This is a genomic window from Streptomyces sp. NPDC001204 (assembly GCF_053598035.1).
In genome coordinates this window covers 1-46,621 of the sequence record NZ_JBSFJL010000051.1, presented here as the reverse complement: position 1 = coordinate 46,621, position 46,621 = coordinate 1, and the positions used below count along the sequence as shown (strand labels likewise).

Here is a 46,621-nt window from a genome sequence, read left to right as displayed (position 1 = left end):
CAGCGCGGTCTGGAGATCGTCTCCTGTCCGTCGTGCGGCCGGGCCCAGGTGGACGTGTACAAGCTGGCCGAGGAGGTCACGGCGGGTCTGACCGGTATGGAGGTGCCGCTGCGCGTCGCGGTCATGGGCTGTGTCGTCAACGGTCCCGGTGAGGCCCGTGAGGCCGACCTCGGGGTCGCCTCGGGCAACGGCAAGGGGCAGATCTTCGTCAAGGGGCAGGTCATCAAGACCGTTCCGGAGTCGAAGATCGTGGAGACCCTGATCGAGGAGGCCATGAAGATCGCCGAGCAGATGGAGCAGGACGGCGTCGCCTCGGGCGAGCCGGAGATCTCGGTCAGCGGCTGACCGCAGGACTACGACTGACCGCAGGACGCCGGCTGACCGCAGGACGGCGATCGACCCCGGAGCGGCGCGGCCGATCCTCCGGTGGATCCCGCCCCGCCTGCCGCCTCGCCTCACGCTTCAAGCCACACCGCAGCCCCGCCCCTGAAGGGGCGGGGCTGTCCGGTTCTCCGGAAAGCGTCTTCACCGAAATGTTGCGACGGTTCACCCGTCGCCGCCGTCCACGCCCTCTTCGCGCTCGCTTGTGACTGCTAACTTGCTGACGAGCAGGCCGAGAAATCGCTATCTCGGCACGGGTCGACTCCAGGGGGGATGCGATGACCACAGCGCGGCGCACCGGAGAGCGCGCCGGACACGGTGGTGAGGGGGCCGCGAGACGGTCCTCCGGGCGGGGCCAGAAACGCGTCACCATCGCCGATGTGGCCCGCGCCTCCGGCGCCTCCGTGTCGACCGTCTCGCGAGTGATCAACCAGGTCGGCACCGTCGCCCCGGACCTCGCCGACCGGGTCCGCGAGACCATCGCCGACCTGGGCTACCGCCCGAACGCCGCGGCGCAGGGCCTGGCCCGGGGCCGCTCCGGCACGCTCGGGGTGCTCGTCCCGGACCTGGCGAACCAGTACTTCCACGACATCATCAAGGCCCTCTCCGCGGTGGCCAGATCCAACGGGTCCCGCGTCCTGGTCATGGACTCCAACGAGGACCCCGCCGCCGAGCGGGAGCTGGCCGAGGACCTCGTCCGGTACGCGGACGGCCTGCTGCTCTGCTCCCCGCGGATGCCGCGCGCCGACCTCGTCGCGCTGACCGGCCGCGACACCCCGATCCTGGTCACCAACCGGCAGGAGCCCGGTCTCGGTCTGCGGGCGATCACCGTCGACTTCTTCCGCGGTGTCCTCGCCCTCTGCGGCCACCTCGCCCAGCTCGGGCACCGGGACGTCGTCTACGTCGCCGGCCCCGGGAGCGCCTGGGCCCACCACGAGCGGATGCGCGCCCTCGCCGCCGCCGAGGACTTCGGGCTGCGTGTGCGCACGGTCGACGGAGGCTCCACCGCCGACGACGGATACGCGGCGGCCGACACCGCCCTGGGCACCGGCGCGAGCGCCGTGATGGCCTACAACGACTTCGTGGCGCTCGGACTGCTCGCGCGGTTCGCCGAACTCGGCGTACGGGTGCCGGACGATGTGTCCCTGACGGGCTTCGACGAGATCGACATGGCGCGTTTCTCGGCGCCGCCCCTCACCACGGTAGCGGTTCCCCGAGGCCGACTCGGGCAGGCCGCCGGTGCGGCGCTGCTGCGGCTGATGGCAGGCGAGGACGACATCGAGGGCGAATCCATCCCGGTCGACCTGCACGTTCGCAGTTCGACCGGCGCACCTTCTTGACAGATCCGATGGCTGGCAGGATTTTGTTCGGGCACCAGGCTGAGAAAGCGTTTCCTCACTGTCGCTGACGCATATCGGGCCGATGCCCGCAGGGAGTTGCTGTGTCCCGCACCGTCCACAGAGCCAGTCTTCGTATGCCGTCCGTTCAGCGCCTCGTCGCCGCCGGCTTGTTGCTCGCGGTCACGGTGGTGGGATGCAGCGCACCGAGCAGTCAGTCGTCGGGGGACAAGGGGCAGCCCGCGCAGAAGGTGCCGGACAAGCCGAGCAAGCCGGTCTCGCTGGAGATCCTCGACGTCGCCGGGAACCTCCAGTTGACCCAGGGCATGATCGACGAGTTCCAGAAGACGCATCCGGAGATCGTCGGCAAGATCTCGTACTCCAAGGCGCCCGCTCCGGAACTCGCGGGCAAGATCAAGGCACAGCAGCAGGCAGGCCGCGTCCAGATCGACATGGTCCTCACCGGCACCGACGGCCTCGCCGCGGGGCTCGAGCAGGACCTCTGGGCGGACATGGCCGCGCACCAGGACGCCATCGGCAACCCGGACTACCTGCCGCCGGCGGCTCAGATGGCGAAGCTGGCGCAGGGCAAGGGCACGGCCGTCGTGTACTACCCGTCGGGGCCGCTGTACGAGTACGACCCGGCCAAGGTGCCGAACCCGCCGAAGACCCCGCAGGAACTCCTCGGCTGGGCCAAGGCCCACCCCAAGCGCTTCCAGTACGCCGACCCGGCCAACTCGGGCCCCGGCCGTACCTGGCTGATGGGGCTGCCGTACCTCCTCGGCGACAAGGACCCGTCCGACCCCGAGAAGGGGTGGGACAAGACGTGGGCGTACCTGAAGGAACTCGACAAGTACGTCGACGTGTACGGCTCGGGCACCTCCGAGACCATGAAGAACCTGGCCACCGGTCAGGTTGACATGATCATGAGCACCACGGGCTGGTACATCAACCCGCGTGCCCTCGGCACCGTGCCGAAGAAGATGAAGGCCGGTCACTTCGACGACATGACCTGGGTGACCGACGCCCAGTACGCCGTGGTCCCCAAGGGAGTCAGCGCCGACAAGATGTCCGCGGTGCTCAACCTGCTCCACTGGATGCTCACCCCCGAGCAGCAGGCGAAGGCCTACGACGACGGCTACTTCTACCCGGGCCCGGCCGTCAAGGACGTGCCCCTGTCGATGGCGCCCGCCAAGTCCCAGCAGGTCATCAAGGAGTACGGCGTCCCCGAGTTCGACACGTGGATCGACCAGTTCCCGAAGAAGCCGTCGCTGTCCTCGCAGGCGCAGGTCAAGGCGTTCGACCTGTGGAACCGTCAGGTGGCCGGCCAGTGACCGCGGCCCGTATCTCGACCCTGCGCCTGGCCGGGGTCACCCGCAGCTTCGGCGGACACCAGGCCCTGCGGGGACTGGACCTGGAGATCTCGGGCGGCGAGTTCGTTGCGCTGCTCGGCCCCTCCGGCTGCGGCAAGTCCACCGCCCTCAACTGCCTGGCCGGACTGCTGCCGCTGACCGGCGGCCAGATCTTCCTCGACGGGGAGCGGATCGACCAACTCGCCCCCGAGCGGCGCGGGTTCGGCATGGTCTTCCAGAACTACGCTTTGTTCCCGCACATGACCGTCCGGAACAACGTCGGCTTCGGCCTGAAGATGGCGAAGGTCCCCAGGGCCGAGGCCGCCGAACGGGTCACCAGGGCCCTGGACATGGTGCAGCTGACCGCTCACGCCCACAAACGGCCCGGTCAGCTCTCCGGCGGCCAGCAGCAGCGGGTCGCCATCGCCCGCGCGATCGTCCTGGAACCGCGGCTGGTGCTGATGGACGAGCCGCTGTCCAACCTCGACGCCGCGCTGCGCCTGGAGATGCGGGCGGAGATCCGCCGCCTGCACCAGCGGCTCGGACTGACCACCGTGTACGTCACGCACGACCAGGAGGAGGCCCTCTCCCTCGCGGACCGGCTGGTCGTGCTGCGCGACGGCCGCACCCAGCAGATCGGCACCCCGGAGGAGGTCTACAGCCGCCCGGCCAACCGCTATGTCGCCTCCTTCATGGGCTATCGCACCCTGCTGGACGCCACCGTCACCGGGACCCGCGGCCCCCATGTGGTCGTCGACATCGCGGGCAGCCCGCTGGTCGGGCTCGACCGTGACGGCGTGGCGGCCGGCGGCCGGGTCACGGCGGCCATCCGCCCCGAGGACCTGGACGCGGTGACCGGGGACGAGCCAGTCGACGGCACTTCCGGCACCTCCGGCACTCCGGGGCTGCCCGCGACGGTCGAGGTCGTCGAGTACCACGGACGCGAACTCGCCGTGCAGGCACGGCTGACGGACGGGCGCCGGGTCCACTTCCGCACCCGGAAACGGCTCGCGCCCGACGAGCCGGTACGGCTCGTCGCACCGCCCGACCGCGTCCTCGTCTTCGCCGCCGCCGACGGCGACGGACAGCCGAGCGACAGCGGTACCGGGCCGTCCCGCGGACCGGGTGGCGCCGGCGCCGGGGACGGACCGGCCGCCCCCGAGCCGTCCGCCCCCGAGACCGGGGAGCCGGACTCCGCCGGCCCGCGCAACCCGGCGGCCGCACCGGCGGACGAGGGCGCGGCGGAGCCTTCCGAGAAGTCGCGGGAGGCACGTGACAACCCGAAGCAGGTGGCCACATGAGCGCCACCGACACCCGCGCGGCCCCGCCGCCCGCGCCGCCACAACCCCCGGCCGCCCGGCCCGCGCTCCGCCACCGCCTGGCCGAGCGCGGCGTCGACCGGCTCCTGCTCCTCGCGGTCCCGGGCGTGCTCTTCCTCGCCGTCCTGTTCTGCTACCCCTTCTTCTACGGGTTGGGACTGTCGTTCCAACCGGCCCAGGGCGGGGGGCCGTTCGCCAACTACCGGCTCTTCTTCAGCGATCCGTATCTGCGGGAGACCCTGTGGATCACCCTGGGCCTGGCCGTGCCCGCCGCGCTGATCAACTGCCTTGCCGCCGTGCCGGTCTCGTTCCGCACCCGCGGAGTGTTCCGCGGCCGGCGGCTGATCACCACGCTGCTGGTCATGCCGATCACCCTCGGAACGGTCCTCACCGCCCAGGGGCTGCTCGGCTACCTCGGCCCCAACGGCTGGTTCAACAAGGCCCTGCTGGGACTCGGCCTCATCGACGAGCCGCTCGCCCTGGTGCACAACTACTGGGGTGTGCTGGCCTCGCTGATCATCACCGGCTTCCCCTTCTCCTACCTGCTGACGCTGTCGTACCTGACCGGTATCGACCCCAGCCTGGAGCAGGCCGCCGCGACGCTCGGCGCGGACTGGCGCAAACGGCTGCGGTACGTGCTCCTGCCGCTGCTCGCGCCGGGCCTTGCCATCACCTTCTGCCTGTCGTTCGTCCTGGCGTTCGCGGTGTTCCCGTCCGCCCAACTGGTCGGTGACCCACGCAAGACCACGCACGTCATCTCGATCGAGGCGTACCAGGCGGCGTTCCAGAAATTCGACTACTCCCTCGGTTCCGCCATCGCCATGATCATGGCCGCGGTGATGCTCGCGGTCGTCGTCCTCGTGCTCGCCTGGCGGTCGCTGCTGTACCGAGGAGCGACGGGAGGCAAGGGCTGATGGCCGACCTCGTCCGGACCCCCGCGGCGCAGACCGGTAAGGACCCGGCCGTCCCCTCCCGGTGGCGCCGGATCCGCCCCGGCACCTGGATCGCCGCCCTCGTCTTCGGGTTCTTCTTCCTCCAACTCGCCGGAGTCATCGGCGTCCCGCTCGTCGACTCCCTGGGCACCCGCTGGTTCACCAGCTGGCTGCCGCAGGGCTGGACGACGAAGTGGTACGGCTCCGCCTGGCGGGAGTTCCAGCTCGGCCAGGTCTTCTGGACGACCGCGCTGGTCTCCGTGCTCGTCGTCGCCCTGTCCGTGGTGATCGGGGTGCCGGCCGCCTACGCGCTGGCCCGGCGGGACTTCCCCGGCAAGAAGGCCGTGCTGCTGTTGTTCGTGCTGCCGATCCTGGTGCCGCCCCTCACCTACGGCATCCCGCTGGCCACCGTCCTGTACAAGTTCCAGCTCGCCGGGACCCTGACCGGGGTGGTGCTGGCGAACCTGGTGCCGTCGGTGCCGTTCGTCGTCCTGACGATGACCCCGTTCATCGAGCAGATCGACCCCAGGATCGAGGCGGCCGCCCGGATGTGCGGTGCCCGGACCGGCTCCGTCCTGCTGCGTGTCCTCGCGCCGCTGCTGGTGCCCGGCATCCTCGCCGCCTCCGTACTGGTCCTGGTCCGCACGGTCGGCATGTTCGAACTCACCTTCCTCACCGCCGGACCGGACAGCCAGACCCTCGTCGTGGCCCTGTACTACGCCGTCTTCTCAGCCGGTATCCGCACCCAGCAGTCCATCGACGCGATGGCCGTGATGTACACGCTGTCGATGCTCGTGCTGCTGGTGATCGCCCTGCGCTTCGTCAATCCCACCCAGTTGGTGACCCGCGTCAAGGAGGACCGGTCGGCATAGGAGACGGCCGCTGCGAGGGGCAGGGAGCCGGCCGTTCCCACTGGCAGGGGCGGTGCCGGGGGGCATCCACCGCCGGGCGGCGTCCCCCGTCGCCGCCAGGTACAGTGCGGGAACCAGTAGATCCTCATGGTGAGGCCCCGCCGACGTGTTGACCCAGACGACCACCGTGGTCCTCGGACCGAGCGACCTCGACGCCGCGCTCGCGGTCCTCGGCCGCGAGCCGGTCGCGAACGCCTTCGTGACGTCCCGCGTTCAGGTCGCCGGACTGGACCCGTGGCGGCTCGGCGGAGAGATGTGGGGCTGGTACGAGGACGGCATGCTCACGTCCCTGTGCTACGCGGGGGCCAACCTCGTCCCGATCTGCGCCACCCCCAGGGCCGTCCGGGCCTTCGCGGACCGTGCGCGCCGGGCCGGCCGCCGCTGCTCCTCCATCGTGGGACCGGCCGAACCCACCGCCCAGCTGTGGCGGCTCCTGGAACCCGGCTGGGGCCCGGCCCGTGAGATCCGCGCCCACCAGCCGCTCATGGTCACCGACCGCATGCCGGCCGGCATCGCTCCCGATCCCTACGTCCGCCGCATCCGCAAGGACGAGATGGAGACGATCATGCCGGCCTGCGTGGCGATGTTCACGGAGGAGGTCGGCGTCTCCCCGCTCGCCGGGGACGGCGGTCTGCTCTACCAGGCCCGGGTCGCCGAACTCGTCGGCTCCGGCCGCTCCTTCGCCCGCCTCGACGAGCACGGCAAGGTGATGTTCAAGGCGGAGATCGGCGCCGCGACCCCCGAGGCCTGCCAGATCCAGGGCGTGTGGGTGGCCCCCGAGTACCGCGGCCGCGGTCTGGCGGTCCCCGGCATGGCGGCGGTCCTGCGGTACGCGCTGGCCGATGTGGCCCCGGTGGTCAGTCTGTACGTGAACGACTTCAACACCGCGGCCAGGCGCACCTACCTGAGGACGGGCTTCCAGGAGGTCGGCGCGTTCATGAGCGTTCTCTTCTGACCTGCGCCTCACTGCGCTGTTCAGCGCCCCGTGCACGCCCTGTAGTCTCCCGGCATGGCGCACTTCCCCGGTCACGGACACCGCCGCAGCGACGACGTCGTGATCGGCCCCCTGGACCTGTCGGTCCGCGTCGACGAGGCGCTCGCCGTGCAGGCCGTCGCCTTCGGTCTCGGCGCCGACGAGGTGGCCGTACGCCGGCAGATCGTGCTGCGCCACATGACCTGCCGGGGAGCCCGCGCGCTCGGTGCCACCACGGCCGACGGCCGGCTCGCCGGATTCGTCTACGGCATGCCCAACGACCGCACCCACTGGTGGTCCACCGTCGTCGAGCCCTACCTGCGCGCCCTCGGCCACGACGACTGGCTCGACGACTCCTTCGTGATCACCGAACTGCACGTCCACCCGAGCCACCAGAACCGCGGCATCGGACGGGCCCTGATCACCACCATCACCGACAGCGCGAGCGAGCCCCGCTCGATCCTCTCCGCGATCGACACCGACAGCCCGGCCCGCGGCCTCTACCACTCCCTGGGCTACGAGGACCTCGCCCGCCAGGTGCACTTCCCCAGCGCGCCGAAACCGTACGCCGTGATGGGCGCCCCGCTGCCGTTGCGCCGCCGTCCGGACACGGCGCCCGGTCGGCTTTAACCGATTTCCACCGGCGCGGCAAGCCCGGCTAACCTCCTAGCCATCAGCTTCCCCCACTCTCGGCCTCGCCCGAGCGGGGGCCACCATCGGCAGGAGTACGAGAACCATGGCCAACGCACCGGTCCAGCGCATGTCCCAGTTGTTGGCGAAGACGCTGCGCGACGACCCGGCGGACGCCGAGGTCCTGAGCCACAAGCTGCTGGTCCGCGCGGGCTACGTACGGCGCACCGCCGCCGGGATCTGGTCCTGGCTGCCGCTGGGCAAGAAGGTCCTCGCCAACGTGGAGCGGATCGTTCGCGAGGAGATGGACGCGATCGGCGGCCAGGAGGTGCTGCTGCCCGCGCTGCTGCCCCGTGAGCCGTACGAGGCGACCGGCCGCTGGGACGAGTACGGCGCCGAGCTGTTCCGTCTGAAGGACCGCAAGGGCGGCGACTACCTCCTCGGGCCGACCCACGAGGAGATCTTCACCCTGCTGGTGAAGGACCAGGCGACCTCCTACAAGGACCTGCCGGTCATCCTCTACCAGATCCAGACCAAGTTCCGGGACGAGGCCCGGCCCCGCGCGGGCATCCTGCGCGGGCGCGAGTTCCTGATGAAGGACTCCTACTCCTTCGACCTCGCCGACGAGGGCCTCGCCGAGTCCTACGCCCTGCACCGCCAGGCCTACCAGCGGATCTTCGACCGCCTGGGCCTGGACTACCGGATCTGCGCCGCGACCGCGGGCGCGATGGGCGGCTCCAAGTCCGAGGAGTTCCTCGCCCCGGCCGCCGCCGGCGAGGACACCTTCGCCGACTGCCCGAACTGCGACTTCGCCGCCAACACCGAGGCGATCGAGTACGAGCTGGTGCCGGTGGACGGCTCCGGCGTGCCCGCGGCCGAGGAGATCCCCACCCCGGACACCCCGACCATCGAGACCCTCGCCGCCTCCCTCGGCGTGCCGGCCTCCGCCACCCTGAAGAACCTGCTCGTCAAGGTCGACGGGGAGATCGTCGCCGTCGGTGTCCCCGGCGACCGCGAGGTGGACCTGGACAAGGTCGAGGCGCACTTCGCCCCGGCCGCAGTCGAGCTGGTCACCGCCGAGGACTTCGTGGGCCGCCCGGACCTGGTCCGCGGCTACGTCGGTCCGCAGGGCCTGGACAAGGTGAAGTACATCGCCGACCCGCGCGTGGCGCCCGGCACGGACTGGATCACCGGTGCCAACAAGGAGCACACGCACGCGAAGAACGTGGTCGCCGGGCGCGACTTCGAGGTCGACGAGTACGTCGACGTGGTGGTCGTGCAGGACGGCGACCCCTGCCCGAAGTGCGGCACCGGCCTCAAGCTGGACCGGGCCATCGAGATCGGCCACATCTTCCAGCTCGGCCGCAAGTACGCCGACGCACTCAAGCTCGACGTCCTCGGCCAGAACGGCAAGCCGGTCCGCGTCACCATGGGCTCCTACGGCATCGGCGTCTCCCGCGCCGTGGCCGCCCTCGCCGAGCAGCACGCCGACGACAAGGGCCTGATCTGGTCCAAGGAGGTCGCCCCGGCCGACGTGCACGTGGTCGCCGCCGGCAAGGCCCTGCAGACCGAGGTGGCCCTGGAGGTGTCCCAGAAGCTCGCCGCGGCAGGCGTCCGCGTCCTCGTCGACGACCGGGCCGGTGTCTCCCCGGGCGTGAAGTTCACCGACTCCGAACTCATCGGCGTCCCGCAGATCCTGGTCGTCGGCCGGCGCGCGCCCGAGGGCGTCGTCGAGCTGAAGGACCGCCGCACCGACGAGCGCGAGGAGCTCCCGATCGAGGAGGCGATCGCCCGCCTCACGGCGTAGTCCTGCCCCGCGAGACGGGTCACGGCATCAAGCGGGGTCAGGCGCGTCCAGCCACCAGACGAACGAGGACGCGCCGGGCCCCGCACCCGCGTCAGGATCCGCCGACCGGTCACTGACCCCGCGTCACCGCGCTCCCAGGCCGGCGCCCGGCGGGTGCGGGGGAGCGGCCGTCATGATGGCAGTGTCACCGTCGGCCCCGGGGCGTGGGGCCCGGTGGTTCGCGGCCGGGAGGCGGAGGGGCGTGACGGGCTGGCGCTCGCGTCGTGACCGGCGGGGCGGGCCGTGATCCTGCGGTACCTTTCCCCGCTCGCAGGCCGCCGGGCGGGACCGGCCGTCATCACGGCAGCGCCGTCTCCCGTCAGTGGCGGCTGCTGGGAGGTGGGCGCGGGGTCCGGGGCTGCGGTTGTCGGCCTGCGCTCCGGCCGCTCACCATGGCGGAGGCGGCCGCGTTCGGGTCATGTCCTCCGGGCGGGCACCGATCCCTCGCCACCGTCTCCTCGCACCCAGGCCGTCGCCCGGCGGACGGGGGAGCGGCCGTCGTCACGGCGGTGCCGCCCGGGAGGTTTCGTCGCGGCCGGGTGGGTCAGAGCCAGGTGGCGAATTCCAGGAGGAGTTCGGCTTCCTTCGGGCGGCCCACCCGGCGTGCGCGCACGCCGGATTCCACGGCCCGGAAGAGCGTCCAGCCGCGCAGGCGGTCGCGGTCGACCTCCAGGGAATCCGCCAGCCGCTTGATCCGGCGCCGGGTGGTGGCGGCGCCGGACGGCGCGGCGATCAGGTCCTCCACTCGGTCGCGGACCAGCCGCGCCAGGTCGAAGGCGGCCTCGCCGACCACCGGGTCCGGGCCCACGGCCAGCCACGGCGTCCGGTCCCCGGCGAGCACCTTGCTCTGCCGGAACGTGCCGTGCAGCAGCCGCCGCCCGGGCGGCGCGGCCAGCAGTTCCGCGCGGGCCGTGAGCGCCGCCTCGACCAGCGGCGCCACCTCCGCGTCGGCCTCCGCGCTCGCCCGCATCGCCCCGGCCTGCCGGCCGGTCCGCTCCTCGACCGTCTCGAAGGTGTGCCCGGCGGGCGGTTCGACCCACAGCCGCCGCAGCGTGCCCGCCGCCTCCAGGAGCGCCCGCGCCTCCGGCAGCGACCGCACCGACACGTCCGGATGCAGCCGCTCCAGCAGCAGCACGCCCTCGGCCGGACCGGCCGGCCCGTCCTCCAGCAGTTGCACGGCGCCCCGCCCGCCCCAGTGCGCGAGCGCGGCCCGCTCGCTCTCCGGGCGGGCCCGGGCAGGGGCCAGTTTGAGCACGGCCGGCGTCCCGTCCGCCGTCCGCACCAGCACCACGAGGCTGCTGCGTCCGCCGGGCATCTGCACCCGCTCGACGGTCAGCTCGCGCTGCGCCACCGCCTGCCGCGCCAGTCCGGGCAGCTTCTCCAGCCAGTCGTCCCCGTCCGGTGCGGTCTCACCCAGCGCCCGCACCAGACGCCGCGGCGGTTCGAAAGCCATGCGCGAGTCGTTCCTTCCTGACTTCCTGGACGCGTTCTCCGCTGTCGCCGTGCGCCGTGGGCGCCTCCTGCGCCGTCCCGTTCCTCCCGGCCGTGCCCGGCCGTGCCCGGCCGTGCCGGTCCGTGCCCGGCCGTGCCGGTCCGTGCCGGTCCGTGCCGGTCCGTGCCGGTCCGTGCCCGTCCGTGCCCGTCCGTGCCTGTCCGGGACATCCGTACGCCCTACGGCGTCGGTGCCGTCGAAGCCGTGGGCGTGCCCGCCGCACCGGCCCGTTCGGCGAGACCAGGGAAGGCTACGCTCCCCCCGCGCCAGCGCACCGCCCGGACCGCCGTCTCGCGCAGTACCCCGGCGGCCTCCCGCCGCCGCTCGCCCCCGGCCGCCCGGACCAGGTCGGAGTACACCCCGGCCACGCGTTCCTCCAGCTCGGCGGCGAACCGTACCGCCGCCGCGGAGTCCGGCACCGGGAACGGCAGCGTGTAGGCGGCCGCCGCGGCCACCGGCTGCCCGCCCAGATCCCGCACCTCGCGCACCAGCGCGTCCCGCCGCGCCCGGTGGGCGTCGTACGCCGACCGCGCCTCGGCCCGCCGGCTCTCGCCGATCCGGCCCCCGACGACGCCGTACCCGTACACGGCCGCGTGCTCGGCGGCGAGCGCCGCCTGGAGTGCCTCCAGCCGCCGCCGGTCCGTCACCTGGCTCACTTGTCACCTTCCGTCAGGAGATACGCGTGCGCGGCACCGGCCGCCGCCACCGAGGCCAGCAGACGGGCCAATTCGCCGGGCGCCTGGAGCAGGGCCGCCGTGCGCCGGTCGGACAGGGAACGCTCGGCGGCGGCGAGCCCGGCCAGGGCGGACTTCGCGGTCTCCCGGGCTGCGGGAGAGCCCGAGGCCTCGGCTCCCGCCGGTGCCCTGGAGTCCTCGGGCGAACCGGATCCCCCGGGCGTGGCCGAGGCCGCCGGCGGCACGGTCGGGGCCACCGGCGGCGTGGTCGGCGCCGTCGCGCCGGGCGAGGCCTTCGCGGTGCCGCCGAACGCCTCCGCGTGCGCCGCGACGTGCGCGCGCAGCGGCCGCAGGCGCTCCGCCAGCTCCGGATGCGCGGCCATCACCGCGTCGTACCGCCGCGCCAGCTCCTCGCTGTCGCGTGCCGCACGCGCGCGCATCCGCTCGGCGGCCGACGGGGCCTGGCCCGTGCCGCCGGAGTCGTCGGAACCGGTGGAGCAGCCCACGAGCAGGGCGGCCCCCGCGGCCGAGGCGAGCAGGCTCCTTCTGCGCGGGCCCGCCAGGGCGCGCGGAGGTGAGGGGAACGGCACGGCAGACGTCCTCGGGTGCGTGAACGAAGTGGGAGGGGCGGCTCGCCCATGATCACGGTACCCGCGCCCCGCGCACGCATCACTCAGCGGCACCGCCGCTGCCCAGGTGGACGGCAACACCCCTTCGGACCGGATACCCTTTGACCAGACACGCGACCACCCCACAACAGCACACGCGGCCGAGGAGTCACCCGGATGAGCACCACCCAGAGCGAGAGGCTGCGGGAACTGCTGGAACCGCTCGTCACCTCCCAGGGCCTGGATCTCGAAGAGATCGCCGTGGACTCCGTAGGACGCAAGCGTGTGCTGCGCGTCGTCGTCGACTCCGACACCGGGGCCGATCTGGACCGGATCGCCGATGTGAGCCGTGCGCTCTCGGCGAGGCTCGACGAGACGGACGCGATGGGCGAGGGCGAGTACACCCTCGAGGTCGGCACCCCGGGCGCGGAGCGCCTCCTCAGGGAACACCGGCACTACGTGCGCGCCACGGGCCGGCTGGCCAAGTTCCAGCTGGCCGACGGCGGCGAGCTGGTGGCCAGGATCCTCGGGGTCGACGACGAAGGCCTCGACCTCGAAGTGCCAGGGGTGAAGGGGCGCAAGCCCACGACCCGCAGACTCGGTTTCCCGGACGTCGTCAGGGCACGGGTGCAGGTCGAGTTCAACCGCAAGGACCAGAAGGAAGAGGAGGCGTAGCCGTGGACATCGACATGAGTGCCCTGCGGGGCTTGGTACGAGAGAAGGAGATCTCCTTCGACCTGCTGGTCGAGGCGATCGAGTCGGCCCTCCTCATCGCTTACCACCGCACCGAGGGAAGCCGCCGCCACGCGCGCGTGGAACTCGACCGGCAGACCGGGCATGTGACCGTGTGGGCGAAGGAGGACCCCCAGGACCTCGAGGAGGGCCAGGAGCCCCGCGAGTTCGACGACACCCCGTCCGGCTTCGGCCGTATCGCCGCCACCACCGCCAAGCAGGTCATCCTGCAGCGGCTGCGCGACGCCGAGGACGACGCGACGCTCGGCGAGTACGCCGGCCGCGAGGGCGACATCGTCACCGGGGTCGTCCAGCAGGGCCGCGACCCGAAGAACGTGCTCGTCGACATCGGCAAGCTGGAGGCCATCCTGCCGGTGCAGGAGCAGGTCCCCGGGGAGACCTACCCGCACGGCATGCGGCTGCGGTCGTACGTCGTCCGGGTGGCCAAGGGCGTCCGCGGCCCCTCGGTGACCCTGTCCCGTACGCACCCGAACCTGGTGAAGAAGCTCTTCGCCCTGGAGGTCCCGGAGATCGCCGACGGCTCCGTGGAGATCGCCGCGATCGCCCGTGAGGCCGGTCACCGCACCAAGATCGCCGTGCGGTCCACCCGTTCGGGCCTGAACGCCAAGGGCGCCTGCATCGGTCCCATGGGCGGCCGGGTGCGCAATGTGATGGGCGAGCTGAACGGCGAGAAGATCGACATCGTCGACTGGTCGGACGACCCGGCCGAGATGGTGGCGAACGCGCTGTCGCCGGCCCGCGTCTCCAAGGTGGAGGTCGTGGACCTGGCCGCCCGGTCCGCCCGCGTCACCGTGCCCGACTACCAGCTGTCGCTGGCCATCGGCAAGGAGGGCCAGAACGCCCGGCTGGCGGCCCGGCTCACCGGCTGGAGGATCGACATCCGCCCGGACACCGAGCAGGCCCCCGAGTAGCCCTCCGGCGAGCAGCCCTCCGAGCAGGCGTCCGGGCAGGGCCGCGGGGGAATTCACCCGTTCGGGGGGAATAGATCCGGGCCGCAGGTCGCTCGGAATACGACAACAGCCGTTCGATCTATGCCCCACAGGGGTGAGGTCGGTGCGGGGAGGTAGACTTAGCTGTGTCTGGCCGGACGCGTGCCCGCGCATGCCCTGAGCGTACCTGTGTGGGATGCCGGGAGCGAGCGGCCAAGATCGAACTGTTGCGGACCGTGGCGGTCGAGGGTGATTGCGTCCCCGATCCACGCGGTACGCTGCCCGGCCGGGGTGCGTATGTACATCCCGCCCCGGTCTGTCTCGATCAGGCGGTGCGCCGCCGGGCATTTCCGCGGGCGCTCCGCGTCCCGGGACCGCTCGACGTAATGGCGTTGCGCCGGTACGTCGAGCAGGCACAAGGTTGCTGAGGCAACACGGCAAGGAAAGACATGCCGTACGGAAGCCCCCGTGCGGCCTGGTACCTCGCGAGTCGAAAGCAGGTCGAGATTGCGATGAGCACTCGATGAGTACGCGATGAGTACGCCCATGAACTAGCGACGGTCCGGCCGCAACCCGGACCTAAAAGGAGCGAAGTGGCTAAGGTCCGGGTCTACGAACTCGCCAAGGAGTTCGGTGTGGAGAGCAAGGTCGTCATGGCCAAGCTCCAGGAACTCGGTGAATTCGTCCGATCGGCGTCCTCGACGATCGAGGCGCCCGTAGTACGCAAACTGACTGACGCCTTCCAGCAGGGCAACGGCAGCGGCAGGTCCGCCGCGAAGCCGGGCGCCCCGAAGAAGGCCGCCCCCAGGCCCGCCGCGCCGTCTCCGGCGCAGGCCGGGGGTCCCTCCCGCGTCGCCAAGGCGGCGGGGGAGCGTCCGGCCGCGCCCAAGCCGCCGGCCGCGCCCAAGCCCGCCCCGGCGCAGCAGCCCGCGGCCCCGGCGGCATCCGCGCCGACCCCCGGCCCGCGTCCGGTGCCGGGTCCCAAGCCCGCGCCGCGTCCGGCTCCGGCCGCGCCCACCACGCCGGAGTTCACCGCTCCGCCGTCGGCTCCGTCGCCGGCCGCGCCGAAGCCCGGCGCCCGTCCGGGCGCCCCGAAGCCCGGTGGCCGTCCCGGCCAGGGCCAGGGTCAGCGTCCGGGCCAGGGTGCCGCGCGCCCCGGTGGCCAGGGCCAGCGTCCCGGCGCCCGTCCGGCCGGTCCGCGTCCGGGCAACAACCCCTTCACCTCCGGTGGCTCCACCGGCATGGCGCGCCCGCAGGCGCCGCGTCCGCAGGGCCAGCGGCCCGGCGGCCCCGGTGCTCCCGGCGCCGGTCCGCGTCCGCAGGGCCCCGGTGCCCAGGGCGGCGGTCCGCGTCCGCAGGCTCCGGGCGGTCCGCGCCCGACCCCGGGCTCGATGCCCCGTCCGCAGGGCGGTCCGCGTCCGGGCGGTCCGCGCCCGAACCCCGGCATGATGCCGCAGCGTCCCGCTGCCGGCCCACGTCCCGGCCCCGGTGGCGGCGGTCGCGGCCCGGGTGGTGCGGGTCGTCCCGGCGGTGCCGGTCGTCCCGGTGGCGGCGGCGGTTTCGCCGGCCGTCCCGGTGGTGGCGGCGGTGCCGGTCGTCCCGGTGGCGGCGGCGGTTTCGCCGGTCGTCCCGGTGGTGGCGGCGGCTTCGGCGGTGGCGGCGGTGGCCGTCCCGGCTTCGGTGGCCGTCCGGGTGGTCCCGGTGGCCGTGGTGGCACGCAGGGCGCCTTCGGCCGTCCCGGCGGTCCCGCGCGCCGTGGCCGCAAGTCGAAGCGGCAGAGGCGCCAGGAGTACGAGGCCATGCAGGCCCCGTCGGTCGGCGGCGTGATGCTGCCTCGCGGCAACGGCGAGACCATTCGCCTGTCGCGCGGTGCGTCGCTCACCGACTTCGCGGAGAAGATCAACGCCAACCCGGCGTCGCTCGTCGCGGTCATGATGAACCTGGGCGAGATGGTCACGGCCACGCAGTCCGTGTCCGACGAGACGCTCCAGCTCCTCGCCGACGAGATGAACTACCAGGTTCAGATCGTCAGCCCCGAGGAGGAGGACCGCGAGCTGCTCGAGTCCTTCGACCTGGAGTTCGGCGAGGACGAGGGCGGCGAGGAGGACCTGGTCGTCCGCCCGCCGGTCGTCACCGTCATGGGTCACGTCGACCACGGCAAGACCCGACTGCTCGACGCCATCCGCAAGACGAACGTCATCGCGGGCGAGGCCGGCGGCATCACCCAGCACATCGGTGCCTACCAGGTCGCGACCGAGGTCAACGGCGAGGACCGGGCGATCACCTTCATCGACACCCCGGGTCACGAGGCGTTCACCGCCATGCGTGCCCGCGGTGCCCGGTCGACGGACATCGCCATCCTGGTCGTCGCGGCCAACGACGGCGTCATGCCGCAGACGGTCGAGGCGCTCAACCACGCCAAGGCGGCCGACGTCCCGATCGTGGTCGCGGTCAACAAGATCGACGTCGAGGGCGCCGACCCGACCAAGGTGCGCGGTCAGCTGACCGAGTACGGCCTGGTGGCCGAGGAGTACGGCGGCGACACGATGTTCGTCGACATCTCCGCCAAGCAGGGTCTGCACATCGACTCGCTGCTGGAAGCGGTCGTCCTGACCGCCGACGCCTCGCTCGACCTGCGGGCCAACCCGAAGCAGGACGCGCAGGGCATCGCGATCGAGTCCCGCCTCGACCGCGGCCGCGGTGCCGTGGCGACGGTGCTCGTCCAGCGAGGCACGCTGCGGGTCGGCGACACCATGGTGGTCGGCGACGCGTACGGCCGTGTCCGGGCGATGCTCGACGACAACGGCAACAACGTGGCCGAGGCCGGCCCGTCGACGCCGGTGCAGGTCCTGGGCCTGACCAACGTCCCGGGTGCGGGCGACAACTTCATCGTGGTGGACGAGGACCGTACGGCCCGTCAGATCGCGGAGAAGCGCGCCGCCCGTGAGCGCAACGCCGCGTTCGCCAAGCGCGTCCGCCGCGTCTCGCTCGAGGACCTGGACAAGGTGCTCAAGGCCGGCGAGGTCCAGCAGCTCAACCTCATCATCAAGGGCGACGCGTCCGGTGCGGTCGAGGCCCTCGAGTCCTCGCTGCTCCAGCTCGACGTCGGCGAAGAGGTCGACATCCGCGTCCTGCACCGCGGTGTGGGTGCGGTCACGGAGTCGGACATCGACCTGGCCATGGGCTCCGACGCCATCGTGATCGGCTACAACGTGCGCGCCGCCGGGCGTGCCGCGCAGATGGCCGAGCGCGAGGGCGTGGACGTCCGGTACTACTCGGTCATCTACCAGGCGATCGAGGAGATCGAGGCGGCCCTCAAGGGCATGCTCAAGCCGGAGTACGAGGAGGTCGAGCTCGGCACGGCGGAGATCCGCGAGGTCTTCCGTTCGTCCAAGCTGGGCAACATCGCGGGTGTGCTCATCCGCTCCGGCGAGGTCAAGCGCAACAGCAAGGCGCGCCTCCTCCGCGACGGCAAGGTCATCGCGGAGAACCTCAACATCGAGGGTCTGCGTCGCTTCAAGGACGACGTCACCGAGATCCGCGAAGGCTACGAGGGTGGTATCAACCTCGGAAACTTCAACGACATCAAGGTCGACGACGTCATCGCGACGTACGAGCTCCGCGAGAAGCCGCGGGCGTAACGCCGCAGACACCCGTGCCGGCCGACGGGACCACTCCCGTCGGCCGGCACGGCCGTGTCCGGGGCCGCTGGGCCCAGGGCCCCGCGAGCCGTGCGGGGCGCGAAGCCACGCTCACCTCGGAGCGGGAAACCCCCGTCCCACCTGGGCCGCGGAAAACCCCGTCGAGTCACCGGCGGGGTTCGCGGTACCGTTCTTGATGTCCCTGCCCACCGAGAGGGCAGGACCATCGACCCCGTACCGGCGGGCAACCCGGGCACACACATGTACGTGGGGACTCTGTCCTTCGACCTGCTCCTCGGCGACGTCCACTCGCTGAAGGAGAAGCGTTCCGTCGTCCGCCCGATCGTCGCCGAGCTCCAGCGCAAGTACGCGGTGAGCGCGGCGGAGGTGGACCACACGAACCTCCACCGGCGGGCCGTCATCGGTCTCGCCGCGGTCTCCGGCGACGCGACGCACCTGACCGACGTGCTGGACCGGTGCGAACGGCTGGTCGCCGGCCGTCCCGAGGTGGAGCTGCTGTCCGTCAGACGCCGCTTCCACGGCGAGGACGACTAGACCGCACCCCACCGCACCATCCACACCGCACAAGCAGAAGAAGAAAGAACGGGAGACGGACCAGTGGCCGACAACGCGCGGGCGAAAAGGCTGGCGGACCTCATCCGAGAGGTGGTGGCCCAGAAGCTGCAGCGCGGGATCAAGGACCCGCGGCTCGGCTCGCACGTCACCATCACGGACACCCGGGTCACGGGTGACCTGCGGGAGGCGACCGTCTTCTACACCGTCTACGGAGACGAAGAGGAGCGGAAGGCCGCGGCCGCGGGCCTGGAGAGCGCCAAGGGCATCCTGCGCTCCGAGGTCGGCCGGGCGGCCGGAGTGAAGTTCACCCCGACCCTCGCCTTCGTCGCGGACGCCCTGCCGGACACCGCCCGGAACATCGAGGACCTCCTCGACAAGGCCCGTGCCTCCGACGCGAAGGTGCGCGAGACGTCCGCCGGTGCCACGTACGCCGGTGAGGCGGACCCGTACAAGAAGCCGGGGTCCGACGACGGGACGGACGACACCACCGCATGACCAGCAAGCCCACCCCGCCCGACGGCCTCGTCATCGTCGACAAGCCGTCGGGCTTCACTTCGCACGACGTCGTGGCCAAGATGCGCGGCATCGCCAGGACCCGCCGGATCGGCCACGCGGGCACCCTCGACCCCATGGCGACCGGTGTGCTCGTGCTCGGCGTGGAGAAGGCCACCAAGCTTCTCGGCCACCTCGCGCTGACCGAGAAGGAGTACCTCGGCACCGTCCGGCTCGGCCAGAACACGATCACCGACGACGCCGAGGGCGAGATCACCTCCGCCACGGACGCCTCCAAGGTCACCCGGGACGCCGTCGACGCCGTCGTCGCCAAGCTGACCGGCGACATCATGCAGGTGCCGTCCAAGGTCAGCGCCATCAAGATCAACGGCGTGCGGTCGTACAAGCGGGCCCGGGAGGGCGAGGAGTTCGAGATCCCGGCCCGGCCGGTGACCGTCTCCTCCTTCAGCGTCCACGACGTCCGCGACGCGGTCGCCGACGACGGCACCCCCGTGCTCGACCTGGTGGTGTCCGTGGTCTGCTCCTCCGGCACCTACATCCGCGCCCTCGCCCGCGACCTGGGCGCCGACCTCGGCGTCGGCGGCCACCTCACCGCGCTGCGCCGCACCCGGGTCGGTCCGTACAAGCTGGACTCCGCCAGGACGCTGGACCAGCTCCAGCAGGAGCTGACCGTGATGCCGATCGGCGAGGCGGCCGCCGCGGCGTTCCCCCGCTGGGACGTCGACGCCCGCCGCGCCCGGTTGCTCATCAACGGCGTACGGCTGGAGGTGCCCGACGAGTACGCGGGCGCCGGCGCCGTGGCCGTCTACGGCCCCGACGGCCGTCTCCTCGCGCTCGTGGAGGAGCAGCGGGGCAAGGCCAAGAGCCTGGCCGTCTTCGGCTGACCTCGCGCGGCGGTGCCCGTGGAGCGGCGAATACAGGGTGTTCCTCAGCCGCCGTTCCACGGTCCCGTCCCCCCTCGGTTCCCCCACTCATGAGCTTTATCCAGCGGCACGCGCGCATTCACCCGGCCGTGCAGGCGCTCGGAGTGAACCGGGGGAGTGCAGGGGGGCGCGTTCGCCGCTCGGACTGTCCCGCTGATCATCCGCCGCCTACCGTCGAGGGCAGGCACGGCGGTACGGCGGGGAGGTTCGGGCATGGATGGGCGGGGCCTCCATGAATCCACACAGGTGCAGGGACCACAGGGATCCCGCCCCGGCCGCCACGCGCTCCGGCCCGCCGGGAGCCGGCAGGAGCCGGACGGCACGATCCGGCGGCAGGCGGCGGAGGCCCGGGACCGCGCTCTGGACCGCTCCCTGGTCCGCATCCGCGACCTGGCGGGACGGCCCCGCGGCACCGGCTTCGCGGCCGACCACCGGGGCACGGTGATCACCAGCCACGAGGCCGTCGACGGACTGTCCCGGCTCGTGCTGCACGCTCCCGGCGCGGGGGAGCGCTCCTGCGTGGTGACGGCCGACGCGATCACCGCGCTGCCCGCCCTGAACCTGGCCCTCGTCCGCACCGAAGGCCTCGGCGTGGAGCCGCTTCCCGTCACCGTGCGGGACGGCGTCCGCAGCGGCACCTACGTCCGGATCGCGGCCGACCGCTGGCGCGAGGCCCGCGTGCTCGGCGCGGCCACGGTGACGTACACGGCCGCGGATCGCTCCCATCTCCTCGACGACGTCACGGAGTTGGCGATCGGCACGGCGGGCCGCGACGCGCTCCGGCTGGGCGGCGGGGCCGCCGGAGGACCAGTCCTCGACATGACGACCGGCACGGTGGTCGCCGTCCTCGGCACGGCCCTGGAGTCCGGCCGCGGCGACGCCGGCTTCGCGGTACCGCTGCGCCGCTCCTGCGAGGACCCCCTGGCCGACCTCCTCAGCCGCAACGCGGCCACGGTCGCCGCCTACGGCCCCGACCTGAACCTGGCGGCGGTCCTCGAACTCACGGCCACCTCCCTGGCCCAGGACGGCCCCGCCGGAGCCCTGCCGTTCCCCCACCGGGGACCGTGCGGTCCCGGATCGCCCGCCGGACCGGTCGAACGCGCCGCCGTCGCGGGGGAGCTGGCCGCGTTCGGCGCCGGCGGGGCCGCCGTGCTCGGGCTCGTCGGTGACGCCGGAAGCGGCCGTACGACGGAGCTCGCCGCGCTGGCCGGCCGCCGTGCCGGCGGCGGTTCGCCCGCGCCCACCCTGTGGCTGCGCGGGGCCGATCTGCTGGCCACCGACACTTCGATCGCGGACGCGGTGGGCCGGGCGCTGGACCGGGCGGCCCGGATCGTCGCGTCCGCCCGGTCGCCCCTGCCGACCGAGCTCACCGACCTCACCCCGGAACGTGTCGCCCGCCTCGCCCACGCCCACGGCCGTCCCCTCCTGCTCCTCCTCGACGGCCCCGAGGAGATGCCGCCCGCTCTGGCCGACCGGCTCCCCGAGTGGACCGAGGGAACCGCGCGGTGGCTGCGCGGCACGGGGGTGCGGCTGGCGGTGGCCTGCCGTGAGGCGTACTGGGAGGCGGCGGGAGCGCGATTCCCGGCGGACCTGCTCCACACCCCGGTCACGGCGGGGGCGGGTGCGGACGGCGGCACCGGCCATCTGCCGCCCTGCCTGCCCCTCGGCGGCCTCACCCCCGCCGAGGCCCACGAGGCCCGCGCCCGCCACGGCATCCCGGACGGCACACTGGTGGACGCCGCCGCCCGCCACCCGCTCACCCTCCGGCTCCTGGCGGAGGTGCGCGCCGCCCTCCCCGACGCCGCCGACCACCCCCCGCTCGGCCGTGACGACGTCCTCGCCGCCCACCTGGACCTGATGTGCCTGCGCGTCGCCGTGCGCCTCGCCGCGGAGAACGGTCTGCGCGGCACCGCGGTACGGCGGCTGGCGGCGAGGGTCTCCGGCCAGGTGCACGAGGCCGCCCGCCGCAGCCTCGGCCAGGGGGAGCTGGACCGGGCGGCGTTCGAGGAGCTGTTCCCCCGGGGACCCGCCCCGGCCCGCCTCGGCGGCGGCACCGGCTGGGCGGCGGCCGTTCTCACCGAGGGTCTCCTCGTCCCGGCGGGAGACGGCTACCGCTTCGCGCACGAGGAGCTCGCCGACTGGATCCAGGGCACCCACCTCGACCTGGACGAGGCCCTGCGCGTCCTGGTCCACCGGCGGCACACACCCGGCACGCCGCGTCACCCGCAGCCCGTTCCGCACCACCGCATCGGACCCGTCGTCCAGGCCCTGCTTCTCCTGGCCCGCCAGCACGGCACACGCCGACTCGCGGTCCGGCTCGAGGAGTTGCTGTGCGCCCTCGACACCGACCCGCACTCCTGGTGGGCGTCCCGCCTCCTGGCCGGCGTACTGCTGCGCGTGGCGGACGCGACCCCGTACCTCCGCGTGCTGCGGCTGCTCGCCGAGCGGATCGTGGTGTGGCAGCAGTGCGACCTGCCCGTGCCAGCGGGCTTCGGGCCGGGTTTCTGGACCGCTCTGCACCTGTCGGACGCCGACCGCTGCGACCTGTTCAGGCGCCTCCTCCTCGCCGACGGCGCATCGCGGGACACCCACGGCGCGAGCGGCGGCCCCCGCCGCCCGTCCCGGTACCTGGACGCCGTCGCGCGCCTCCTCACCGCCGACCCCGCCGCCGTGCAACCGCACCTCACGCGCTGGTTCCACGACGAGCGCCCGCTGCCCGCCGCGCCGCACGCCACCGTGGCCACGGCCGCCCAGGCCCTGCTCCACACCCACCGCGACCGCGCCCCGGACGACCTCACCGACACGCTGGCCGGGTGCGCCCACCCGCGCGCCGAGGAACTGCTGGCCGTACTCGCCGAGGAGGAGCCGTCCGCGCTGTGCCGGGCCGTGGACCGGTGGGCGCACGACGACCGCCCGGCGCTGAGGGCGGCGGCCCTGACGTACGGCCTGCGCACCGCGCCCCGGGCTCGCACCGAGGCCGACCGCGAACTGCTGCGCCACGCCGCCCTCACCCTGCTCGGCCACCCCGCCGACTCCGCCCTGCACGGCGGCGCGCTCGCCCTCCTCGTCCGGGATCCGCACACCCGCGCCCGCCATCTGCCGCAGGCGCTGCGGTACTTCGCGGCGGGCGACCCGCACCTGCCGCCGAGCACGCTGGCGCCCGCCCTGACCACCCACCCCGAGGCGGTCCTCGCCGCCATCGGCGCGTGCCTGCGCCGGGGCACCGGCATCGGTGAGGTCCTGCGCGCCCTGGGCGACGTCGCCACACCGGCGCTCGCCCGCCGGGTCGCCCTCCTGGTCCGCGAGGCGGTGACACGGCACCCGAAGGCCGCCGGGCCGGTGGCGGCGTACGTCGACCACCGCCTGGACGACGACCCCGCCGCCCGCTCGGTGCTGTTCCCCCTGGTCGCAGGCCTCCTCGACGGCGGCGGGGAGGGGCGCGACGGCGGTGAGCGCGAGGGCGCGGGCGACCGGGGCCATCGGGACCACGACGGTCCGGAGCGGTTGCGTTCCGCGCTGGCCGCCGTGCTCGCCGCCCCCGGCACCCCGGCCTCCCGCCCGCTGCGCCGGGAGCTGCTCGACTTCCTCCTGGCCCACGAGGGCGCCCCGGCCGTCCTGGACGCGGTACTGCGCGCCGCAGCCTCCACCGCCGAGGAGGACCTGCGCGGCCTCGTCCACCGCGTCGGCCTGCTCCTCGTCCGCACCCCCGACGGCGCTGCCGTGTTCGACCGGGGACTGGTGGAGCTGGGCCGGCACGTGCCCGGTCTCGCCGACCGCGTGGCCGGCTGGCTCACCGACGCGCCGGAGGACTGGGCCGTGGTGGTGGGTCCCAGCGCCCGCCGGATGATCGAGAACATGGCGGGCGTACCCGTCCCGGCCTGACCGAGCGCCCGTCTCCGTCGACGACGCACCCGTCCTCGGCAGACGACGTGCGCCCGATCACAGCCCCCATGCCGGTGCAGGCGGCGACCGCCGGGCATGGCACCCTTAGACCTGCGGACAAGACAGCAAGAACAACTAGGACAACCCGAGGCAACACGGACACGGGTTCGACGAGGAGCGGTCACAGTGCAGCGCTGGCGTGGCTTGGAGGACATCCCCCAGGACTGGGGGCGCAGCGTCGTCACCATCGGCTCCTACGACGGAGTCCACCGCGGACACCAGCTGATCATCGAGCACGCCGTGGACCGCGCCCGCCAACTGGGCGTCCCGGCCGTCGTCGTCACCTTCGACCCGCACCCCAGCGAGGTCGTCCGTCCCGGCAGCCACCCGCCGCTGCTCGCCCCGCACCACCGCCGTGCCGAGCTGATGGCCGGACTGGGCGTGGACGCGGTCCTCGTCCTGCCCTTCACCGCCGAGTTCTCGAAGCTGTCACCGGCCGACTTCGTCGTCAAGGTGCTGGTCGACAAGCTGCACGCCAAAGCGGTCGTCGAGGGCCCGAACTTCCGCTTCGGGCACAAGGCGGCCGGCAACGTCGAGTTCCTGGCCGAGCAGGGCAAGACCTACGACTTCGAGGTCGAGGTCGTCGACCTGTACGTCACCGGGGAGGCGGGCGGCGGCGAGCCGTTCTCCTCGACCCTGACCCGCCGCCTGGTCGCCGAGGGCGACGTCCAGGGCGCCCGGGAGATCCTGGGCCGCCCCCACCGGGTCGAGGGCGTCGTGGTCCGCGGCGCCCAGCTCGGCCGTGAGCTCGGCTTCCCCACGGCCAACGTCGAGACCCTCCCGCACACCGCGATCCCCGCCGACGGCGTCTACGCCGGTTATCTGCACGCCCAGGGCGAGGTCATGCCCGCCGCGATCTCCGTGGGCACGAACCCGCAGTTCGACGGCACCGAGCGCACCGTGGAGGCGTACGCCATCGACCGGGTGGGCCTCGACCTGTACGGCCTGCACGTCGGCGTCGACTTCCTGGACTTCGTCCGCGGCCAGGCGAAGTTCGACTCGCTGGAGGCATTCCTGGAGACGATGGCCGAGGACGTCGAGAAGTGCCGGCGGATCGTCACGGCGGACGCCAAGACGGCGTAGCGGGAACGCAGGCCGCTCAGCCGCCGGTAGCCGCGACCGGCGACCGGCGACCGGCGACCGGCGACCGGCGACCGGCCTACGCCTCCGTCTGTGCCCCTGCCTCTTCGTGGGCTCCTTCCTCTTCCTCGGCCCCGTCCCCGGCCGAGGCACGCGCCCAGTGGCACGCCACCTGTGCCTCCCCGCCCCCGCCCAGGATCTCCAGGTCCCGGCCGCGGCACGCGTGCGCGACGCCCGCCCGCTCGGCCTCGCCGCTCGCCAGGATCTGGCAGCGGACGTGGAAGCGGCAGCCGGAGGGGATCCGGGACGGGTCCGGGGGCTCGCCCGCCAGGACGACCGGATCTCCGGGCGCCTCGGGCAGTACGGACAGCAGGGCCTGGGTGTACGGGTGCCGGGGAGCGCTCAGGACCTGCTCCACCTCGCCGGTCTCCACGATCCGGCCGAGGTACATCACCGCGACCCGGTCGGCGATGTTCCAGGCCAGCCCCAGGTCGTGCGTCACCACCAGTGCGGACAGGCCGAGTTCGGCGCGCAGTCGCAGCAGCAGGGCGAGGATCTCGCCGCGCACCGAGGCGTCCAGGGAGGCCACCGGCTCGTCGGCGACCACGAGTTCGGGCTCCAGCACCAGGGCGCCCGCGATGACCACGCGCTGGCGCTGCCCCCCGGACAACTCGTGCGGGTAGCGCAGGAAGAAGCGTTCGGGCGGCCGCAGCCCCGCCCGCGCCAGGGCCCCGGCCACCGCCGCCCGTTCGTCCCCGCGGTACCCGTGGACGCGCAGCCCCTCGGCCACGGCGTCGTACACCGTGTGCCGCGGGTTGAGCGAGCCGCTCGGGTCCTGGAGCACCAGTTGGGCCCGCTTGCGGTACGCCTTCAGCGCGCGGGAGGAGTAGTCGAGCGGGGCACCGTCGAACGTGACGCGGCCCGCGGTCGGCGGCACCAGACCGAGCAGGGAACGGGCCAGCGTCGTCTTGCCGCAGCCCGACTCGCCGACCAGCGCCACGATCTCGCCGCGCCGGATGTCGAGGTCGACCCCGTCCACGGCCCGGGCCGCGGACCCGCCCTGCCGGCCCGGGAACACGACCCGCAGCCCCTCGACGCTCAGCAGCGAGGATGTGGTCATGGCGTGCTGCTCCTCACGTCGTCCTCCGTCGTTTCCGCTTCCGGCGTCCCCGCCCCCGCGTCCACGTGGACGCAGGCCGCCCGCCGGCGCGGGCCCGCATCCCTCAGGAACTGGTCCCGGGCGCCGCACAGGTCGAGGGCGACCGGGCAGCGGGGGTGGAAGGCGCAGCCGGAGGGGACGGCGGACGGGTCCGGGGGATCGCCCGCCAGACCGCGGGGAGCGAAGCGGGACGCCGGGTCGCCGATGCGGGGGAACGCCTCCGACAGGGCCCTGCCGTAGGGATGCCTGGCGTCCTCGTAGACCTGCCGGGCCGGGCCCTCCTCCACCACGCGGCCCGCGTACATGACCGCCAGCCGGTCGCAGGTGTCGGCCAGCACGGCGAGGTCGTGGCTGATCATGAGCAGGCCCAGGTCCTGCTCGCTCACGAGCCGTTCGATCAGGCGCAGGATCTGCGCCTGGATCATCACGTCGAGCGCGGTGGTGGGCTCGTCGGCGATGACCAGCCGCGGGTCGCAGGCCAGCGCCATCGCGATCATCACACGCTGTCGCTGGCCGCCGGACAACTCGTGCGGGTAGGCGCCGGCCCGCGCGGCCGGCAGCCCCACCTGCTCCAGCAGTTCACCGGTCTTCTTCCGCGCGCCGGCCGGCGTCGCCCTGCGGTGCAGCAGGATCGGCTCGGCGATCTGGTCGCCGACGCGGTGCACGGCGTTGAGCGAGTGCATCGCGCCCTGGAAGACGATCGACGCCCCCGCCCAGCGCACCGCCCGCACCCGGCCCCACTTCATGGCCAGCACGTCCTCGCCGTCGAGCAGGATCTCGCCGCCGAGCCGGGTCCCGGCCGGCAGCAGCCGCAGCAGCGCCAGCGCCAGCGTGGACTTGCCGCAGCCGGACTCGCCCGCGATGCCGAGCTTCTCGCCGGACGCGAGCGCGAGGTCCACCCCGCGCACCGCGGCCGCCCCCGACGGATACGTCACTTCCAGGCCGCGCACTTCGAGCAGGTTCAACGGGACACCCCCAGCCTGGGGTTGAGAACGGCCTCGACGGCCCGCCCGCACAGGGTGAACGCCAGCGCGACGACCGCGATGGCGATGCCCGGCGGCACCAGGTACCACCAGTCGCCGGAGCTGACCGCGCCGGCCTCGCGCGCGTCCTGGAGCAGTCCGCCCCAGGAGACGACCGTCGGGTCGCCGAGCCCGAGGAAGGCGAGCGTCGCCTCCGCCAGGATCGCCGAGGAGATGGTCAGGGTGGTCTGGGCGAGCACCAGCGGCATGACGTTGGGCAGCACATGCCGGGACATCACGTGCCAGTGGCCGCCGCCGAGCGCCTTGGCCCGTTCGATGTACGGCCGTGACTCCACCGCCAGCGTCTGCGCCCGTACCAGACGGGCGGTGGTCGGCCAGGTGGTGACGCCGATCGCCAGGATGATCGTGCCGAGCGAGCGGGACATCACGGTGGCCAGCGCGATGGCGAGCACCAGCGTCGGCATCACCAGGAACCAGTCGGTGATCCGCATCATCACGGTGGCGTACCAGCCGCGGAAGTGCCCGGCGGTGATGCCGATGACCGCCCCGATGGCCACCGACAGCACGGCGGCGAGCAGTCCGACCAGGAGCGAGACGCGCGAGCCCCAGATCAGCAAGCCCAGCAGGTTCCTCCCGAACTGGTCGGTGCCCAGCGGGAAGTGGGCGCTCGGACTCTCCAGCGGCCTGCCGGGCGCGTCGGTCACGCTCTGCACGTCCGCCCCGACGGTCAGCGGCGCGGTCAGCGCGATCAGCGCGCACAGCACGAGGGCGGTGAGGCCCACCAGGCCCGTCCGGTGCGTCCGGTACTGCCGCCAGAAGCGGACGACCGAGGCCCGGCGACGCTGCCGGGCGAGGGCGCGGGGGCCGGGGCCGGAACCGGGCGCCTGGTCCGGGCCGGCGGTCGTGGCGGTGTCGGCGGTCATCGGCCCACCCTCGGGTCGAGCAGCGGATACAGGACGTCGGCAAGGGTGTTCATCACGATCACCGCCGCGGCGAAGACGAAGAACAGCCCCTGCACCAGCGGCAGATCGGGCACGCTCAGCGCCTGGTAGAACAGCCCGCCCAGACCCGGCCAGGAGAACACGGTCTCGACGAGGATCACTCCCGCGACCGTCCGACCCAGATTGACGAAGATCAGCGTCACGGTCGGCAGCAGCGCGTTCGGCACGGCGTGCCGCCGTCGTACGAGGTCGTCGCGAAGCCCCTTGGCGCGGGCGGTCGTCAGATAGTCGCTGCCCATCTCGTCCAGCAGGGCCGACCGCGTGACCAGCAACGTCTGCCCGTACTCGACCGCGACCAGCGTCAGCACCGGCAGCACGAGGTGGTGGGCGACGTCGACGGCGTACGCGAAGCCCTCCTTGCCGCCCGACTCCATGCCCCCGGTCGGGAACAGGCCCGGGACGGGGCCCACGCCGACCGAGAGCACGATGATGAGCAGCAGCCCCAGCCAGAACGCGGGAATCGAGTAGAGCGTCAGCGCCAGCCCCGTGTTGAGGCGGTCGCCGAGCCCGCCGTGCCGCCAGGCGGAACGGGTGCCGAGGAGGATCCCGAGGGCGGTGTAGAGCACGAAGGCCGTACCGGTCAGCAGCAGGGTGTTGGGCAGCGCCTCGGTGATCTTGTCGATGACCGGCGTGCGGAACTGGTACGAGGTTCCCAGGTCGCCGGTCAGCGCCTTGCCGCAGTAGTCGGTGAACTGCCGCCACATCGGCAGGTCGAGCCCGAACTCCCGCCGGTAGGCGGCGAGCTGCTGCGAGGAGACGGGCCGGCCGGCGGTCATGAACTTCACCGGGTCGCCCGGGATCAGCCGGAAGAGGAAGAAACTGGTGACGAGGACGGCGAGCAGTGACACGGCCGCACCGGCCAGCTTGCCCGCCGCGTACCGCAGATAGGCGGTACCGGTCCGCGCCCGGGGGCCGCGGCCCGCCGCCGGTCCGGACTTCCCCGGATCGGCGGCGGGCCCTTCGACCAGCGCGGGTGTCGCTTCAGCGGTCATTGTGCGCTCACTGCCTATTCGCGGTCTTCTGCCGTTGCCCGGCGGCGCACCGCGAAGAGCGCCGCGAGGCCGCCGAGGACGACTACGCCGGCGACGATCGCGATGATGACGCCCGTCGACGTGGAACCGCCCGAGGAATCGTCGGAGTTCGCCGGAACGGCCGACCACCAGCTCCAGTAGCCGTCCTGGCCGTAGATGTTGCCCGCCTTGGCCGGCATGGTGGTGATCGACTCGATCTGGTCCGTGCGGTAGGCCTCGACGGCGTTCGGATAGGCCATGACGTTCATGTACCCGAGGTCGTACAGCCGCGACTCCATCTGCTTGACCAGGTCCGCCCGCTTGGCGGGGTCGTACTCGGCCAACTGCTGGGCGTACAGCTCGTCGTACTTCTTGTCGCAGATGAAGTTGTCGGTGGCGCCGGTGTCCTTCGGGGTCGCCGGGAGCGCGGCGCAGGTGTGGATGGAGAGCACGTAGTCGGGGTCCGGGTTGACCGACCAGCCGTCGAAGGCGAGGTCGTACTTGCCCGCGAGCCACGGGTCGGTCACGTTGTCCAGGCAGCTGAGCTCGACCCCGATGCCGAGCTTGCCCCACCACTCCTGGAGGTACTTGCCGACCGCCTTGTCGTTGGGGTCGGTGGCGTGGCAGAGCACTCGGTAGTTCAGCGGCTTGCCGTCCTTGCCGACGCGCTTGCCGTCCGCGTTCTGCTTGTAGCCCGCCTCGTCGAGAAGCTGGGCGGCCTTCGCCGGGTCGTACGCCAGCTCCTGGTCCGCCGACGGCTTCCAGAAGTACGACTCGTACCGCGGCGGGATGTAGCCCTGGCCCTCCGCCGCGTGGCCCTGGAAGACCTTGTCCACGATGGTCTGCCGGTCCACCGCCATGAACAGCGCGTGCCGCACCCGCTCGTCCAGCAGGGACGGGTCGCCGTCACCGAACTTCTTGCCGTTCCTGGCCTGGGCGCCCGGGTTGGTGGCGAGGGCGTAGAAGCGGCGGCCGGGGCCCTCGTTGACGTGGATGTCCTTATCGCCCTTGAGCGAGGCGGCCTGGGCGGGTGTCAGGGCCGGTGAGCCGGCCACGAAGGAGACCTCGCCCTTGCGCAGCGCGGCGACGGCGGCGTCCTGGTCCTTGTAGTACCGGAAGACCAGCTCGTCGAACTTCGGCGCGCCTCGCCAGAAGTTCTTGTTGGCCTCCAGCCGCACATAGCTGTCGGGCTTGTAGTCGGTCAGGACGAACGGCCCGTTCCCGACGATCGGGAAGCTCTTGTCGTTGTTGAACTTGGAGAAGTCGGTGACCTTCTCCCAGACGTGTTTGGGCACGATCGGCACGTCGAGCGCGGTCATCGTGGCCTGCGGTTCCTTCAGCCGGATCACCAGCTGGGTGGGGCTGGGCGCGGTGACCTCGGCGAAGTTGGTGACGAAGTTGCCGTTGGCGGTGGCAGCGCCCTCGTCGGTCATCATCTTGTTGAGCGTCCACGCCGCGTCCTCGGCGGTGGCCTGCTGTCCGTCCGACCACTTGGAGTCGGAGCGGATCGTGTACGTCCAGGTCAGCTTGTCCGGCGACGACTCCCACTTGGTGGCCAGGGCCGGGACGACGTGGGCGTCCTTGGGGTCGTAGTTGGTCAGGTACTCGTACATCAGCCGGTGGACGCTCGTGCTGAGCAGCCGTCCCGCGAGGAAGGGGCTGAGCGAGTCGACGCTCTGCGCGACGGCGACCGTGAGGACCTTCTTGCCCTTCTTGCCCTGCGCGCTCTCCGCGGCGTGGGCCTGCGGCGCGGCCGGAGCGAGGGGGGTCGCGAGCCCGGCCGTGAGGACGAGGGCGGCGATGCCCGCGGCCAGGAGCCGTATGCCCTTCAGGCGGGGGCCGGTACGTCCTCTGCCGTGCTGATCATGTGTCTTCATGGCTCGGTGACCTCGCGTCGTCGCACGCAGAAGACGGTTTGCGTCTTCTGCCGGGCGGGCTTGAACGGGCTTGATCTGGTGACGCCGGCGGAATGAAGTGAGTGTCTATCAGCGGCAGTCTGCGCGCGTCAACGGTATGTCAAACCCCACGTGGCCTGCGGAAATAACGACTTGAACGCGATCTTGCTCCCATTGGTGGAGACCATTGAAGCCTCCCTGGTGAGGGCGTGGCGGCGGAATCCGACCGGTTCTGACTGCGAACACGCGAAGGCCCGCGCCGTGGGGAACGGCGCGGGCCCGGAGGGTGCGATGGAGCTACTGGTGGGGCGGGGGAGGGGGCGGGGTCTGCCCCTGGGGGTGCTGGGGGTGGTGAGGGGCTTGGGGGTAGGGCTGTGCGGGGTGGCCGGGGTACGGCTGACCAGGGCCGGGCCGGCCGGGCTGCTGCTGGGGAGCGAACTGTCCCGGAGCCGGCTGGCCGGGGGCGGGCTGCCCGGGGTACGCCTGGGCCTGGCCGGGATGGCCGGGGGCGGGCTGGCCCGGAACCGGCTGCCCGGGGTACGCCTGGCCGGGCGCCGGCTGCCCTGGGTAGGGCTGGCCCGGATGGGGTTGTCCCGGAACCGGCTGTCCCGGAACCGGCTGTCCCGGCATCGGCGGGGCCGCGACCGGCGGCGGGTTGCCGTCGGAGGTCCACAGCCCGTGCGCCTGCTGGTGCCGGACGAAGTCCTCCGCGACCATCGCCGCCAGGTTGAAGTACGCCTCCCGCACCTTCGGCCGCATCATGTCGAGGTCGACCTCGGCGCCGGCGGACAGATGCTCGTCGAAGGGCACCACGACGACACCGCGGCAACGGGTCTGGAAGTGCGCGACGATGTCGTCCACCTTGATCATCTTGCCGGTCTCGCGCACCCCGGAGATCACCGTGAGGGAACGTGCGACGAGGTCGGCGTACCCGTGCGCCGAGAGCCAGTCCAGCGTCGTACTGGCACTGCTGGCACCGTCCACGGACGGCGTGGAGATGATGATGAGCTGGTCGGCGAGGTCGAGCACACCGCGCATGGCGCTGTAGAGCAGACCCGTACCCGAGTCGGTGAGGATGATCGGGTACTGCTTGCCGAGCACGTCGATCGCGCGGCGGTAGTCCTCGTCGTTGAACGTCGTCGACACGGCCGGGTCGACGTCGTTGGCGATGATCTCCAGGCCGGAGGGCGCCTGGGACGTGAACCGCCGGATGTCCATGTAGGAGTTGATGTACGGGATCGCCTGGACGAGGTCACGGATGGTGGCCCCGGTCTCCCGGCGCACCCGGCGGCCGAGCGTGCCGGCGTCCGGGTTGGCGTCGATGGCGAGGATCTTGTCCTGGCGTTCGGTGGCGAGCGTGGAGCCGAGCGCGGTGGTGGTGGTCGTCTTGCCCACGCCGCCCTTGAGGCTGATCACCGCGATGCGGTAGCAGGACAGCACGGGCGTACGGATCAGGTCCAGCTTCCGCTGCCGCTCGGCCTCCTCCTTCTTCCCGCCGATCCGGAACCGCGGCCCGGGACCGGCAGGCCGTGTGCTGCGGGCCTTCTGCTTCTTGTTGTTGAGCAGCCGGTCGGAGGACAGCTCCACGGCCGCGGTGTAACCGAGAGGCGCCGCACCGGGGTTGGTCGGCTGCCGCTGGTCGTGCTGTATCGGCTGCGGCCAACTGGCCCCGAGACGGGGGTCGACGGGCTGCTGCGGGGGAGCCGGCGGCTGGGGCTGAGCACCGTCGGGCTGCGCGGGCTGCTGCGGGAAGCCGTAGCCGACGGGCTGCGCGGGCGGGTAGGGGACGCCGGGAGGGGCGGCCTGGGCCTGCGGGAACCCGTAGCCGTCCGGCTGCTGCTGTGCGCCCGCCGAGCCCGGAACCGGCGGCTGGACCGCCGCCGAGGGCTGCGCGCCGGGGGTGCCGGGTTGGGGGAAGCCGTATCCGGGCTGGGGGTTGGCCGGGGGCGTAGGAGGTCCGGCCGGGGGCTGGTGGGCGGGCGGTTGCTGCGCACCCGGGGCGCCGGGGGTGCCGGGTTGGGGGAAGCCGTATCCGGCTTGGGGGTTGGCGGGGGGTGTGGTGGGACTGGTCGGCGGTTGCTGACCACCGGGAGCGCCGGGGGTGCCGGGGTGGGGGAAGCCGTATCCGGGCTGGGGGTTGGCCGGGGGCGTAGGAGGTCCGGCCGGGGGCTGGTGGGCGGGCGGTTGCTGACCACCGGGGGCGCCGGGGGTGCCGGGTTGGGGGAAGCCGTATCCGGCTTGAGGGTTGGCGGGGGGTGCGGCGGGAGCGGTCGCCGGCTGCTGGGCGGGTGGTTGCTGCGCACCGGGCTGCGGGAAGCCGTAGCCCTGCTGCGGGGCCGCTGGAGGGGACGCCGGGGGCGGCGGTGTCGGCGCGGCAGGCGGGTTCCAGGCGGCGGGGGCCGGCTGAGGTGCCTGCGGCTGGAAGGGCGGTTGCTGGGCCGGCGGGTGCGGCTGCCCCTGCGGAGCCGCCGAGTGCGGCTCGCTGGGCCACTGGGCCGCCGGCGCGGGCGCCGCGGGCTGGTACGACGGAGGCAGGGGAGGCACCGGACCCTGCGGGACCGGCGGCGGAGCCCAGGCGGCGGGCGCGCCCTGCGAGGCCTCGGCTGCCGCGGCCGGGGCCACTTCCTGCGACGCCATGTCCTGGGATTGGGACGCCGGGGTCTGAGCAACGGCGTCCTGCGGAACCACGTCCTGCGGTGCGGACTCGTCCGGAACCTGGTCCTGAGGAACCTCGTCCTGAGGGGCCGCGTCCTGCGGGGCGGCGTCCTGCGGTTCCGCGGCGGGCGCGGAGTCTTCGGGAGCGGCGTCCCGGGGTTCGGTGGTGACGGGCTGGGAGACCGCGGCAGCGGATTCCTCGGGCACGCCGTCCGTCGCCTCGGCGTCGGACGCCGAGACATCGGAGACACCCGCGGTACCCGCCTCCGCCTCCTCCGGCTCCTCCGTCTCGTCCGTCTCCGCGACCTGGTCCTTCTCGGCCTCCACGTCGCCGGACCCGGAGTCACCGGACACCTCGGCGTCGGAGTCCGCCGGGGCCGCGGCCGGGGCCCCGGCCGTGTCCACGTCGCCCGAGTCGACCTCCTCGGCCGCACCCTCCGCTGCGTCGGAGCCGTCCCGAAGCTCGGCCAGTCCGGTCTCCCCGGGCTCGTCCGCCTCGTCGTCCTCCGCCTTGTCGGCCCCCTGAGCCGTGGTCCCGGCGTCGGCCTCGGCCTCTGCCTCGGACTCCGTGTCCGCCACCGCGGCCGGCTCGTCCTCCCGGTCCTCGACGCCGGGCACCTCACCCTGCTCGTCGGCCGACTCCGGCTGTGCCCCGGCGGCCGCCTCCGCCACCTCCCGCCGCACGGCGACGGCGGAGATCCGCATGGTGGCACCGCTCTCGAGGTCACCGGCCCCGGCACCCGCACTCCGGTCCGCCTGCGGCCGCGCCGCCTGTGCCCCCGGCGACGGGAACCCGCCCACCGGAATGTCCGGCACCGCCGTCGGGGACCCGGCACCCGCCGGATCCGCCTCCGACGAACTCGTCGCCCGCTGCGGCTCGAACCCGCTTCCCGTCGGCAGCTTCGGCACGGCGATCGGGCTCCCCGCGGGCGGCGGAGGAGGAGTGAAGGGGGCACCCGGCGCCGGAGGGGGCGGAGTGAAGGGCGTTCCAGGCGCGGGCGGCGGAGGAGGAGTGAAGGGCGCTCCCGGTGCCGGAGGAGGCGGAGGAGGTGTGAAGGGAGCGCCGGGCGCCGCCGTGGCGTGCGGCGGCGGAGTCAGTCCGGGAACCGGACCGCTAGGAACAGCGGGTCGCGCGGGACCACCCGGCGAGCCCGGCGAGCCCGGCGCACCAGTGGAAGGCCCCCCGGCCGCACCGGCCGCGTTGCCCCCCTGCCCCGCCCCGGATTCCGCCCCGGACCCCGAATCGCTCGACGCGTTCTGCGTGTACCAGGCGGGTGGTGCGTAGTCGATCGTGAACTCGCCCGTCGTCTCGATGGCGGACGCCGCGTCGGGCTGGTCGTCGCCGGGCGTGGCCCAGCCCCCGCGGATCCCGTCCCGATCGCTGCTCACAGTTCCTCCTGGTGTGGTCGAGCACCCTCAATGCCGTGCGGGGGCGACCATTTCTCGTCGTCCTTGGTCGTTCGAGGTCGTCCGATCCACCGACTTCCCCCCGTGACGACGATGTCCGGTCCACGGGTTCTGACATCGCGCCCCCATGTACCAGCCTAATCACCAGGAGACTCACCATGGCAGGCCCGTCCGTCTCGCGACGCCCGCCCACTTGACGACAACCGGCCCGAAATCACCGTACGCAGCAAGGTATTCGCCGGTAAACCGGACAGATCCGTGGCCGAGCCGTACAGAAGGTGAACAACAGAAGGTGAACACTGAACCCGAGGCGCCAAGGCTCACGAACCACTCTGTCCGGCGGCGTCATTGAAGGCCCGGCCGGTCAACCGCGCACATCTGACGGGACGGTTGACAAAAAAAAAGGGGGGTGGCACGCGCACGTGCCGCCCCCCTTCGAATCCGCGCGCCCCTCACTCGGACGCGAGACCCCCGTTGTGCGGAGCCGGCTCCAGGTCGAACTCACCGTCCCGTGCGCCCAGCACGAACGCCCGCCACTCCGCCTCCGTGTAGCGCAGCACCGTGTCCGGGTCGAGCGAGGAGCGCATGGCGACGGCGCCCGCGGGCAGGTAGGCGATCTCGACGCGCTCCTCGTGCTCCTCCGTGCCCGGCGCGCAGTGCCACTGCACGCCGGAGATGTCGAGCGCGTACAGTTCGTCGCGCTCGCGCTCCTTGCGGGCCTTGATCTCCGCTTCCGTCTCCGCCATGTCGCAGCGACCCCTTCCAGACGCGCCCAACGGTGCCGGGCTCACCCTAGTGGCCCGCCGGCCCGCCTCGGCGGGATCGGAGAACCGGGGGAAATCGGGCCGCCGTGGCCTGGTACCCTGTGTGACGGCCGTTTGTGTACGCACCCCCGGAGCCCTCGCAGGAAGTCCTGCGGGTCCTGGAGGCCGCGCCCAGCGGATCCCCGCCTCCCGAGTTACGGAAGGTCCCCCGAGACGAAGACCGGGGGCACTCGGAGGCCACTCACGGAGCACGAGGAGTACGAGTGTCGCTCGACGCCGCCACGAAGAAGCAGATCATCACCGAGTTCGGTACCAAGGAGGGTGACACCGGCTCCCCCGAGGTCCAGGTCGCTCTGCTGTCCCGTCGGATCTCCGACCTGACCGAGCACCTCAAGACCCACAAGCACGACCACCACTCCCGCCGCGGTCTGCTGATCCTGGTCGGTCAGCGCCGTCGCCTGCTGCAGTACCTCGCCAAGAAGGACATCACGCGCTTCCGCGCGCTGGTCGACCGCCTCGGCATCCGCCGTGGTGCGGCGGGCGCCAAGTAAGACGTCGTGAGGGAGCGGTTCCCGGGAGACAGGGGACCGCTCCCTTTGCCGTACGTAAGGGAACGTACGGGAACGTGCGGAGTGTCGGTGCCCCTTTGTAGTGTGGTAGCACGACGCAGTACGCAGTACCCATGACACGGCGTGATACGGCCTGCCCGAAGAGGGCACGGCACGTCATCGCGCCCGACGAACGAGGAGGAGCGCGCCTCGCCGCCGCCGGTCCTCGGTAGTGGCCCCCGGGAGAACGAACCCCGGGTGCTTCGATCGAAGACCGGCCCGCACCAGACGGAGCGCCTCTCCGCCACCGTCCACCCGCCACACGGGCGGGAGGACGACGACGAGGAGAAAACGCTAGTGGAGAACGAGACCCACTACGCCGAAGCCGTGATCGACAACGGCCCCTTCGGCACCCGTACCATCCGCTTCGAGACGGGCCGCCTGGCCAAGCAGGCCGCCGGCTCCGCCGTCGCGTACCTGGACGACGACACCATGGTGCTGTCGGCCACCACCGCATCCAAGCAGCCCAAGGACCAGCTCGACTTCTTCCCGCTCACGGTGGACGTCGAGGAGCGGATGTACGCCGCCGGCAAGATCCCCGGCAGCTTCTTCCGCCGTGAGGGCCGGCCGAGCGAGGACGCGATCCTCACCTGCCGCCTGATCGACCGCCCGCTGCGCCCGTCCTTCAGGAAGGGCCTGCGCAACGAGATCCAGGTCGTCTGCACCGTCATGGCGCTCAACCCCGACCACCTGTACGACGTCGTGGCGATCAACGCCGCGTCCGCGTCCACGCAGCTGGCCGGCCTGCCCTTCTCCGGCCCGATCGGCGGCGTCCGCGTCGCGCTGATCCGCGGTCAGTGGGTCGCCTTCCCGACGCACACCGAGCTCGAGGACGCCGTCTTCGACATGGTGGTCGCCGGTCGCGTCCTGGAGGACGGCGACGTCGCGATCATGATGGTCGAGGCCGAGGCCACCGAGAAGACCATCAAGCTGGTCGAGGGCGGTGCCGAGGCCCCCACCGAGGAGGTCGTCGCCGCCGGTCTGGAAGCCGCGAAGCCCTTCATCAAGGTGCTCTGCCGCGCCCAGTCGGACCTCGCCGCCAAGGCCGCCAAGCCGACCGGCGAGTTCCCGATCTTCCTCGACTACCAGGACGACGTCCTGGAGGCGCTCACCGCCGCCGTCCGTCCCGAGCTCTCCCAGGCGCTCACCATCGCCGGCAAGCAGGAGCGCGAGACGGAGCTGGACCGCGTCAAGGGGCTGGCCGCCGAGAAGCTGCTGCCCGAGTTCGAGGGCCGCGAGAAGGAGATCTCCGCCGCGTACCGCTCGCTGACCAAGACCCTGGTCCGTGAGCGCGTCATCAAGGAGAAGAAGCGCATCGACGGCCGCGGTGTCACCGACATCCGCACGCTGGCCGCCGAGGTCGAGGCCCTCCCGCGGGTGCACGGCTCCGCGCTGTTCGAGCGTGGCGAGACCCAGATCCTGGGCGTCACCACCCTGAACATGCTCCGCATGGAGCAGCAGCTGGACACCCTCTCCCCGGTGACCCGCAAGCGCTACATGCACAACTACAACTTCCCGCCGTACTCCACCGGTGAGACCGGCCGCGTCGGCTCCCCCAAGCGCCGCGAGATCGGCCACGGCGCCCTCGCCGAGCGCGCGCTCGTGCCGGTGCTGCCCGCACGCGAGGAGTTCCCCTACGCGATCCGTCAGGTCTCCGAGGCCCTCGGGTCCAACGGTTCGACCTCGATGGGCTCGGTCTGCGCCTCCACCATGTCGCTGCTGAACGCCGGTGTGCCGCTGAAGGCCCCGGTCGCCGGTATCGCCATGGGTCTGATCTCCCAGGAGATCGACGGCGAGACGCACTACGTGACGCTGACCGACATCCTCGGTGCCGAGGACGCCTTCGGCGACATGGACTTCAAGGTCGCCGGTACGAAGGAGTTCGTCACCGCCCTCCAGCTCGACACCAAGCTGGACGGCATCCCGGCCTCCGTGCTGGCCGCGGCCCTGAAGCAGGCCCGTGACGCCCGCCTCCACATCCTCGACGTGATGATGGAAGCGATCGACAGGCCGGACGAGATGTCCCCGAACGCGCCGCGGATCATCACCGTGAAGATCCCGGTCGACAAGATCGGCGAGGTCATCGGCCCCAAGGGCAAGATGATCAACCAGATCCAGGAGGACACGGGCGCCGAGATCACCATCGAGGACGACGGCACGATCTACATCGGTGCGGCCGACGGCCCCTCGGCCGAGGCCGCCCGTGCCACGATCAACGGCATCGCCAACCCGACGATGCCCGAGGTCGGCGAGCGCTACCTGGGCACGGTCGTGAAGACGACCACCTTCGGCGCGTTCGTCTCCCTGCTCCCCGGCAAGGACGGTCTGCTGCACATCTCGCAGATCCGCAAGCTGGCCGGCGGCAAGCGCGTGGAGAACGTCGAGGACGTGCTCGGCGTGGGCCACAAGGTCCAGGTCGAGATCGCCGAGATCGACTCCCGCGGCAAGCTCTCCCTGGTCCCCGTGATCGAGGGCGAGGAAGACGGCAACGACAAGAAGGACGACGCCGACAAGTGACGTCCCGTGGCTTCAAGGCGGCGGCCCGCACCTCCTCGGAGGCGCGGGCCGTCGCCCGTACCCAAACCCTCATCAAGGGCCAGAACGGCATCGGCACCGTCCGCAGGACCACCCTCCCGGGCGGCCTGCGCATCGTCACCGAGACCCTGCCCTCCGTGCGCTCGGCCACCTTCGGCATCTGGGCGCACGTCGGCTCCCGCGACGAGACCCCCGCGCTGGGCGGTGCCACGCACTACCTGGAGCACCTGCTCTTCAAGGGCACGTCCCGCCGGTCCGCCCTGGACATCTCCTCCGCGATCGACGCCGTCGGCGGCGAGATGAACGCGTTCACGGCCAAGGAGTACACGTGCTACTACGCACGCGTGCTCGACACCGACCTGCCCCTCGCCATCGACGTCGTCTGCGACATGCTCACCGGCTCGCTGATCCTCGAGGAGGATGTCGACGTCGAGCGCGGCGCGATCCTCGAAGAGATCGCCATGACCGAGGACGACCCCGGCGACTGCGTGCACGACCTGTTCGCGCACACCATGTTCGGCGACAACCCCCTCGGCCGCCCCGTCCTCGGCACGGTCGACACGGTCAACGCCCTCACCGCCGACCGCATCCGCCGCTTCTACAAGAAGCACTACGACCCCACCCACCTGGTGGTCGCGTGCGCCGGCAACATCGACCACGCCAAGGTCGTACGCCAGGTCCGCGCCGCCTTCGAGAAGGCCGGCGCCCTCAAGAACGCCCAGGCCGCCCCCATCGCCCCGCGCGACGGCCGACGCACCCTGCGCGCCGCCGGCCGGGTCGAGCTCCAGAACCGCAGGACGGAGCAGGCGCACGTCGTCCTCGGCATGCCCGGCCTCGCCCGCACCGACGACCGGCGCTGGGCCCTGGGCGTGCTGAACACCGCCCTCGGCGGCGGCATGTCCTCCCGCCTCTTCCAGGAGGTCCGGGAGAAGCGCGGCCTGGCCTACAGCGTGTACTCCTACACCTCCGGCTTCGCCGACTGCGGACTGTTCGGCGTCTACGCCGGCTGCCGCCCGAGCCAGGTGCACGACGTGCTGAAGATCTGCCGGGACGAACTCGACCACGTCGCCGAGAACAGCCTGACCGACGAAGAGATCGGCCGCGCCATCGGCCAGCTCCAGGGCTCCACGGTCCTCGGCCTGGAGGACACGGGTGCGCTGATGAACCGTATCGGCAAGAGTGAACTGTGCTGGGGCGAGCAGATCTCCGTCGACGACATGCTGGCCAGGATGGCGGCGGTCACCCCGGACGAGGTCCGCTCGGTCGCCCGGGAGATCCTGGGACAGCGCCCGTCGCTGTCGGTCATCGGCCCGCTCAAGGACAAGCAGGCCGCGCGTCTGCACGACGCGGTCGCCTAACCCCCTGTCCGTCCGTCGGTGGTAAGGAAGCAAGAGATGAGCAAGCTGCGCGTGGCGGTCCTCGGTGCCAAGGGCCGGATCGGGTCCGAGGCGGTACGGGCGGTCGAGGCCGCCGAGGACATGGAACTGGTCGCCGCCCTCGGCCGGGGCGACAAGCTGGAGACCCTCGCCGAGACGGGCGCCCAGGTGGCGGTCGAACTGACCACCCCCGGGTCGGTCATGGGCAACCTCGACTTCTGCGTACGGCACGGCATCCACGCCGTCGTCGGCACCACCGGCTGGACCGACGAGCGCCTCGCGCAGCTGCGGGGCTGGCTGGCCCAGTCCCCGCAGACGGGTGTGCTCATCGCCCCGAACTTCTCCATCGGCGCCGTGCTCACCATGAAGTTCGCGCAGATCGCCGCGCCCTGGTTCGAGTCGGTCGAGGTCATCGAACTGCACCACCCGAACAAGGTCGACGCCCCCTCCGGCACCGCCACCCGCACCGCGCAGCTCATCGCCGAGGCCCGGGCCGAGGCGGGCTCGGCCCCGGCACCGGACGCCACCGTCACCGCCCTGGACGGGGCGCGCGGCGCCAGCGTCGACGGTGTGCCGGTCCACGCCGTGCGCCTGCGCGGACTGCTCGCCCACCAGGAGGTCCTGCTGGGCGCCGAGGGGGAGACGCTCACCATCCGCCACGACTCGCTCCACCACAGCAGCTTCATGCCGGGCATCCTGCTCGGCGCGCGCCGCGTGGTGACCACTCCGGGCCTGACCGTCGGCCTGGAGCACTTCCTCGACCTGAACTGAGCCCCGAAGCCCCTCATGCGCGCGAAGATCACCTACCTCGTCACGGCCGCCGTCCTGGTCTTCTACTTCGTCCTGGTCGGCAGCCGCGGCGTCATGCTCATCCAGTACGGCACACCCGTCACCGTCGCCTTCGGGATCGCCGTGCTGATCCTGCCGGTGATCGGCCTGTGGTTCCTGTGGAAGAACACCCAGTTCGTCCGCCGGGCCAACCAGCTCGCCGCCGAGCTCGACGCCGAGGGGGGCCTGCCCGTCGACGAGCTGAGCCGCACGCCCAGCGGGCGCGTCGACCGCGACTCGGCCGACCGGGTCTTCGCCCGGCGCAAGGCCGAGACGGAGGCGGCTCCCGACGACTGGCGCACCTGGTTCCGTCTCGCCGTCGCCTACCACGACGCCCGCGACACCCCCCGCGCCCGCAAGGCGATGCAGCGGGCGATCGCCCTGCACGACGGCAAACCGGTGCAGGCCGCCTGACACCCGGAACACCGCCGTGAACGCGGAGGGGCCCGGTCCGCGCGCGGACCGGGCCCCTTTGGCATGCCGTCGGCCGGGGTCAGCGCTTCCCGTTCTCCGCCGCCCACGCCTCCACCGCGTCCGCCGCCCGGTCGAACGCCTCGACACGACCCAGGAAGTCGGCGTTGTGCGTGGTCATCAGCGACGGCGACTCCTGCTGCCCACGGCCCCTGCGGCCGAGCACCAGAGCCTGCCCCTGCACCGTGCGCGGCAGCCCCAGCCAGCGCACCGGCTGCTGCACCGTCCGTACGCCGGTGACCTGCGCCCACGGCGTCGTACGGGTGACGAGGAGGCTCACGTGCCGCAGCCCGCGTGCGCTGACCCAGACGCCCATGCGCAGCAGCCGCAGCGCGCCGGCGATCACGACCAGGGCGACGACGAAGCAGAAACCGGCGGAGGACAGCGTGGCGGTGACCGCCGTGACGACCCCCGCGAGCAGCACGAAGGAGGCGAGCAGCAGCAGGAGGGCGGCCGCCCCCACACGCCACGGCCCGGGCCGGTAGGGGCGTCGCCAGCGCTCGCGGTCGTCGAACGGCAGCGCTACGTCGTCCGCCGCGTCGAAGGCGCGGTCGGCCGTCAGGAAGGACAGGGGCACGGCTGGTCCTCACTCAATCCATGCATGGGCTGTGCCCGGTGAGGCTATCCGCCTGGGTCCGTGCCCACCACCCGTGGGGGCCGTGGAGGCGATCTCCGCACCGCCGGCGCGGCGGTGCGGGGCCCGGACCCGCTCAGTGTCCGGGGGAGACCTGGGACTGCTGCGTCTCGGCGGGGGAGTGGCTGATGGTCAGCGCGGGCGTCCCCAGGATCACGGAGCCCACGAGCGCGGCGACGATGGTCAGCCCCAGCAGGCAGCGCCCGGCTATTCGGCCGGTGGACGCGCGCTCGCGGGGCGGGGGAGCGACGTTGCTGCGGAACCGGTCGGCTTCGGCGACGAAGGCGAACGGTACGGGTTCGCGCCGACGGAGCATCGGGGGTACGACTCCTTCCGGGGGTCGAACTGGGGTGTCTCACCCATACAGACGACCGAGTGTCCCAAAAGGTGCCCGGTTTCGCCGAATTCGCAGATCTTCACCGAAGATGTCGTGCCCCGGCACCGAACGCCCCGATGTCAGAGCCGGGCCGTAGAGTGGTCGCCGCCCGTCAGCCGTCAAGGAAGGGACCCTCCGAGCCGTGACCGCCACCCCCGCCGACGACCCGAAGCCCAGCTTCCGCAGTGACATCACCGTCGAACTGGTCAAGCACACCGCGTCCGACGCCGACGTGCTGTTCGCGGCCCGCGTCTCGACCATCGGAGAGCAGTCCCTGGCCGAGCTGGACAAGGACCCCGAGCGCTCCAAGGGACTGATCAACTACCTGATGCGCGACCGGCACGGCAGCCCCTTCGAGCACAACTCGATGACCTTCTTCATCAGCGCCCCCATCTTCGTCTTCCGTGAGTTCATGCGGCACCGCGTGGGCTGGTCGTACAACGAGGAGAGCGGGCGCTACCGCGAGCTGGAGCCGGTCTTCTACGTCCCCGACGAGTCCCGCAAGCTCGTGCAGGAGGGACGCCCGGGCAAGTACCGGTTCGTCGAGGGCACCCAGGCCCAGCAGGAGCTCGTCGGCCGGGTCATGGCGGACTCCTACCGGGAGGCTTACGAGGCCTACCAGGAGATGCTCGCGGCCGGTGTCGCCCGTGAGGTGGCCCGCTCGGTCCTGCCGGTCGGCCTGTTCTCGTCGATGTACGCCACCTGCAACGCCCGCTCGCTGATGCACTTCCTCGGTCTGCGCACCCAGCACGAGCTGGCCAAGGTGCCGTCCTTCCCGCAGCGGGAGATCGAGATGGTGGGCGAGAAGATGGAGGCCGAGTGGGCCAGGCTCATGCCGCTGACCTACGCCGCCTTCAACGCCAACGGCCGGGTCGCGCCGTAGCCGGCGCCCGCCCGCCCGCTCCGGTACAGATGTACGGTTCAGCCGCGCGAAGTGTCCGGATTGCGGCCCTTGGAGAAGTTCATCTAGCCTGATCAAACGGACCCGGCACTGCTTGAACCCCCGAGCAGGCAGTGCCGGGCTCCATTTTTGCCACCACCCGCCGGCCCGCCCCCCGAGGGCAGCCCCCACATTGAGCAGCGAGTAGCGTGTTACCCATGGCTCCGACCTCGACTCCGCAGACCCCCTTCGGGCGGGTCCTCACCGCCATGGTCACGCCCTTCACGGCGGACGGCGCACTCGACCTCGACGGCGCGCAGCGGCTCGCCGCCCACCTGGTGGACGCAGGCAACGACGGCCTGATCGTCAACGGCACCACCGGCGAGTCCCCCACCACCAGCGATGCGGAGAAAACGGACCTGGTACGCGCGGTCCTGGACGCGGTCGGCGACCGCGCCCACATCGTGGCCGGCGTCGGCACCAACGACACCCGCCACAGCATCGAACTGGCCCGCGCCGCCGAGCAGGCCGGCGCGCACGGCCTGCTGACCGTCACGCCGTACTACAACAAGCCCCCGCAGGAGGGCCTGTACCGCCACTTCAAGGCCATCGCCGACGCCACCGGCCTGCCGGTCATGCTCTACGACATCCCCGGCCGCAGCGGCGTCCCGATCAACACCGAGACGATCGTCCGCCTCGCCGAGCACCCGCGGATCGTCGCCAACAAGGACGCCAAGGGCGACCTCGGCCGGGCGAGCTGGGCCATCGCGCGCTCCGGTCTCGCCTGGTACTCCGGCGACGACATGCTGAACCTGCCCCTGCTCTCGGTGGGCGCGGTCGGCTTCGTCTCGGTCGTCGGCCACGTCGTCACCCCGGACCTGCGCGCCCTGGTCGAGGCGTTCACCGCCGGCGACGTCCAGAAGGCCACCGAGATCCACCAGAAGCTGCTCCCGGTGTACACCGGCATGTTCCGCACCCAGGGCGTCATGACCACCAAGGCCGCGCTCGCCCTCCAGGGCCTGCCCGGCGGCCCGCTGCGGCCCCCGATGGTCGAGCTCACGCCCGAGGAGACCGAGCAGCTCAAGATCGATCTTGCCGCCGGCGGGGTACAGCTCTGACAACGAGACTTCGCACCACCCCGTAACACCCGAGGCCTGACAACTGAATAGGCGGGCCACACCGGTGCCCGCAACCCACCATGACAACTGCTTCTGCACGAACGTCACGCGCGCCACGTGCCCACCGGTACGTGGCGCGTGTGGTGAGGAGAGTCTTTTGAGTCATCCGCATCCTGAACTGGGCTCGCCCCCGCGCCTCCCCGACGGAGGTCTGAGGGTCACACCCCTCGGGGGCCTCGGCGAGATCGGCCGGAACATGACCGTCTTCGAATACGGCGGCCGCCTGCTGATCGTCGACTGCGGAGTGCTCTTCCCCGAGGAGGAGCAGCCCGGAATCGACTTGATCCTGCCGGACTTCTCGTCCATCCGTGACCGTCTCGACGACATCGAGGGCATCGTCCTCACCCACGGTCACGAGGACCACATCGGCGGTGTCCCGTTCCTCCTGCGCGAGAAGCCGGACATCCCCCTCATCGGCTCCAAGCTGACCCTCGCCCTCATCGAGGCCAAGCTCCAGGAGCACCGCATCCGTCCGTACACCCTCGAAGTGGCGGAAGGACAGCGCGAGCGCGTCGGTCCCTTCGACTGCGAGTTCATCGCGGTCAACCACTCCATCCCGGACGCCCTCGCGGTCGCCATCCGCACCCCCGCGGGCATGGTCGTGCACACCGGCGACTTCAAGATGGACCAGCTGCCGCTGGACAACCGCCTGACCGACCTCCACGCGTTCGCCCGGCTGAGCGAGGAAGGCATCGACCTCCTCCTCACCGACTCCACCAACGCCGAGGTTCCCGGCTTCACCCCGCACGAGCGGGACATCTCCAACGTGCTGCGCCAGGTCTTCGCCGGCGCCCGCAAGCGGATCATCGTGGCGAGCTTCGCCAGCCACGTCCACCGCATCCAGCAGATCCTGGACGCCGCGCACGAGTACGGCCGCCGGGTCGCCTTCGTCGGCCGGTCCATGGTCCGCAACATGGGCATCGCCCGGGACCTGGGCTACCTGAAGGTCCCGCCGGGTCTGGTGGTCGACGTCAAGACCCTGGACGACCTGCCCGACCACGAGGTCGTGCTCGTCTGCACCGGCTCCCAGGGCGAGCCCATGGCGGCCCTGTCCCGCATGGCCAACCGCGACCACCAGATCCGCATCGTCCAGGGCGACACGGTGATCCTGGCGTCGTCGCTGATCCCGGGCAACGAGAACGCGGTGTACCGGGTCATCAACGGCCTGACCCGCTGGGGCGCCAACGTCGTGCACAAGGGCAACGCCAAGGTCCACGTCTCGGGCCACGCCTCGGCCGGTGAGCTGCTGTACTTCTACAACATCTGCCGCCCGCGGAACCTGATGCCGGTCCACGGCGAATGGCGCCACCTGCGGGCCAACGCCGAGCTGGGCGCTCTCACAGGAGTGCCGCACGACCGGATCGTCATCGCCGAGGACGGCGTGACCGTCGACCTGATCGAGGGCAAGGCCAAGATCTCCGGCAAGGTCCAGGCCGGCTACGTGTACGTCGACGGCCTCTCGGTCGGCGACGTGGGCGAGCCCGCGCTGAAGGACCGCAAGATCCTGGGCGACGAGGGCATCATCTCGGTCTTCGTGGTGGTCGACTCCACCACCGGCAAGATCACCGGTGGCCCGCACGTCCAGGCCCGCGGCTCGGGCATCGACGACTCCGCCTTCGCCGCGGTCATCCCGAAGATCGCGGAGGTCCTGGAGAAGTCCGCCCAGGAGGGCATCGCCGACGCCCACCAGCTCCAGCAGCTCATCCGCCGCACCCTCGGCAAGTGGGTCTCGGACTCCTATCGGCGCAGGCCGATGATCCTCCCGGTCGTCGTGGAGGTCTGACCCCCGCACGTCCCCCGGGACGCGCGAACTGGTGGCGGGGCACCTCGATTTGCATCGGGGCGCCCCGCTCCAGTACGTTTACGGCTCCGCCAGGACGGGAACCCGAAGGCTTCATGCACTTCGGAAGACACTCCCGGAGCGGCGGGAAATCCGACTCAGAATCTCTGATAAAGTCGGAGCCGCCGGAAAGGGAAACGCGAGAGCGAAGAACTGGAAAGCGCCGAGGAAATCGGATCGGAAAAAGATCTGATAGAGTCGGAAACACC

General features: G+C 72.1%; 38 protein-coding genes and 1 pseudogene. 26 read left to right on the top strand and 13 right to left on the bottom strand.

Annotated elements, in window-relative coordinates:
- The 9 genes from ACWC91_RS39445 to ACWC91_RS39405 form a co-directional block, all read left to right on the top strand.
- Positions 1–345, top strand: a 345-nt coding sequence (locus tag ACWC91_RS39445; RefSeq protein ID WP_450726266.1) for a flavodoxin-dependent (E)-4-hydroxy-3-methylbut-2-enyl-diphosphate synthase, incomplete at its 5' end; no start/stop codon positions are given.
- Positions 346–659: 314 nt separating this feature from the next.
- Complete coding sequence (locus ACWC91_RS39440) at positions 660–1,721, top strand: LacI family DNA-binding transcriptional regulator (protein ID WP_450644290.1); 1,062 nt, start codon at positions 660–662, stop codon at positions 1,719–1,721.
- Positions 1,722–1,855: 134 nt separating this feature from the next.
- Complete coding sequence (locus ACWC91_RS39435) at positions 1,856–3,052, top strand: ABC transporter substrate-binding protein (protein ID WP_450644288.1); 1,197 nt, start codon at positions 1,856–1,858, stop codon at positions 3,050–3,052.
- Positions 3,049–4,371 (top strand): ABC transporter ATP-binding protein, encoded by a 1,323-nt coding sequence (locus tag ACWC91_RS39430; RefSeq protein WP_450644286.1) that lies wholly within the window; start codon positions 3,049–3,051, stop codon positions 4,369–4,371. Before ACWC91_RS39435 ends, ACWC91_RS39430 begins: the two co-directional genes overlap by 4 nt.
- The gene (locus tag ACWC91_RS39425; protein WP_225080535.1) at positions 4,368–5,303 is read left to right on the top strand and encodes an ABC transporter permease; all 936 of its coding nucleotides are present in this window, start codon (positions 4,368–4,370) and stop codon (positions 5,301–5,303) included. The genes ACWC91_RS39430 and ACWC91_RS39425 overlap by 4 nt, the downstream gene beginning before the upstream one ends.
- Positions 5,303–6,193 carry an ABC transporter permease gene (locus ACWC91_RS39420; protein ID WP_225080536.1) on the top strand — a complete coding sequence of 297 codons (891 nt, stop codon included), beginning with the start codon at positions 5,303–5,305 and terminating at the stop codon, positions 6,191–6,193. Before ACWC91_RS39425 ends, ACWC91_RS39420 begins: the two co-directional genes overlap by 1 nt.
- A 145-nt stretch (positions 6,194–6,338) precedes the next feature.
- Positions 6,339–7,187: a GNAT family N-acetyltransferase gene (locus ACWC91_RS39415; RefSeq protein ID WP_225080537.1), complete on the top strand. Its 849-nt coding sequence runs from the start codon at positions 6,339–6,341 to the stop codon at positions 7,185–7,187.
- A gap of 54 nt (positions 7,188–7,241) precedes the next feature.
- Complete coding sequence (locus ACWC91_RS39410) at positions 7,242–7,835, top strand: GNAT family N-acetyltransferase (RefSeq protein ID WP_225080538.1); 594 nt, start codon at positions 7,242–7,244, stop codon at positions 7,833–7,835.
- Between the two features lie 106 nt (positions 7,836–7,941).
- Complete coding sequence (locus ACWC91_RS39405) at positions 7,942–9,642, top strand: proline--tRNA ligase (RefSeq protein WP_450644282.1); 1,701 nt, start codon at positions 7,942–7,944, stop codon at positions 9,640–9,642.
- Between the two features lie 583 nt (positions 9,643–10,225).
- On the opposite strand, the gene ACWC91_RS39400 is transcribed toward ACWC91_RS39405, so the two are convergent.
- The 3 genes from ACWC91_RS39400 to ACWC91_RS39390 form a co-directional block, all read right to left on the bottom strand.
- On the bottom strand, positions 10,226–11,134 hold the full coding sequence (locus ACWC91_RS39400; protein WP_450644280.1) for an aminoglycoside phosphotransferase family protein: 909 nt from the start codon (positions 11,132–11,134) through the stop codon (positions 10,226–10,228).
- A gap of 218 nt (positions 11,135–11,352) precedes the next feature.
- Positions 11,353–11,829: a ferritin-like domain-containing protein gene (locus tag ACWC91_RS39395; RefSeq protein ID WP_225080541.1), complete on the bottom strand. Its 477-nt coding sequence runs from the start codon at positions 11,827–11,829 to the stop codon at positions 11,353–11,355.
- Positions 11,826–12,437, bottom strand: a complete 612-nt coding sequence (locus tag ACWC91_RS39390; protein ID WP_450726264.1) for a hypothetical protein — start codon at positions 12,435–12,437, stop codon at positions 11,826–11,828. Before ACWC91_RS39390 ends, ACWC91_RS39395 begins: the two co-directional genes overlap by 4 nt.
- Before the next feature lie 195 nt (positions 12,438–12,632).
- Here ACWC91_RS39390 and rimP point away from each other — a divergent pair, with 195 nt between their 5' ends.
- The 9 genes from rimP (at position 12,633) to ACWC91_RS39345 (ending at position 24,815) form a co-directional block, all read left to right on the top strand.
- Positions 12,633–13,130 (top strand): ribosome maturation factor RimP, encoded by a 498-nt coding sequence (rimP, locus tag ACWC91_RS39385; protein WP_141357785.1) that lies wholly within the window; start codon positions 12,633–12,635, stop codon positions 13,128–13,130.
- Positions 13,131–13,132: 2 nt separating this feature from the next.
- Positions 13,133–14,119 carry a transcription termination factor NusA gene (gene nusA / locus ACWC91_RS39380; RefSeq protein ID WP_225080543.1) on the top strand — a complete coding sequence of 329 codons (987 nt, stop codon included), beginning with the start codon at positions 13,133–13,135 and terminating at the stop codon, positions 14,117–14,119.
- A 164-nt stretch (positions 14,120–14,283) separates the two neighbouring features.
- Complete coding sequence (locus tag ACWC91_RS39375) at positions 14,284–14,565, top strand: YlxR family protein (RefSeq protein WP_225080561.1); 282 nt, start codon at positions 14,284–14,286, stop codon at positions 14,563–14,565.
- A gap of 165 nt (positions 14,566–14,730) precedes the next feature.
- A complete protein-coding gene (gene infB, locus ACWC91_RS39370) occupies positions 14,731–17,778 on the top strand; it encodes a translation initiation factor IF-2 (RefSeq protein ID WP_225080544.1) in 3,048 nt (1,015 codons plus the stop codon).
- Positions 17,779–18,039: 261 nt separating this feature from the next.
- Positions 18,040–18,333, top strand: coding sequence for a DUF503 domain-containing protein (locus tag ACWC91_RS39365; RefSeq protein ID WP_100571646.1), 294 nt, complete (start codon positions 18,040–18,042; stop codon positions 18,331–18,333).
- Positions 18,334–18,396: 63 nt separating this feature from the next.
- Complete coding sequence (gene rbfA / locus ACWC91_RS39360; protein WP_225080545.1) at positions 18,397–18,849, top strand: 30S ribosome-binding factor RbfA; 453 nt, start codon at positions 18,397–18,399, stop codon at positions 18,847–18,849.
- Positions 18,846–19,751, top strand: a complete 906-nt coding sequence (gene truB / locus ACWC91_RS39355) for a tRNA pseudouridine(55) synthase TruB (RefSeq protein ID WP_141357775.1) — start codon at positions 18,846–18,848, stop codon at positions 19,749–19,751. Before rbfA ends, truB begins: the two co-directional genes overlap by 4 nt.
- A gap of 252 nt (positions 19,752–20,003) precedes the next feature.
- On the top strand, positions 20,004–23,672 hold the full coding sequence (locus tag ACWC91_RS39350) for a trypsin-like peptidase domain-containing protein (protein WP_450643093.1): 3,669 nt from the start codon (positions 20,004–20,006) through the stop codon (positions 23,670–23,672).
- 186 nt (positions 23,673–23,858) lie between these two features.
- Positions 23,859–24,815, top strand: coding sequence for a bifunctional riboflavin kinase/FAD synthetase (locus ACWC91_RS39345; RefSeq protein ID WP_450643091.1), 957 nt, complete (start codon positions 23,859–23,861; stop codon positions 24,813–24,815).
- 76 nt (positions 24,816–24,891) lie between these two features.
- Here ACWC91_RS39345 and ACWC91_RS39340 read toward each other — a convergent pair whose 3' ends face one another.
- The 8 genes and pseudogenes from ACWC91_RS39340 to ACWC91_RS39305 all read right to left on the bottom strand — a co-directional run bounded on the left by ACWC91_RS39340 (position 24,892) and on the right by ACWC91_RS39305 (position 35,668).
- Complete coding sequence (locus tag ACWC91_RS39340) at positions 24,892–25,932, bottom strand: oligopeptide/dipeptide ABC transporter ATP-binding protein (RefSeq protein WP_281157130.1); 1,041 nt, start codon at positions 25,930–25,932, stop codon at positions 24,892–24,894.
- Positions 25,929–26,936, bottom strand: coding sequence for an ABC transporter ATP-binding protein (locus tag ACWC91_RS39335; protein WP_225080549.1), 1,008 nt, complete (start codon positions 26,934–26,936; stop codon positions 25,929–25,931). The genes ACWC91_RS39340 and ACWC91_RS39335 overlap by 4 nt, the downstream gene beginning before the upstream one ends.
- Positions 26,933–27,877, bottom strand: coding sequence for an ABC transporter permease (locus tag ACWC91_RS39330; protein ID WP_225080550.1), 945 nt, complete (start codon positions 27,875–27,877; stop codon positions 26,933–26,935). Before ACWC91_RS39330 ends, ACWC91_RS39335 begins: the two co-directional genes overlap by 4 nt.
- Positions 27,874–28,947: an ABC transporter permease gene (locus tag ACWC91_RS39325; RefSeq protein WP_225080551.1), complete on the bottom strand. Its 1,074-nt coding sequence runs from the start codon at positions 28,945–28,947 to the stop codon at positions 27,874–27,876. Before ACWC91_RS39325 ends, ACWC91_RS39330 begins: the two co-directional genes overlap by 4 nt.
- 14 nt (positions 28,948–28,961) lie before the next feature.
- The gene (locus ACWC91_RS39320; protein WP_225080552.1) at positions 28,962–30,842 is read right to left on the bottom strand and encodes an ABC transporter substrate-binding protein; all 1,881 of its coding nucleotides are present in this window, start codon (positions 30,840–30,842) and stop codon (positions 28,962–28,964) included.
- Positions 30,843–31,157: 315 nt separating this feature from the next.
- On the bottom strand, positions 31,158–34,220 hold the full coding sequence (locus ACWC91_RS39315; RefSeq protein ID WP_450643096.1) for an AAA family ATPase: 3,063 nt from the start codon (positions 34,218–34,220) through the stop codon (positions 31,158–31,160).
- Positions 34,221–34,772: 552 nt separating this feature from the next.
- A pseudogene (locus tag ACWC91_RS39310) lies at positions 34,773–34,904 on the bottom strand (SCO5717 family growth-regulating ATPase); the annotation flags it as partial.
- Between the two features lie 470 nt (positions 34,905–35,374).
- Positions 35,375–35,668 (bottom strand): DUF397 domain-containing protein, encoded by a 294-nt coding sequence (locus ACWC91_RS39305; RefSeq protein ID WP_141357761.1) that lies wholly within the window; start codon positions 35,666–35,668, stop codon positions 35,375–35,377.
- Between the two features lie 281 nt (positions 35,669–35,949).
- Between ACWC91_RS39305 and rpsO the strand changes: the two genes are divergently transcribed.
- From rpsO to ACWC91_RS39280, 5 genes are all read left to right on the top strand, one after another.
- Positions 35,950–36,237, top strand: coding sequence for a 30S ribosomal protein S15 (rpsO, locus tag ACWC91_RS39300; RefSeq protein ID WP_225080554.1), 288 nt, complete (start codon positions 35,950–35,952; stop codon positions 36,235–36,237).
- Between the two features lie 354 nt (positions 36,238–36,591).
- The gene (locus ACWC91_RS39295; RefSeq protein ID WP_225080562.1) at positions 36,592–38,811 is read left to right on the top strand and encodes a polyribonucleotide nucleotidyltransferase; all 2,220 of its coding nucleotides are present in this window, start codon (positions 36,592–36,594) and stop codon (positions 38,809–38,811) included.
- Positions 38,808–40,187, top strand: coding sequence for a M16 family metallopeptidase (locus ACWC91_RS39290; RefSeq protein ID WP_450643087.1), 1,380 nt, complete (start codon positions 38,808–38,810; stop codon positions 40,185–40,187). Before ACWC91_RS39295 ends, ACWC91_RS39290 begins: the two co-directional genes overlap by 4 nt.
- A 36-nt stretch (positions 40,188–40,223) precedes the next feature.
- A complete protein-coding gene (gene dapB, locus ACWC91_RS39285) occupies positions 40,224–40,976 on the top strand; it encodes a 4-hydroxy-tetrahydrodipicolinate reductase (protein WP_225080556.1) in 753 nt (250 codons plus the stop codon).
- Positions 40,977–40,991: 15 nt separating this feature from the next.
- Complete coding sequence (locus tag ACWC91_RS39280; protein ID WP_225080557.1) at positions 40,992–41,447, top strand: tetratricopeptide repeat protein; 456 nt, start codon at positions 40,992–40,994, stop codon at positions 41,445–41,447.
- A gap of 79 nt (positions 41,448–41,526) precedes the next feature.
- On the opposite strand, the gene ACWC91_RS39275 is transcribed toward ACWC91_RS39280, so the two are convergent.
- Both ACWC91_RS39275 and ACWC91_RS39270 read right to left on the bottom strand, forming a co-directional pair.
- Positions 41,527–42,081 carry a hypothetical protein gene (locus ACWC91_RS39275; protein WP_376505806.1) on the bottom strand — a complete coding sequence of 185 codons (555 nt, stop codon included), beginning with the start codon at positions 42,079–42,081 and terminating at the stop codon, positions 41,527–41,529.
- 133 nt (positions 42,082–42,214) lie between these two features.
- The gene (locus tag ACWC91_RS39270; protein WP_100571778.1) at positions 42,215–42,454 is read right to left on the bottom strand and encodes a hypothetical protein; all 240 of its coding nucleotides are present in this window, start codon (positions 42,452–42,454) and stop codon (positions 42,215–42,217) included.
- Positions 42,455–42,656: 202 nt separating this feature from the next.
- Between ACWC91_RS39270 and thyX the strand changes: the two genes are divergently transcribed.
- The 3 genes from thyX (at position 42,657) to ACWC91_RS39255 (ending at position 46,355) form a co-directional block, all read left to right on the top strand.
- Positions 42,657–43,397: an FAD-dependent thymidylate synthase gene (gene thyX / locus ACWC91_RS39265; RefSeq protein WP_225080559.1), complete on the top strand. Its 741-nt coding sequence runs from the start codon at positions 42,657–42,659 to the stop codon at positions 43,395–43,397.
- 215 nt (positions 43,398–43,612) lie between these two features.
- Positions 43,613–44,512 carry a 4-hydroxy-tetrahydrodipicolinate synthase gene (dapA, locus tag ACWC91_RS39260; protein ID WP_225080560.1) on the top strand — a complete coding sequence of 300 codons (900 nt, stop codon included), beginning with the start codon at positions 43,613–43,615 and terminating at the stop codon, positions 44,510–44,512.
- Positions 44,513–44,669: 157 nt separating this feature from the next.
- Positions 44,670–46,355, top strand: coding sequence for a ribonuclease J (locus ACWC91_RS39255; protein ID WP_141357743.1), 1,686 nt, complete (start codon positions 44,670–44,672; stop codon positions 46,353–46,355).
- Positions 46,356–46,621: the final 266 nt, after the last annotated feature.

Coding starts and splice junctions, on each gene's coding strand:
- ACWC91_RS39440 (WP_450644290.1), top strand. CDS start 660: ATGACCACAGCGCGGCGCACCGGAGAGCGCGCCGGACACGGTGGTGAG.
- ACWC91_RS39435 (WP_450644288.1), top strand. CDS start 1,856: ATGCCGTCCGTTCAGCGCCTCGTCGCCGCCGGCTTGTTGCTCGCGGTC.
- ACWC91_RS39425 (WP_225080535.1), top strand. CDS start 4,368: ATGAGCGCCACCGACACCCGCGCGGCCCCGCCGCCCGCGCCGCCACAA.
- ACWC91_RS39420 (WP_225080536.1), top strand. CDS start 5,303: ATGGCCGACCTCGTCCGGACCCCCGCGGCGCAGACCGGTAAGGACCCG.
- ACWC91_RS39410 (WP_225080538.1), top strand. CDS start 7,242: ATGGCGCACTTCCCCGGTCACGGACACCGCCGCAGCGACGACGTCGTG.
- ACWC91_RS39405 (WP_450644282.1), top strand. CDS start 7,942: ATGGCCAACGCACCGGTCCAGCGCATGTCCCAGTTGTTGGCGAAGACG.
- ACWC91_RS39400 (WP_450644280.1), bottom strand. CDS start 11,134: ATGGCTTTCGAACCGCCGCGGCGTCTGGTGCGGGCGCTGGGTGAGACC.
- rimP (WP_141357785.1), top strand. CDS start 12,633: ATGAGCACCACCCAGAGCGAGAGGCTGCGGGAACTGCTGGAACCGCTC.
- ACWC91_RS39365 (WP_100571646.1), top strand. CDS start 18,040: ATGTACGTGGGGACTCTGTCCTTCGACCTGCTCCTCGGCGACGTCCAC.
- truB (WP_141357775.1), top strand. CDS start 18,846: ATGACCAGCAAGCCCACCCCGCCCGACGGCCTCGTCATCGTCGACAAG.
- ACWC91_RS39350 (WP_450643093.1), top strand. CDS start 20,004: ATGGATGGGCGGGGCCTCCATGAATCCACACAGGTGCAGGGACCACAG.
- ACWC91_RS39340 (WP_281157130.1), bottom strand. CDS start 25,932: ATGACCACATCCTCGCTGCTGAGCGTCGAGGGGCTGCGGGTCGTGTTC.
- ACWC91_RS39330 (WP_225080550.1), bottom strand. CDS start 27,877: ATGACCGCCGACACCGCCACGACCGCCGGCCCGGACCAGGCGCCCGGT.
- ACWC91_RS39325 (WP_225080551.1), bottom strand. CDS start 28,947: ATGACCGCTGAAGCGACACCCGCGCTGGTCGAAGGGCCCGCCGCCGAT.
- ACWC91_RS39320 (WP_225080552.1), bottom strand. CDS start 30,842: ATGAAGACACATGATCAGCACGGCAGAGGACGTACCGGCCCCCGCCTG.
- ACWC91_RS39315 (WP_450643096.1), bottom strand. CDS start 34,220: ATGCGGATCTCCGCCGTCGCCGTGCGGCGGGAGGTGGCGGAGGCGGCC.
- ACWC91_RS39305 (WP_141357761.1), bottom strand. CDS start 35,668: ATGGCGGAGACGGAAGCGGAGATCAAGGCCCGCAAGGAGCGCGAGCGC.
- dapB (WP_225080556.1), top strand. CDS start 40,224: ATGAGCAAGCTGCGCGTGGCGGTCCTCGGTGCCAAGGGCCGGATCGGG.
- ACWC91_RS39280 (WP_225080557.1), top strand. CDS start 40,992: ATGCGCGCGAAGATCACCTACCTCGTCACGGCCGCCGTCCTGGTCTTC.
- ACWC91_RS39270 (WP_100571778.1), bottom strand. CDS start 42,454: ATGCTCCGTCGGCGCGAACCCGTACCGTTCGCCTTCGTCGCCGAAGCC.
- dapA (WP_225080560.1), top strand. CDS start 43,613: ATGGCTCCGACCTCGACTCCGCAGACCCCCTTCGGGCGGGTCCTCACC.